The sequence below is a fragment of the Geodermatophilus sp. SYSU D00742 genome, from assembly GCF_054049935.1.
This window is the reverse complement of record NZ_JBJGYJ010000036.1, coordinates 1-49,559: the sequence shown is the minus strand read 5'-3', so window position 1 is coordinate 49,559 and position 49,559 is coordinate 1. Positions and strand designations below refer to the sequence as shown.

The window sequence follows — 49,559 nt, the reverse complement described above, 5'->3', positions numbered from 1 at the left end:
TCGCGGTGGCGTTGGGGGCGCCGGGGGACCCCGCCCCCGGCCCCCCGCCCGCCCCCCGCCCCCCGGGCCGCCGGGGGGGGGGCCCCCCACGCTCAGGGCGGCGTCCGACAGGCGCAGGAAGACGCCGGGCGGCAGGTGGAACTGGAGGGCCGACCGGCGCCGTAGGAGCAGGTCGGGGAACCGGTCCTGCTCGATGAAGCGGGGCAGGTGCTCGAACCAGCGCGCACTGTTGGCCGCCTTGCGCTGGGTCATCCGCAGCTGGGCCGACCGGCGGCGGCCGTAGGCCTCGAGCGCCGGCTCGAGCGCGTCGTGCTCGGTGAGCGCGTCGGCGAGCCCCATCGCGTCCTCCAGCGCCAGCCGCGTCCCCGAGCCGATGGTGAAGTGCGTGGTGTGCGCCGCGTCCCCCACCAGGGCGACCCGGCCGTCGTGCCAGCGTGCGTTCGTGACGGCCTGGAACTCCAGCCAGGGCGCGGTGCGGTGCCCGCCGGGCTGCGGTCGCAACGCGTGCCCGTCCAGCACCCCGGCGAAGACGTCCTCCAGCCGGCGCATGGTGGCGTCGACGTCGAGCCGGTCGAAGCCGAGCCCGCGCCAGGTCTCCGGTGTCGTCTCCACGACGAAGGTGCTGGTCTCGTCGTCGAACGCGTAGGCATGGGCCCACACCCAGCCGGCCCCGGTCTCGACGAAGGGGAAGGTGAAGGAGCCGAAGACCCGGCTGGTCCCCAGCCAGATGTACTTGTTCCGCCGCTGCGCGACCGACGTGCCGAACGCCTCCGGGGCGCGGTCGCGCAGCCGGCTGTTCACCCCGTCGGCGGCGATCACGAGGTCCGCGTCCGCGAGATCGGTCCCGGCGCGTACCGGGTGGTCGTAGCGGACGACCACGCCCAGCTCACGCGCGCGGTCGGCCAGGAGCCCGAGCAGGGTCTGGCGCCCCATCGCGTAGCCGTGCCCGGAGATGCGGACCGGCTCGCGGCCCTGGACGTCGACGAGCGTGTCGACCCATCGGTGGGCGTGCTTGCGGACCTGCTGCGCCGTGGGCACGTCCCGGGCGTCGAGCTGGGTGAGCAGGTCGTCCGGGAACACGACGCCCCAGCCGTACGTGACGCCCTCGGGGAAGCGCTCGTAGACCGTCACCTCGTGCCCGGCGTCGAGCAGGCGGGCCAGGATCCCGAAGTAGAGGCCGGCCGGTCCGCCGCCGACGCACGCGATGCGCATGGCGGCGATTCTGGGGTGCCGGACGCCCCCTGACGAGGAGTTCTGTCGCGCTACGGAGTGCAACGCCGCGGCGGGGTCCGCCCCGGGCGCTCCCGGGTAGGCCGTCGCGGGACGGTGTCGGCACCGGTTTGCGGCCGCGGCCGCCGCACGGGCAGGTTGCTCCCATGGCAGATCCACAGCGCCGGGAATCCGGGCTCCTCGTGGCCGATCGCGGGCACGTCCGCGTCCTCACCCTCGACCGGCCCGAGCGCCGCAACGCGCTCTCCTCGGCGATCCAGGCCGACCTGGTCGAGGAGTTCCTGCGCTGCGCGGAGGACGGAGACGTCCGCGCCGTCGTGCTCACCGGCAACGGTCCGGCGTTCTGCGCCGGGTTCGACCTCAAGGAGATCCGCGAGGGCGACCGCCGCGGCGAGCGGTTCCGCCCGCCGATGAACCGGCCCACGCGGTCGCTGTTCGAGGTGGTCACCGAGACGCCGATCCCCGTCATCGCGGCCATCAACGGCGCCGCGGTCGCCGGTGGGTTCGAGCTGGCGCTCGCCTGTGACCTCCGGGTGGCCGCACCCGGGGTCCCGATGGGGCTGCCCGAGGCGAAGATCGGCATGGGCGCCAACTTCGGCTCCGTCGTCCTGCCCCGGCGCATCCCCATGGGCATCGCGCTGGAGCTGCTCTACACCGGCGAGTACGTGACCAGCGAGGTCGCCGAGCGGTGGGGTCTGGTCAACCGCCTCGTCCCGGCCGACGACGTCCTGCCGACCGCGCTGCGGCTGGCCGAGGCGATCGCCGCCAACGCCCCGATCTCCGTCCGGCGGATGAAGGAGACGGCGGTGAAGTCGCTGGAGCTGCCGCTGTGGCAGGCGCTGCGGCTCGACGTCGGCCCCAACCCCTACCTCAGCGAGGACCGCCGGGAGGGCATCGCCGCCCACCTGGAGAAGCGCCCGCCGCGGTGGACCGGCCGCTGACCCGCCCGGGACGTCCCCGCACCGGCGGCGTCCGGGGGGTGGTCGTCAGCTCCCGGAGAACCGCTGCTCCAGGTGCTGGACCTCGGGCAGGCCGATGAGGTCGGTGAACTCGCCGAACGTCGGCAGCCCCGTCAACGGCGGGACGCCGTCGGCCCGGAGGGAGGCGAGCAGCGACCGGATGCCCGCGGTCGCGGCCAGCAGCGTGCCGATCGGGTAGATGACCAGCGAGAAGCCGAGCTCGGTCATCCGCTCCAGGGACAGCGGGGGTGTGCGGCCGCCCTCGGCCCAGTTGAACACCAGCGGTGCCACGCCCTGGAGCTCGGTGGCCACGCGTTCGATGTCGGTCTCCGACGTGGGCGCCTCGACGAACAGCACGTCGGCGCCGGCCTCGGCGAAGGCGTGGGCGCGGGTGATCGCCTCGTCGAGGCCGTGGGTGGCCACTGCGTCGGTGCGGGCGATGAGCACGAGGTCCGGGTCGCGGCGGGCCGCGACCGCGGCGCGCAGCTTGCCCACCATCTCGTCTGCGCCGATCAGCGCCTTGCCGCTCATGTGCCCGCACTTCTTGGGCATCACCTGGTCCTCGAGCTGGATGCCGGCGACCCCGGCCTGCTCGTAGAGCTGCACCGTGCGGACGACGTTGATGGCGTTGCCGTAGCCGGTGTCGGCGTCGGCGATCACCGGGACGTCGACGGCGGCGGCGATCCGGCGGGCGTTGTCGACCATCTCCGCGCCGGTCAGCAGGCCGACGTCGGGGCGGCCGATGAGCGAGGCGGTCGTGCCGAACCCGGTCATGTAGACGACGTCGAAGCCGGCCTGTTCGACCAGCCGGGCCGACAACGCGTCGTAGGCGCCCGGTGCCATGAGCGGCTCCGGGGCGGCCAGCAGCTCGCGCAGCCGGGCCCGCGGCGACGGACGGCGACTTCCCAGCAGGTCTCCCATGACGGCCCTCTCCTCGGATGCGGTCACCAGCGGTCCTCGGCGTTCGCCGGGCACCACGCCCGTGCCATCCTCGCCGGTCCGGGTGTCGACACCCTCGTCGCAGGGCTCCCGCCCACGCCCGCGGGGCGGACGCTCGCCCTCTGGCTCGGTGTCTGGTCGGGTGAGGGGTCCGATCCGGCCGAGCGCCCCTCTGCGAGAGTGGGCGCGTGCCGAGGACCAGCGCGGGCGTGCTCCTCTACCGGGTGCGTCCCGGTGGCGTCGAGGTGCTGGTCGGGCACATGGGTGGGCCGTTCTGGGTCCGGAAGGACGACGGCGCCTGGTCGATCCCCAAGGGCGAGTACGGCGACGGCGAGGAGCCGCTCGCCGTCGCCCGGCGGGAGTTCGAGGAGGAGCTGGGTTCGCCGGTCCCGACCGCCGAGCTCGTGCCGCTCGGGGAGGTGCGCCAGTCCGGCGGCAAGCGGCTGACGGTGTGGGCGGCCGAGGGCGACCTGGACGCGGCCACCTGTCACAGCAACACCTTCGAGCTGGAGTGGCCTCCGCGGTCCGGGCGCATCCAGGAGTTCCCCGAGATCGACCGGGCGGCCTGGCTGCCGGTCGACGAGGCGCGCGCCAAGCTCGTCCAGGGCCAGGTCGCGTTCCTCGACCGGCTGCTCGAGGTCCTGCCGGGCTAGGTGGCGACCGGCGGCAGGTGCAGGTCGACGCCGAACAGCACGAGCGGCCACAGGACGACCGCCACGACCAGCGACAGCACCTCCGAGAGGCCGGCGACGCTGTTGTAGCCGTGGGTCAGGGCCACGACCACCCCGATCGCGAGGTACACGAGGCTGAACAGGGACATGCGCACGGTCGTCCTCCTCCGTCGTCGGGGAGGAGCGTGCGCCGCGGGACCGTGCGTCGCCTGCGAGCCGACTGCGGGTTCCCGGGGAGTGCCGCCGCGCCGGTCGCCGCCCGGGGAACGCGGGACGGCCGCGGCACGTCCTCAGGAGCCGACCAGCGAGCGCCACTCCCGGACGGCGAACCGGTCGGTGCCGGCGCGGGCGGTCAGTGCCGTGGCCGCGGCCGCCGACCGGGCCCGGACATCCGCTTCGTCCGCGGTCGTCAGTGCACCACCGGACACCACCAGCCGGCCGTCGACGTAGACCCGGTCGACCTCGTCGCCCCGCTGGCTGTAGACCAGTGACGAGACCGCCGCGTGCACCGGCGACGCGCAGAGGTTGGTGAGGTCCAGGACCACGACGTCGGCCCGCTTGCCGACCTCCAGGGAGCCGATCGCGTCGGCCATCCCGAGTGCGCGGGCGCCGTCGACGGTGGCCATCTCCAGGGCCTTCTCGGCGGTCATGACCTCCGGGTTCCGGTGCACCCCCTTGTGCAGGAGCGCGGCGAACTTCATCGCCTGCAGCATCGAGTGGTTCGACGACGAGGCCGGGCCGTCCGACGCCAGGCCGACGGTGATGCCGCGCCGGTGCATCGCCGGGACGGGGGCGAAGCCGGAGCCGAGGTAGAGGTTGGAGCACGGGTTGTGCGACACCGTGGTGCCGGTCTCCTGGAGGAGGTCCAGGTCGTGCGCGTCCACCTGGACGCAGTGCGCCGCCAGGAGATCGGGACCCAGGAGCCCGGTGTGCGCGGCGAACGGCACATCCCGCATCCCGTACCGGCGGACGGACTCCTCGACGTCGAACGGCGACTCGGCCAGGTGCATGGTGACCAGCGCCCCGGTGGCGTCGGCCAGGGCCCGCGTCTCCCGGAGCGTCGGCTCGTCCACCGTCCAGCTCATGCACGGGGCCAGCCCGACGGTCACCCGCGACCCGGGCCGGTTGCGTGCGCCGATCAACCGCTCGGCGTCGGACAGCGCGACGTCCAGCGGTTGCACCAGCGGCTCCGGGGCCCCCACGTCGGTCCCGGCGGTCATGTACCCCCGGGCCATCACGCCTCGGATGCCGATGTCGTCCATCGCCGACGCCACCGCGTCCCCGAGCCCGGGACGCGGGTGCACGTACATGAAGTCGAGCAGGGTGGTCGTGCCGGTGGTCAGGGCCTCGGCGCAGCCGTGCAGCGCGCCGGCGTAGCAGTCCTCCGGCGTGAGCTCGACCGCGGACGGCCCGGTCATCGTCAGGAACCAGTCCGACAGCACCCGGTCGTCCCCGAGCCCCTTGAGCAGGGTCTGGAAGAGGTGGGTGTGGGTGTTGACGAAGCCAGGGAGCACCAGCCGGCCGGCACAGTCGACCACGTCCGCCCCGGGGTGGGCCGCGCGCACCTCGGCGGCCGGGCCGACCGCGAGCAGCTCGTCGGAGAAGGCGACGGCGCCGTCGTGCAGCACGCGGCGCTCGCCGTCCATGGTCACCACGGTCCCGCCGGACAGGACGGTGACCGACGTCGGCGGGGTCACGCCGGTGCCTCCGCCGACCGCAGCAGCTGCCACACGACGGCCGGCTTGAGTGGGGTGCGGGTGACCCGCACGCCGAGGTGCTCGATGGCGTCGGCCACGGCGTTGGCGACGGCGGAGTGGCCGCCGATGGCGCCGCCCTCGCCCATGCCCTTGACGCCCAGCGGGTTGAGCGGGGACTTGGACTCCAGGTGACCGATCTCGACGTCCGGTACGTCCAGCGACCCGGGGAGCAGGTAGTCCATGAACGACGTCGACTGCGGCTGGCCGTCGGGACCGTAGACCAGTTCCTCCATCAGCGCCCCGCCCAGCCCCTGGGCCACGCCGCCGACGATCTGCCCCTCGGCGTTGCGGGGGTTGATGATCGTGCCGGCGTCGTTGACCACCACGTACCGGGTGACGGTCGTGTAGCCGGTGGCGGGGTCGACCTCCACCTCGGCGATGTGGATGCCGTAGGAGTACGGGGCGGCGAGGTTCTCGAAGTACTGCACCGACTCCAGGTCCGGCGCCATGCCCACCGGCCGGCTGCCCCCGGGGCTGGCGGCCGCCGCCACCTGCGCCCAGGTCACCGACGCGGCCGGCACACCCCTGACCGCGAAGGCACCGTCCTCGAGGACGAGGTCGCCCGGGTCGGCCTCCAGGAGGTGCGCGGCCAGCTCCTCGGCCTTCTGCCGCACCGTCCGGGCGGCCATCACCACGGCCGTGCCGGCCATGACGGCGTTGCGGCTGGCGTAGGTCCCCATGCCGAACGGCAGCCGGCCGGTGTCGCCGAACACGACCTTGATGGAGTCGTGCGGCACCTGCAGCTCGTCGGCGGCGATCTGGGACAGCATGGTCGCGGTGCCCTGTCCCATCGGGGCGGCGCCGGAGACGATGGTGACCTCCCCGGTGGGGTCCACCCGCACACTGCCGCCCTCGAAGGGGCCGGGGCCGGTGATCTGGTGGTAGACGCAGATGCCCAGGCCGATCAGCCGGCCCTCCTCGCGCGCCGCCTGCTGGCGGGCCGCGAAGCCGGCGTAGTCGATCATCTCCAGCGCCTGGTCCAGCCCCGCCGGGAAGTCGCCGCTGTCGAGCACCACGGCCGCCTCCAGCGAGGCCAGCCCGGTGTCGAAGGGCAGCTCCTCGGGGGTCAGCAGGTTCTTCCGGCGCAGCTCGGCGCGGTCGATGCCCAGCTCGCGGGCGACGATGTCCAGCAGCCGCTCCCGGGCGAACGTCGCCTCGGGCGCGCCGGCCCCGCGGTAGGGGGACGCCGGCGCCTTGTTGGTCGAGGCGCACACCGCCTCGACCCGGTACGCGGGCACCCGGTAGACCCCGCCCAGGCTGGTCGCGGCGAGGGAGGCGTTGATGACGCCGAGTGGTCGCTGGTAGGCCCCGCAGTCGGTGACGTGCCGGGCCCGCAGGCCGAGGATCGTGCCGTCGGCGCGCAGCGCGATCTCCACCTCGTGGACCTGCTCGCGGGAGTGGGCGATGGACAGGAAGTGCTCGTTGCGGTCCTCGATCCACTTGACCGGCCGGCCGGTGCGGGCGGCGGCGAAGGGCACGAGGAAGTCCTCGCTGTTGAAGTCGGCCTTGACGCCGAACCCGCCGCCGATGTCGGGGATGAGCACCCGGATCGCGCGCACCGGCAGACCGAGCATCCCGGCGAGGATGGTGCGCACCGTGTGCGGCCACTGGGTGGAGTCCCAGACGGTGAGCTCGCCGCTGACGGCGTCCCGCGAGGCGACGACGCCGCGGGTCTCCAGCGGGATGCCCGTGTACCGCTGCATGTCGAGTCGCTCACGCACCACGTGGTCGGCGGCGGCGAAGGCGGCGTCGACGTCGCCGTACTCGTAGACCGAGCGGGCGGCCACGTTGTCCGGCGCGTTGGCGTGCAGCACCGGCGCGCCGGGCGAGACGGCCTCGACCGCGTCGACGACCGCGTCGAGCGGCTCGTACTCGACCTCGATCAGCTCGAGGGCGTCCTCGGCGACGTGCCGGCTCTCGGCGACCACGACGGCGACCGGCTCCCCGACGAACCGGACGGTGTCGGTGGCCAGCGGGTACTGCGGCGCGGGGTGGAAGGTCTCCAGCGCGAAGAGGGCGGGGATCGCCGGCGGCTCGGCACCCAGGTCGGCGGCGGAGAAGGCGTCCACGACACCGGGGAGGCCGCGGGCGGCGCGCACGTCGACCGACAGCAGCCTCGCGTGCGCGTGCGGGCTGCGCAGGATCGCCATGTGCTGCAGGCCGGGCAGGCTGATGTCGTCGACGTAGGCCGCCTCGCCGCGCAGCAGCCGGGGGTCCTCCAGGCGCTTGACGTTCGCGCCGATCGTCTGCACGCCCATGTCAGCGCTCCCAGGTCCGGTCGGCGGCCTGGACCGAGCGGACGATGCCCTGGTAGCCGGTGCACCGGCAGAGGTTGCCCGACAGCGCCTCGCGGATCTCGGCCTCGTCGGCCCCGCGGTGCTCCCGGAGGAAGTCGTGGGTGGTCAGCAGGATGCCGGGGGTGCAGAAGCCGCACTGCAGGCCGTGGTGGTCCCAGAACGCCTGCTGGATCGGGTGCAGTTCCTCGCCGTCGGCCAGGCCCTCCACGGTGGTGAACTCCGCACCGTCGGCCTGGACGGCGAACATCAGGCAGGCGCGGATCGGCTCGCCGTCCATCAGCACCGTGCACGCGCCGCACACCCCGTGCTCACACCCCACGTGGGTGCCGGTCAGACCCAGGTCCTCGCGCAGGAAGTCGGCCAGCGAGCGCCGCACCGGCACGTTCCGCTCGTGGACGGTGCCGTTCACCGTCACGCGGATCGACGTCTCCGCGACCGGCGTTCCGGTTGCCGCCGCGGGGCGGTCCTCGACGTGCATCGGATGCTCTCCTCCTCGGCCGGTCTGGGCCGGCGTGCTGGTCGGTTCGGTGGTGGCAGGGCGCAGCGGCACGGTCACGCCGCCGCGGCGGAGGGGAGGCCGGTCGCCTCGGTGAGAGCGCGCTCCAGCAGGTGGGCCGCCAGTGCGCGCCGGTACTCGGCGGGGCCGTGCACGTCCGGCGGCGGATCCAGGGTGGCCGCGTAGTCGGCGGCCAGCCTCGCGAAGGTGGCCGGCGCCGGTGCCTGGCCGACCAGCCGGTCGACGAGCTCGTGGGCCTTCACCGTCCCCCCGGACACACCTGCCAGGGCGACCCCGGCCCGGCTGACCCGGCCGTCCTCCACGGTGACCACGGCAGCGACCGCCACCTGGGCGAAGTCGCCCCGGCGACGGCTCACCTCCAGGAAGGAGGTGCCCGTGCCGACCGGCCAGGCGGGCAGTCGGATGGCGACGAGGAGCTCCTCCGGCGCCAGGCAGGTCGTGAAGAAGCCCTCGAAGAACTCGTCCGGCCCGACCTCACGCCGGCCTGCGGCGCTGCGCAGGGACAGGGTGGCGCCGAGGGCCGTGACGGCGGCGGGCAGCTCCGCCGCGGGGTCGGCGTGCGCGAGGCTGCCGCCGAGCGTGCCGCGGGTACGGATCTGCTTGTGCCCGACGTGCGCCGCGGCCCCGGACAGCAGCGACCACGCCGACCGCGGCGGCAGCAGGCCGGGGAGCCGGGTCTCCAGAGCCCGCTGGCGGACGGTGGCCCCGAGGGTGAGCGAGTCGTCGGTCGCCGTGACGTCGTCGAGCCCGGCGACGTGGTTGACGTCGACGAGGACCGCCGGCCGGGCGAGCCGGAAGTTGAGCATCGGCACCAGGCTCTGGCCACCGGCCAGGATCTTGGCCTCGTCGCCGTGCTCGCGCAGCACGTCGAGGGTCTCCTCGATCGTGGTGGGCGCGAGGTAGTCGAACGGAGCAGGCTTCACGGAACTCTCTCTCCCTCCGGCCACGGGGGCGGTCGGCTCCCCGCGGTCCGGGACCATCGTGGCGGGAGGGACCCCGCTGCTCCATGGACATCCTGGTGCGACTTGTGCCGGTGGGACTGGACGTTCTGTCCGGCCGTTGATGGACTCCGCGCATGGTCACCACGCTCGGCGAGGTCCTGCGGCTCGACGCGCTCCGGCGCGCCGCGCCCGAGGTCGTCGTCGGGGCGGACCTCCTCGACCGGCCGGTGCGCTGGGTGCACACCAGCGAGCTGGCCGAGGCGGCCTACCTGCTCAAGGGCGGGGAGCTGTTGCTGACCACCGGGCTGGGCATCGGCGGCCGCGGCGCGGTGGGGGAGGCCGCCTACGTCGCCGCGCTCGCCGAGCGCGGCGCCGCGGCGCTGGCCCTGGAGTTGGGGTGGACGTTCCCCGAGGCACCGGCCGCGCTGGTCGCCGCGTGCAGGGAGCACGCGCTGCCGTTGGTGGTGCTCCGGGAGGTGGTGCCCTTCGTCGAGATGACCGAGCAGATCCAGACGGTGCTCCTGGAGCGCGCCGCGGCCGGCGCACGCCGCGAGCGCGACGTGCGCCAGGTGCTGACCGACGCGCTCCTCGACGGGGCCGGCCCCCAGGAACTCGCGACGGTCATGTCCGAGCTCGCCGGGGCCCCGGTCGTCGTCACCACGGCCGACGGCGCTCTCGTGGCCGCCGCCGGGCAGACCCCCGGCGCCACCCGACGTCGCGGCCGGCCGGTGGTCCGCCGCGACGTCGTCCTGCTGGAACGGCACTGGGGGCAGGTGGCGGTCCTGCCGCCCGGCCGTCCCGAGGACCCGGCGCTCCCCGTCGTGGTGTCGTACGGCGCGGAGGCGCTCGGGCTGTCCCTGCTGCGCTCGGCCGTCGGCGGTGACCTCGACGACCGCCGCCGCCAGCTGCTCACCGACCTCATCGAGCGGCGCTGGCGGACGCCGGGCGAGCTGGTCACCCGGGCGCGCGTGCTCGGCCTGCCGTTCCCTCCGGAGGGCCGGTACGCGGCGCTGGTCGTGACCGATCTGGGCCGCGCAGACCTCGACGCCGTCGTCCGCGCGGTGGGTTCGGCGCTGGCCGCGGGCACCGCCCTCGTGGCCGACGTGGGCACCGACGTCGTCGCCGTCGTCCGCACGTCGGCGGTGCTGGCCGCCGCGCGGGCCGTGCTGTCCGCGGTCGACGCCCTCGGGGTGACCGGCGCCCGGGTGGTGGCCGGCACCGTGGTCGCCGCGTTGGAGGACGTCGACCGCTCCATCGGACGGGCACGCAGCGCCCTGCACCTCGCCGACCCCGGCCAGCGTGTCGTCGCGGCCGGCGCGATGACGGCCCGGCTGCTGCTGGACGGCGTCCGCCAGGACCCGCTGGCCGAGCAGCTCGTCGGCGAGGAGATCGGCCGGCTCGTCGCCCACGACGCCGCCTCCGGGAGCGAGCTGGTGCACACACTGCGCACCTACCTGGCGCACTCGTCGTCGAAGGTACGGACGGCGGAGGCGCTGCGGCTGCGACGGCAGACGCTGTACCTGCGGTTGCAGCGGATCGAGGAGCTCATCGGGGACGTGCACGCCCCGCAGCGGCACGCGGCGCTGGTGCTGGCCCTGGCCCTGGCGGACCTCCCGGAGCCGATCGCACGCCGCGGGCGGGACTGACGACCCGGCAGGGCGCTGCCGCCCGGCCGTGAACGCCGCGTCGGTTTCATAACGGTCCGTTGACGTGTCGTCCCACCCATCCCGCGACCGGCTGGGCGGGCCGTCGTCCCTGGCAGGGTGCGCAGTCGAGCGAAGTCGACCGGACTTCCGACACCGAGGAGGCACCCCATGGCGTGCGCACAGTGCGGGGCGGCCGAGCAGCACGGCCGGTTCTGCGTCGGCTGCGGCAGGGCCGTTCCGCCGTCCACCCGTCCGGCTCCCCGTCCGCGGTCCCCGCTGGCCGACGAGCTGACCCAGCCCGTGCTGCGGCTCGAGCGTCCCTCGAGGCCCGCCGTCCCCGCCCGCTGACGACGCTCCGCGCAGGGGTGGACGACGGCGTCCGGCCCTGCGCGGCGGCAAGCGTGACGTGGTTCACTGCTAGCAATCCGCTTGCAGGAGTTAGCGTTCCGCCCGACCGGGGCACTCCCGAGACGTCAGGTCATCCCCGATGTCAGGAGTCCTCCTGTGACCGACACCGTCCGCACGGCCGACACGGCCAAGATCGTCAACCAGCTCCGCGCCCTCCTCCTGCTCACGCAGACCGAGGAGCAGGTCGCGCGCACCCGCGTGACCCAGGCGCGTACCGACGCGGTCCGCCGCGAGCTGACCCAGAACGCCGACAACGCCGCCGACCGCACCAAGGCGATCACCGAGCAGCTGCGCGCGCTCGGTGGCGTGCCCGACGTGGTGACCCCGGCCGTCGGCCGGCTGGCCGCCGTCCTCAAGGCCACCTTCGAGCAGGCCGAGCCGATCGAGGAGGCCCTGCTGCAGGACCTCCAGCTCGAGCACCAGCTGCTCGACCGCGCCACCCACCTCAAGGTGCTCGCCGAGAAGGCCGAGCTGCCCCAGGTCAAGGCGCTCGCCGAGCGCCTGGTGACCGCCCACTCGGCCACCCTCGAGTGGCTGACCGTCGTGCTGGCCGAGGAGGCCCTCGGCGGCCCCGCCGCGCTGCGCCCGACGCCGTTCCAGCGGGTCGCCGGCACCGCCGTCCGTGCGGCCAACGCCCCGGTGCGCCTGGTGGCCAACGTCGTCAACGACGCCGTCGACACCGCGCAGCAGCGCCGGGAGCAGGCCGGCGAGAAGCTCGGCCAGGTCGCCGGCAAGGCCGGCTCGTTCACCGACGCGGTGCGCGAGACGCTCACCGTGGGCCGCAGCGCCGCCCTGCGCCGCGCCGAGCGGATCGCCCGCCGCGAGGGTGACCGCGAGACCGCCGAGGCCGCCAAGGCCGCCCGCGAGGAGCTCGGCGACGTCACCGCCGACGAGCTGCCCATCAAGGGCTACGACTCGCTGTCCACGCAGGACGCGATCAAGGCGGTCAAGCAGCTGCGCACCGCGCACGACGTCAACGTGGTCATCCGCTACGAGGAGACCCACAAGAACCGGTCCAGCGTGGTCAGCGCGACCCAGACCCGCCTGGCCGACCTGGCCAAGGAGGCCGTGGGCGTCGACAGCTGACGCGTCCCGGCACCAGGAGGGCCCGCACCCGGACACCGGGTGCGGGCCCTCCCGCGTCCCGGTGCCGAGGCGGTGGTGCAGCCGGACCCGGCCGCCGTCGAGTCGCCGACCCTGCCCGAGCACCGGCCCGCCGGGCGGCCGTCCGGCGCCGTACCGGTGCCGGGAGCCGGCGACGTGGACGACGACGTGGAGGCGCCCGGTCACGTCCGGGTGACGAGGATCGCAGCGGGTTTGACCCGCCGACGCACCCGGGGATGGGATGCCCCATGAGCATCACACCGGACGCCCTGGAGCAGGAGTTCTCCCTGACGACGGCCGTCACCCGCCTGGACTTCCTGAGCCGGCGGGACAGCGGGGCGACCACCTCCGACTCCGTCGCCGAGGTCGACGAGGACGACTGGAGCTCCTTCAAGGAGGCGGCCACGTCGCTGGACGTGCCGGAGTCCCTGGAGCTGCTCGCGCTCGGGGAGGTCGTGGCCCGCAAGGCCCGGGACAGCCAGCTGGTGGGCTTCCGCGCGGCGCTGCGCGGCGGGGCCAGCTGGGCCCAGATCGCGGCCGCCGTCGACTGCACGCCGGAGGAGGCGTGGACCGCCTACCACCGGTTGATCGAGCGCCAGGAGCGCGCGCGGGTACTCGACCCCGACGCCGCGGCCGCCGCCCGCGAGCTCGCCGGCGCGCGCCCCGGGCGCTGACGGGGGCACCGCCCCGGTCGGGGACCGGTCAGCCGACCTCGACGCCGCGCCAGAACGCGACCCGGCCGGTGATCTCGCGGGCGGCGTCCTCCGGCTCCGCGTAGAACCACACCGCGTCGCGGTTGGTCCGCCCGTCGACCTCCAGCGAGTAGTACGACGCCGTTCCCTTCCACGGGCAGGAGGTGGTCGTCTCCGACGGACGCAGGACGTCGTCGCGCACCGCCTCCCGGGGGAAGTACGTGTTGCCCTCGACGACGACGATGTCGTCGGACTCGGCGATGACGGTCCCGTTCCAGCTCGCGGTGGCCATGTGACCGGCAACACCCCGGCCCCGGAGCGCATTCCGGGGCCGGGGTGTCCACGGTCGGCCGGTCAGCCGCCCTGGATGTGCCGGACCACCGCCTCGAGCTCCTCCGACGGCGAGAAGTCCACGTACTCGCAGTCCTCGAGCGCCACCGGGGCGTGGCCCGCGGCCCAGTAGAACGCCTGCCCGGCTCCGTACTTCGTGACGCCGCCGTCGGCGTGCATCGCGAGGCTGCCGCGGATCATGTAGCCCCAGTGCGGGCAGGGGCACGCGTCCCCGGGGAGACCGGCCAGCGCGGGGCGCAGGTCGGTCCCGGCGGGCAGGCGGACCCAGGCGATGCTCATGTCCCCGACCCGGGTCGTGCGGAAGTCCACGCCGTTGCCCTCGATCGCCACGGGCAGTGCGGTCCGGTCGATCGCCTGCATGGTGCTCACCCCTCTCCGGGCCGGGCCCGGCTCACGGCCGGATGTTCTGGTTGAGGTGGAACAGGTTGCCGGGGTCGTAGGTGCGCTTGACCGCCCGCAGCCGCTCGTAGTTGGCGCCGTAGTTCTCCGGCGCCTTGTGGTGGTCGTCGCCCGAGGCGAAGTTGACGTAGCCACCGGTGTCGGAGTGCGGGGCGACCGCGGCGTGGTAGTCGCGCACCCACCGGATGCCCGCCTCGCTGTCGGCCGGGTCGGGCCAGAACCCCGCGATGTTGGCCGCGAAGGTGGCCTCCCGGTGGCCGAAGGCGGTCGCGTCCGGCGCGACGTCGTGCACGGCACCGTTGATCGGGTACAGGTGCATGCCCGAGCTGGCCGAGGGCACCCGTGAGCCGTGCTCGACGTGGGCGGCGATCGCCTCGTCGGTGAGGTCGGTGACGAACACGGCCTTCCAGTAGTTCTGCAGCCCCGGCGGGAGCAGCGGGTCGAACAGCGAGTTGAGCGCGGGGTACGGCATCGGGCCGACGTGCTCGGCCATCGGCCGGGCCACCTGCCGGAACCGGTCGAGCACCCGTTCCCCCTCGGCCGGTGACCCCGTCCAGCAGGAGACGACGGCGGCGAACGACTCGCCGACCCGGTCCTCGGGGATGAACGGCAGCGGCGGGGCCTGGTGGAACCCGGGGTAGCCGCCGTACTCGCGCGGCGCGTCGCGGATGAAGTCGCGGAAGAACGCGAGGACCGCCGCCGCGTCGGAGAGCTCGAAGAACATCGGGCCGCCGAGGATGGTCCCCACGGGGTGGACGCGGTAGGTGAACCGGGTGACGACGCCGAAGTTGCCGCCCCCGCCGCGCAGCGCCCAGAACAGGTCGGCGTTCTCGTTCTCGTCCGCGGTGACCACCGTGCCGTCGGCCAGCACGACCTCGGCCGCCAGGAGGTTGTCGCAGGACAGCCCGTAGCCCCGGCACAGGTAGCCGATCCCGCCGCCGAGGGTCAGGCCTCCGATCCCGGTCGTCGAGACGATGCCCCCGGTGGTGGCCAGCCCCGAGGCCGCCGTCGCGTCGTTGAACCGGCCCCACGTGGTGCCGCCGCCGGCCGACGCCGTCCGCAGCTCGGGGTCGACGTCCACCGCCTGCATCATCGACAGGTCGGCGACGACGGCGCCGTCCCCCGTGCCGAAGCCGGGCACGCTGTGCCCGCCGCCCCGGACGGCGAGGTCGCGGCCGTTCTCCGCCGCGTACCGCACCACCGCGGCCACGTCGTCGGCGCCGGCGCAGCGCACGACCAGGTCGGGGTGGGCGTCGATCATGCCGTTGTAGACCCTGCGGGCCTGCTCGTAGTCGTCGTCCCCCGGACGGATCACCTGGCCCCGTACGCGGTCGGCGAGCGTCCCGGGCAGCTGTGTCGTCATGACCACTCCTCGGTGCCGGTTCTGGATGGGCGCGACGCTAGGGAGACCGGTGGGTGCGCACATGACCAGATGTGCGGGAATCGCCGAGGTGGTCCGCGTGGTCAGTTCTGGCCATCGACAGCCCGGAGCGGGAGGGCTAGCGTCCGGGAGGGTGTCCGGCTGGACGCCGCCACCCCTCCCGACGCGCTGGACGCGGGCCGCCGCCCCGCGGTTCGTCGGCCGCCGGAGGGAGCTCGACTGCCTCGAGGGCCTGTGGGCGGCGGTCCGCGGCGGTGCCCGCCAGGTGGCCTTCCTCGGCGGTGAGCCGGGCGCTGGCAAGTCGCGGTTGCTCGCCGAGTTCTGCGCCGTCCTGCACGAGCGCGGTGCCACGGTGCTGCTGGGCACGTGCGCCGCGGAGCTCGGACCGCCGTACCAGCCGTTCGTCGAGCCGCTGGAGGCGTTGCTGCCCGCGGCCGGCCCCGGCCCCGCGCGCGAGGCGCTGGCCCGGCTCGTGGGGCGGGCCGCGGTCGACGACAGCCCCGAACCGGACACCCGCCGGGAGCTCTACGACGCCGCCGTCGACGCCGTCCGCGGGCTGACCCGCAACGGCCCGGTGGTCCTGGCCCTGGAGGACGTGCACTGGTCCGGCCGCGCCGGGTTGCAGCTGCTCGGCCACCTCGTGGAGCGGACGGCGGAGCTGCCGCTGCTGGTGCTGGCCACGCACCGGACGACGGCGCCGGAGCGCACCGCGGCGCTGACCGGCACCATCGCCCAGCTGTACCGGCTGGACGGCGTCCGGCGGCTGGACCTCGCCGGCCTGGACACCGAGGAGGTCGCCGAGTACCTGGCGCACGAGGCGCGGATGCCGGTGCACCGCGCCCGGGTCGCCGCGGCCCTGCTGCGCGACCGCACCGGGGGCAACCCCTTCCTGCTCCGCGAGCTGCTGCGCGACGCGGCCGCACCCGGTGCGCTGCCCGACCCCGCCGCGTCCGCGCCGCTGTCGGTCCGCGACATGCTGGCCGCGCGGCTGGAGCGGCTCACCGTGCCGGAGCGGCAGACCCTCGAGCTGGCCGCCGTCGTGGGGGAGGAGCCGGATCTCGCCACGCTGCTCGCCGTCGCCGCGTGGAGCGCGGAGAGCACGCTCGCGGCACTGGACACCGCGGTCGCCTTCGGCCTCCTGGAGCCGGCCGGCCCGGCCTTCCGGTTCCCGCACAGCCTCGCCCGGCAGGCGGTGCTCGACCTCATGCCGGCCACCCGCCGGGCCCGCGAGCACCTGCGGGTCGCCGCCGTCCTGGAGGCCTCCGGGACGCCGTCGGACCGCCGCACCCAGCGGCTGGCCCACCACTACGCCCAGGGCGCGGCCCTCGGCGCCGCCGACCGCGCCGTCCGCTACCTGACCGAGGCGGCGGAGGCGGCCTCGCGGAGCCTGGCGCACGAGGACGCCGCGCGGTGGTTCGAGCAGGCGGCGGCGCTGTCGCCGGAGCCGGCGCACCGCCACCGGCTGCTGCTGGCGGCCGCGCGCGGCCACCTGCTCGGCGGGGACTTCGCCCGGGCCCGCGCCCGGTGCGAGGAGGTGGCCGGGACGGCGGGGCCGCGCGACCGGCTGGAGGCGGCCATCGGGTTCGAGGCGGCGTCCTGGCGGCCGGGGCTGCCCGGCCAGCGGGCGGTGGAGTTGCTCACCGAGGCGCTGCGCGGGGTGCCGCACGACCCCGCCGACCCGCTCTACGTCCGGGGGCTGGCCGGGCTGGGCCGGGCACTGGCGTTCACCGGGGCGGCCGGGCAGTCCGGCGAGCTCGGCCGCCGGTCGGTGGCGCTGGCCCGCACGCTGGGGGACGACGCGCTGCTCGCGGCCGTGCTGGAGGCGAGCCTGTGGAACGGGCTGCGGCCGGCCGACGCCCCGGACAAGCTGGCCCGGGCCACCGAGCTCTCCCGGCTGGCCCAGCGCATCGGGGACCTCAGCTCCCTCGGCCCGGCGGGGTTCTGGCGCGCGGCCATCAGCTACCAGCAGGGGGACCCGCAGGGCATGGCGGAGGCGTACTGGGACGTCCTGCGCATGGTGCGGGCGACCGGCGAGCCGTACTTCGAGTACGTGGCCGGGTGCATCGGCTACGCGCGGCAGTTCATCGCCGGCGACTTCACCGGCGCCGAGCGGACCTGCGCGCGGCTGCTGGAGCTCGGGGAGTCCTTCGGCACCGACGACACCGAGGGCTCCTCGGCGGTGCAGACGTTCATGCTGCGGCGGGAGACCGGCGCCCTGGAGCAGGTGCGCCCGCTCATCACCGGCGACGAGCCGCCGGAGGACCACTGGGCGCCGGGCCTGCTCGCCCTCTACACCGAGCTCCGCCTGGACGGGGCGGCGCAGCGGCTGGTGCGCTGGCTGCTCGACGGGCGGCTGGAGCGCTACGAGGACTCCGCGCAGGGCCCGTGCGTCCTCGCCTTCATGGTGGAGGCGGCGCTGCAGCTGGACGACACCGAGGCGCTGCGCGCGCTGCGGCCGCGGGTGGCCGAGTACTCCGGCACCAACCTGGTGGCCGGCCAGTTCGTCGCCGTCTTCGGCAGCGCCGACCGCTACCTCGGGGCGGTGGACTCGGCCCTGGGTGCGGCCTCGGCGGGGTCGCTGCTGGAGTCGGCCCTGGAGATGGACACCCGCACGGGCGCGACGGTGCACCGGGCGCAGAGCCTCGTCGCGCTGGCCACCCACCTGCGGCGGTCCGGGCACCCGGGGCGGCGGGCCGACGAGTTGCTCGGCGAGGCCCGCCGGCTGGCCACCGACCTCCGCCTGGGCCGGCTGCTGCGGGGCCTCCCGCCGGCCGCGGCGTCCCGCCCGGCCCGCCCCGCCCGGCCCGCCGGGCTGACCTCGCGGGAGGCCGAGGTGCTCAGGCTGCTCGGGGAGGGGCTGCTCAACCGGGAGATCTCCGCGCGGCTGGTGATCAGCGAGAACACCGTCGCCAACCACGTCCGGAGCATCCTGGCCAAGACCGGCGCCGGTAACCGCACCCAGGCGGCGATGTACGCCGCCGCGCACGGCCTGCTGGACGGCTCAGACCGGCGCGAGTGACCCGTCCGGCTGCACGGTCGCCGAGACCTCGACGACCACGTCGGCGGGCAGCCCGGCGCGCTCGGCGGCCCGGCGGATCGCGTCGGCCGACGGCGCCTCGTACAGGCAGTAGGTCTTGCGCTTGTCCACCGACAGGAAGGAGTACAGCCAGCGCACGCCCTCGTCGGCGTTGATGCGGTTGACCCCTGCGGCCATGTCGGCGGTGAGCTCGAGGACGTCGGCGTACCGGCGCTCGATCATGAACACGGGCATCGCGGGTCCTCCCCGGAGGGTTGGCGGCCGCGCCGACCGTACCGCCCGGTCCCCCGTGCCCGACAGGTCCGGGTGTCACCCGACCGGCAGCCACTCCGACTCCGCGCGCAGCGGGGGCTTGAGCACCTTGCCGCCCGGGTTGCGGGGCAGCGGGTCGGAGCGCACGGCCAGGTACTGCGGCACCTTGAAGTCGGCCAGCCGCACCCGGGCGAAGGCGAGGAGGTCCGCGGCGGCGAGCTCCCCGCCCGGCCGCGGGACGACGACCGCGCCGACCTTCTCGCCCATCATCGGGTCGGGCACACCCACCACCGCGACCTCGCCGACGGCGGGGTGGGCGGCGAGGACGTTCTCCACCTCGACGCAGTACACGTTCTCCCCGCCGCGGTTGATCATGTCCTTCTTCCGGTCCACGACGTAGGTCAGGCCCAGGTCGTCGATGCGGGCCAGGTCGCCGGTGTGCAGCCACCCGTCGACGAACGTGGCCGCCGTCTGCTCGGGCTTGCGCCAGTAGCCCGCGACCACGTTGGGGCCGCGGACCAGCAGCTCGCCGACGCCGGTGCGCGGGTCGACGTCGGCGAGGTCCAGCTCGACGACCGGGGCGGGGAACCCCACGGAGTCGGCGTGCTCGGCGGCGTACTCGTGCGGCAGGAAGGTGGTGACCGACGAGGTCTCGGTGAGCCCGAAGCCGTTGCCGACGCGGGCGGCGGGGAAGGCCCGCTGGATCCGGTGCACCAGGTCGGGGGCGATCGGCGCCCCGCCGTAGTTGACCGCGCGCACCGAGGAGGTGTCGACGTCGGGGAAGCCGGGCTGCTGCAGCGCGAGCCAGTAGACCGCCGGCACGGAGACCAGGTGGGTCACCCGCTCCTCCTGGACCGCCCGCAGGAACGCGGTCACCTCGAACGCCGGCATGACCACCGTCGTACCGGCGACCGCGGTGGCCACCAGCAGCTGGGAGTTGCAGCCGGTGACGTGGAACAGCGGCACCGAGACCAGCGTCGTCAGCGGCTCCTCGCGGTCGATGGACATGCAGCGCAGGCACGTCTCGACGTTGGACAGGAAGTTGCCGTGGGTGGTCATCGCGCCCTTGGGGAAGCCCGTCGTCCCGCTGGTGTAGAAGATCGCGGCCAGGGTGTCGTGGTCCGCGACCGGGGCCACCACCGGGTCGCCGTCCGGCAGCGGGGCCCCCGGCTCCACCACGAGCGCCGCGCCGGAGTCCTCGACGACGTAGCGCACCTCCGGTCCGGCGAACCGGGTGTTCACCGGGACGGCGACGGCGCCGGCCAGCAGGGTCCCCCAGAACGTCAGGACCCAGTCGACGCCGTTGGGCAGCCGGTTGGCCACCCGGTCGCCGGGGGTGACCCCGGCCGCACGCAGCCCGCCGGCCACGCGGGCCGCCGCCTCCCAGAGCTGCCGGTAGGTGAGGCGGGCACCGCCCGGCTCGCCCACCGCGACGGCGTCGGGGCGTCGCTCGACCGCGCGGCGCAGCAGGGCCGGGACGTCGGCCGGCAGGTCGGTGTAGCGACGCACGCCGTCGGGACCGGTCGCGATGCCGCTGGTGTCGAAGGGGTGGGTCACCGCGACCTCCGCTGCCGTCGTCCGGACGCCGCAGTGTCCCGGCCGCGCCGTCGCGGTGTCCATGCACCGCGCGACGCCGTCAGCGCTGCAGCAGCGCGAACGTCGCCACGGCGTGGGCGAGCGCCTCGCCCTCCTGCTCGACGTCGGCCTCGCAGACGGTGAGGTGCCGGCCGCGCGTGCGCACCCGCGCGGTGACGGTCAGCGGCCCGGGCCGGCCGGGGCGCAGGTACGTGACGGTCAGCTGGCTGGTCGCGGGGACCTCGCCCTCCCCGGTGGTGGTGCGCACCGCCTGGCCCATGGCGGTGTCGACCAGCGTCGCGAGCACGCCGCCGTGCAGGGTGCCGGCCGGGTTGAGGTGCTCGTCGCGGGCCTCGAACCCGATGCGGGCGCTGCCGTCGTCGGCGGTGGTCACCTCCACCCCGAGTCGCTCGGCGAATCCACCCGGCCCCGTGCGCTCTGCCACGTCGTGCGGGCTACCCGCGGCGCTCCGGGCGTGAACCCCGGCGGTCAGGACGGCGTGCGCAGCCGCTCCTGCACGAGCTCGGCACCGCGGACGACGGCCGGGGCGAGCGCGCGGATCGCGTCGACGTCGCGCATCCGGCTGCTCGGCGCGGCCACCCCCAGCCCGGCCAACGGCTGGCCGACCGTGTCCTTGAGCGCCACCGCCACCGCGCAGACCCCGTCGGCGCTCTCCTCCCAGTTGAGCGCGTAGCCCTGCGCCCGGATGGTGGCCAGCTCCGCGCGCAGGCCGGCGAGGTCGGTGAGCGCCGCCGTCGTCGTGGCCGGCGGGAGGGTGCCGTCGGGGTAGCGGCGGTCCAGCTCGGCGTCGGACAGCCCGGCGAGGACCGCCTTGCCCACCGCCGAGGCGTGGGCGGGGCGGACGACGCCGGTGCGGTTGCCGACGCGGACCGACCGCGGGCTCTCGGCGCAGTCCAGGAAGCGCACCGTCGTGCCCTCGAGCAGCGCCAGGCTGACCGTCTCCTGCGTCTCCTCGCGCAGTTGCTCGAGCACCGGGCGGGCCACGCGCCGGATGTCGATCCGGTTCACCGCCGCCAGGCCGATCTCGTACAGGGCCGGGCCCGGCCGGTAGGCGCCGTTGGGGCGGTCCTGCATGACGAACCCGCGCCGGCGCAGGGCGGTGAGCAGCCGGTGCGCCGTCGACCGGGCGACGCCGAGGAGCTCGGCCGCCTCGGCCACGCGCAGGGCCTGGCTCTCGCCCACCAGCTGCAGCAGCCACAGGGCGTTGTCGACCGACGTGGTGGTCGGAGCCTCGGGGAGCGAGGGGCCGGGCGCTTCACGATTCGACATACCGGAACTGTAGAGCGCGTGCTAGGTGGAGCATGGAACCGCTGTCTAGCCTGACCGCCATGACCTGGGAGGTCCTCCGATGACTGCCACCCCCGAGACGCGCACCGACCTCGAGCTGGAGGCGCTGTACCGCGACCTGGCCGCGGTGGACCTCCGCCCGCTGTGGACCATCACCGAGCAGCTGCTCACCCCGACGCCGCAGCCGCGCGCCGTCCCGTGGCTGTGGTCGGCGGCGACGATGAAGCCGCTGGCCCGCCGGGCCATCCGGCTGGTGCCCGTCGAGCGCGGCGGGGAGCGGCGGGTGCTCAGCCTGGCCAACCCGGGCCTGGGCGGCCGGCCGTACGCGGCCGGCACGCTGTGGGGCGCCATCCAGTGCCTCGGCCCGCGGGAGACCGCGCCCGCGCACCGGCACACGCCCGGAGCGGTCCGCTGGGTCCTCGAGGGCGAGGGCGTCTGGACGACGGTCGACGGCGACGCGTGCGACATGCACCCCGGCGACCTGGTGCTCACCCCGTCGTGGAACTGGCACGACCACGTCAACGGCGGCGACTCGGAGATGTTCTGGTTCGACGGCCTGGACCTGCCGATGGTCGAGGCGCTGGACGCCGTCTTCTTCGAGCCCTACCCCGGGCCGGGGGAGAGCCAGCCGCAGCCGGCCGAGCACAACCTCTCCGAGCGGGCGCACCCGCCCGGCACCCGGTACGTCCAGGGCTCGGTCGACGGGGCGCTGACGCCGGCGCCCTCGCCGCTGCTGGTCTACCGCTGGGCCGACACCGCCGCCGAGCTGGACCGGCTGGCCGCCGACTCCGACGAGCCGGTCCTCGCGCTGGAGTACGTCAACCCCACCACCGGGGCCAGCGTGCTGCCGACCCTGGCCTGCTCGGTGCTCCGCGTCCGGGCCGGCGGGCACGGCCGCGCGGTGCGCCGCTCCGGGAACGCCGTCTTCGTGGCCTTCCGGGGCCGCGGCTCGACGGTGATCGACGGGCAGCGCTTCGACTGGGGGCCCGGCGACATGTTCGTCGCGCCGTCCTGGTCGGCGGTCGAGCACCTCGCCGGCGAGGAGAGCGTGCTGTTCGCGCTCACCGACGCCCCGGTGCTGCGCGCGCTGGGCATCTACCGCGAGCAGGTCCTGCCCGGCCCGCAGACGGTCACCGGCACCTTCACCCCCCGCTGAGCACGACACACCCCCCTGACCCTGGAGACCCGTGAAGCTCGCACTGTTCGACGACAACCGGCTCGGCGTGGTGTCCGCCGACGACGCGACCCTGGTCGACGTGACCGGCGCGCTGCCCTGGCCGCACGACCCCGACCCGGTCACGGCCGGCTGGTGGCGGGCGCTGTGCCGCGACTTCGCGACCGTGGCGCCCCGGCTGCGGGAGGCCGCGTCGGCAGGGCGGCCGCGGCCGGTCGGCGAGGTCGTGCTGCGGGCACCGGTGCTCGGGCCCTCCAAGGTGATCGCCGCGGCGAGCAACTACGGCGACCACGTGGCCGAGATGCACGGCGTCCAGGAGCGGACGCTGGGCCGGGTCGAGCACTGGATGATGGAGTTCGACGTCTTCCTCAAGGCGCCGTCGTCGATCGTGGGGCCCGGGGCGGAGATCGTGCTGCCGCCGGACGTGGTCGCCGCCGGGCACGAGGTGCACCACGAGTCGGAGCTGGCCGTCGTCATCGGCCGCGGCGGCAAGGACATCCCGGTCGAGTCCGCGATGGACGCCGTCCTCGGGTTCACCGCCGGCCTCGACATCACCGTGCGCAGCGCCGCGGACCGCTCGCGCCGCAAGAGCTACGACACCTTCAGCCCGCTGGGGCCGGTGCTGGTCACCGCCGACGAGGTCGGGGACGGCTCGGACCTCGACATCCTGCTCACCAGCGGCGGGGAGGTGCGCCAGGCCGTCAACACCCGCGACCTGCTCACGCCGGTGCCGCAGATCGTCGCCTACGCCTCGGCGGTCATGACCCTGCTGCCGGGCGACGTGCTGTTCACCGGCGCGCCGCCGGGAGTGGGCCCCATCACGCCGGGTGAGAAGCTGGAGATGACCATCAGCCGGATCGGCTCGATGGCCGTGACCGTCCGCTGAGCCGCTCCGGCACGGTGGAGGCGCCAGCGTGGAGGAGGAGCGCATGACCAAGCCGGAGACGCTCGACTGGTGGGCCGACGGGGAGCGGCTGTTCGGCACCGCACTCGGCCGGCTCACCGACGAGGAGTTCCAGGCCCCGTCGCTGCTCCCCGGCTGGAACCGCCAGCACCTGCTGGCGCACGTGGCCCGCAACGCCGACGCGCTGTGCAACCTCCTGGCCTGGGCGCGCACGGGCGTCGAGACGCCGATGTACGCCTCCCCGGAGGCCCGCGAGGCGGGCATCGCCGAGGCGGCGGCCCTGTCGCCCGCCGAGCTGCGGGCGGAGGTGCTGGCCGCCACCACGCGGCTGGCCGACGCGGTGCACGCGCTGCCGGACGAGTCCTGGGCGGCGACGGTGCGCACCGCCCAGGGCCGGGAGGTGCCGGCGTCGGAGGTGCCGTGGATGCGCTGCCGGGAGGTGTACGTGCACGCCGTCGACCTCGACGCGGGGGTCGGCTTCGCCGACATCGACGACGAGGTGCAGGCGGCGATGATCGACGACGTCTTCCGCATGTGGGACCGCCGCGACCAGGTGCCCGACGTCGTCGTCTTCGCCGGGGACCGCGAGTGGGGGACCGGCGCGGTGGCCGTCTCCGGCTCGCTGCCCGAGGTGACGGCGTGGCTCACCGGGCGCTCGCGCGGCGACGGGCTCAGCGCGGACGGCGGCATCCCCGCGGTGCCGGCGTGGCTGTGAGCTCGCCCGCCCCGGCCCGGTAGCCCGTGGAGCTGCGGCACCTGCGGTACTTCGTCTCCGTCGCCGAGGAGCTGCACTTCCGGCGGGCCGCGCAGAAGCTGCACATCGTGCAGCCGGCGCTGAGCAAGCAGATCAGCGCCCTCGAGCACGAGCTGGGCGTGCAGCTGCTGGACCGCGACCGCCGCGGGGTGTCCCTCACCGAGGCCGGGCGGGTCTTCCTCGCCGAGGCGGTCGAGGTCCTCGCCCGCGCCGACGGCGCGGTCGACCGGGCCCGCGCCGTCGTCCGCGGTGAGGTCGGCCGGCTGGCCATCGGGTTCATCCAGCCGGCCCTGGCCGACCTGCTGCCGCGGTCGCTGCGGGTGTTCCGGCGGCACCACCCCGGCGTCGTCCTGAGCCTCAGCGAGGCGACCAGCCGGACCGCGCTCGAGGGGGTCACCGACCGGAGCCTGCAGCTGGCGTTCGTCCGGCTGCCCGTGGCGCCCCGTCCCGAGCTGCGCACCGAGGTCGTCAGCGAGGAACCGGTGCTGCTGGTCGTCCCCCGCGGGCACCGGCTGGCCGGGCGCTCCTCGGTGCGGCTGGAGGAGATCGCCGGCGAGGAGGTCATCCTGGTCGGCCGGTCCGTGGAGCCCGGCCTGCACGACTACTACGTCACCGCCTGCAACCGGGCCGGCTTCAGCCCGCGGGTCGCGCACGAGGTGAGCAGCACCTCGATCGCGCTCGGTCTGGTCGCCGGCGGTCTGGGGGTCGCGTTCGCGCCGGCGTCGGCGCGGCTCGCCGCGCAGGTCACCGTGGCCTACGTGCCCCTGGAGGACGGCGACCTCACCCTCACGATGGGCGCCCTGTGGCGGGCCGGTCCGCGCCCGGCCGTCCTCGAGAACTTCCTCGCCCTGCGGCCCTGGGAGGACGGCGACCACCCGCCGGTGGGCTGACACCTCGTCGTCATCGCCGGTGACCGGCGGCGCGACCCCGACCCGCGCGCCGAGTACGCCATCGCTGGTCGGCCCGCTCATTCCCAACAGGAATCAGTGCGACGCGACTGCCTATCACCGCAGCGTCGTGCTCCGCGTCACACGTCCCTAGATTCGCCTGCGGAACGGAGTCGGCGACGGAGGAGCAGGCGATGACGACGGTGCGGGAGCAACCGGTGTCCACCGGGAGGACGCCGTCCGACGTCCTCCGTGCGGCCGAGGGGCTGTACGAGCTGGTCGACGGCCACGGCGACGAGAACGACCGCACGGGACGCATCGCCGAGCCGGTGGTCGAGGCGCTGTACGACATCGGTGCGATCGGCGTCTTCACCCCGCGCGCGCTCGGGGGTGCCGAGATGACCCCCCGGCAGGCGATGGACCTCTTCCGCACCCTCTCCTACGCCGACCCCTCGACCGGCTGGGTCACGATGGCCATGGGCCTGGCAACCGGCCTGGCCGGGGCGTTCTTCGGGGAGGACGCCGCCCGGGAGCTGTTCGCCACGCCGCGGCTGGGCATCGCCGGCCAGGGGACCAGGCCCGGCCGCGCCGTCCCGGTGGACGGCGGGCACCGGATCAGCGGCGAGTGGTCCTTCGCCTCCGGCATCAAGCACTGCACCCACCTGCACACCGCCGCGCAGGACACCGGGACCGGCGAGACGCGGTTCTTCATCGTGCCCCTCGAGCAGGTGACCCTCATCGACAACTGGGACGTCCTCGGCCTGCGCGGCACCGGGAGCATCGACTACACGCTCGAGGACTGCTTCGTCCCCCTCGAGTACAGCTACCCCTCCCTGAGCACCGAGCCGGTCACCGGTGGCGACCTGTACCGCATCGGCATCGGCAACTTCGCGAGCATCAACCACGGGGGCTGGGTGCTCGGCGTCGGACGCCGGGTGCTCGACGAGCTGGCCGCCGTCGTCCGCGCCAAGGCCGGTCGCCCCGGGGCGCTGACCGACACCGTCGCCTTCGCCGAGCACTTCGCGAAGGCCGAGGTGCGGCTGCGCGCCGCCAAGGCCCTCCTCTACGAGGTGTGGGAGGAGATCGAGGCGGCGCTGGCCCGGGGCGGGGAGATCCCGCTGCGGTTGCACACGCTCAACCGGGTGGCGCTGCACAACGCGACGTTCTCGGTCGCGGAGATCGCCCAGTTCGCCTACACCTCCGCCGGCACCGACGCGCTGCGCAGGGGCACGGTGCAGCGGCTCTTCCGCGACGTGCACGGCGGCACCCAGCACGTGTCGTCCTCGCCGCTGATCATGCAGTCCGCCGGCCGCGAGCTGGCCGGGCTGGAGGAGGGCAAGCGCTGGGTGCACTTCTCGCTGAAGTGAGCTGAGTTCGACCTTGCGGAACTTCCTCCACGTCGATTGTCGTGGACGGAACCGTGACGTACGTTACAGCGCGCCGTCCGCCAGGCCGGCGTCCCGAACGACCTCCAAGGAGACCGGATGAAGTCCTCGAGAGCCGCCTGGGCGCTGGTGACCGCCACCGTCCTCATGGCCAGTGCCGCCTGCGGTGGGTCCGACGACGAGGGCTCGAGCGACGCGGCCGGCGCCACGGGCGGCGGGGACGGCGGCGGTCTGACGACGCTCACCATGGCCGAGACCCCCGGCAGCCCGTTCGCCTTCGTGAGCTACGGCGTCCAGCGCGGGCACTTCGAGGACGAGGGCATCGACCTGCAGCCGCGGGTCAACCCCGGCGGTGGCACCTCGACCGTCCCGGCCCTGCTGCAGGGCGACATGGACGTCCTGGGTCTGGACCTGGTCTCCACGCTGACCAGCATCGGGGCCGACCTGCCGATCAAGATGGTCGCCGCCGGCAGTGCCACCTCCGAGGAGGCCGAGGGCGACTTCGCCGCCGTCCTGGTGCGCGCCGACAGCCCGATCCAGGGCCCGGAGGACTTCGACGGCATCCGGATGGGGGTCAACGCGCTCCGCAACGTCAACGACCTGGCGATCGGCAGCATGCTGGAGGAGCAGGGGCTCGCGCCCGACGCGATCAGCCCGGTCGAGCTGCCCTTCCCGGACATCCTGGCCGCCGTCTCCCGCGGCGACGTCGACGCCGGCATCGTCATCGAGCCGTTCGCGACCATCGGCCAGAACCAGGGGATGCGCGTCGTCGCCCGGCCGTGGCACGCGATCGACCCGGGCCTGCAGATCGGCACCATGGTGATGACCGACGAGACCATCGCCCGGGTGGGCGACGACGTCGTGGCGGCCTTCGGCCGTGCGGTGCAGGCGACGGCCGAGGACATCCAGCAGGACCCGGACTCCTTCCGTGCGGCCCTGCCCGAGCTGGTCGACCTCGACCCGGCGCTGGCGCAGTCGATCAACCTCATCCAGTGGCGCGGGCAGAACGACCCCGAGTCGATCGAGCTGACCGGCGAGCTGATGACCCGCTACGGGCTGCTGGACGCGGAGATCGACTACGACGAGGTCATCCTCGACGACTGACCGGCGGCGTCCCCGGTGCGCCGACGGTGCCGCACCGGGGACGCCGTCCCCCGACGGGAGGAACCCATGACCACGGTGTCCGGCCTGCCCACCGGCGGCCCGCAGCTGGTCGACGTCCGGGCCGAGGACGGCGAGTCGCTCCAGGGTCTGCTGTACCCGCCGCCGGCCCGCCCGGAGGCCGCGCTGCTGCACGTGCACGGCAAGGGCGGCAACTTCTACTCCGGTCCGCCCCGCACCCTCCCGCCGCTGGTCGCGCCGGACCGCTTCGTGCACCTCGCGCTCAACCTGCGCTGCCACGACCTCGGCTACAGCCGGCTCGGGGACGCCGCCGGCATCGCCACCGGCGCCGAGGCCGCGTACGGCGGCATGTGGGAGCGGCTCGACGACGGACCGCTGGACCTCCGGGCCGGGGTGGGCTGGCTGCAGGAGCGGACCGGCCTGCCGGTGTTCGTCGTCGGCCACTCCGCCGGGGGGTACTTCCTCGGCGACTGGGCCCCCGGGCCGGAGGTGGCGGGGCGGGTCTTCCTCTCCCCGCTGACCTCCGTGCGCTTCCCGCTGTCGGCGTGGTTCGCCGACGACGCGGCCCTGGAGTCGGCCCGGGCCCGCGCGCAGGACCTCGTCGACCGCGGCCGGGGCCACCTGCTCATCCCCGTCCCCGCCTGGTACTTCGCCATCTCGGCGGCCTCCTTCCTCGAGCGCCTCGCCGAGCGCCCGGACCGCTGGCTGGACGGCTGCAACGCCTCGGCGTCCCCCCTGCTGCTCGCCTGGGGCGGCGCGGAGACGCGGGCCGAGGCGTGGCGCGCGCTGTACGGGCGGATGACGGTCGCCGACCGGCGGTGCGTCGAGCTGCCCGGGGCCGGCCACGAGTACGGCGGCGCCGAGGCCGCGCTCGCGGGGGAGATCGCCCGCTTCGTCGCCGACCACCGCTGAGCCCCCGTCTCCTGGGCCGCGTGATAACTGAACGTCGCGGTTTCATAGACTGTCGGGGCACCGCGGGGGGACCCGGTGTCACGGGGGGCCCGGGCCTCCCCGCGGGGCTCCAGCGGCGCCCGCCTCAGGGCAACCGGGCCAGCAGTGCCCGCGCGAACGCCTCGGCGGCCGGGTCCACCTGGCCGGTGGCCGCCGCCCGCAGCCAGGTGGCCAGCGGAGCGGCCAGCGCCGGTGACACCGCGGCGATCCAGGGCCCCGTCCCGGCCCGCGCCTCCGCCACGTGCTCGGTCCGCCCGCCCGGCAGGTGGGCGACCACCTCCGGCCGGCTGGCCAGCAGACCACCGGCCCGCCAGTCGCCGGGCGTGCTGCGGGCGGCGAGCTGCTCGAGCCGTGCGGCCGCCGTCCGGAGCAGCTCGTCGGGGTCCACGGGGGCATGCTGCCCGACCGCGGCCCACGGTGCCCGACCGCGCCGGGGTTGGGCCGGCCGTGCGGACGGGTAGCGCGTACCGGTCACCCCGTCCTGTCCCTGCGTCGCGGAGCCGCCCGTGGACCCGTCCGACTCGCCCGTGCCCGAGCTGCAGACCATGCCGCTGGGTCTCTACGACGTGGTGCAGCTGGCCATCCTGGGCGCCGGCTTCGCGCTGTTCGCCTACTTCCTGTACTCCTGGATCAGCCGGGACGAGGTCTCCGCGCGCTACCGGCCGTCGTCGTACGCCGCCGTCTGCCTCGCCGCCGTGGCGACGGTGGCCTACTTGGTCCTCTACCTCGACTGGGACGGCGGGTTCCGGCTCGAGGATGGCGTGTACGTGCCCAACGAGGAGGCGCGGACGACCGAGGGCACCCGCTACATCGACTGGTCGGTCACCGTGCCGCTGCTGACCGTCGAGCTGCTCGCCGTCTGCTCCATCGCCGGCGCGGCCGCCCGCCGGCTGCGCTTCAGCACCATGGCTGCGGCCTTCCTCATGATCGTCACCGGGTACATCGGGGCGCAGGTCGTCGACCAGGGCCGCGACACCCTCGCCCTCGTCGTGTGGGGCCTGGTGAGCACCGTCTTCTTCGCCTACCTGTACGTCGCGCTCATCGGCGCGGTGCGCCGCTCGCTGCCGACGATGGGCGCGGAGGCGGCGGCGAGCCTGCGCAACGCGACGATCGTGCTGCTGAGCAGCTTCGGCATCTACCCGCTGGTCTACGCGGTCCCCGTCTTCGTCGACGTCACCCCGGCCTGGTTCACCACCATGCAGGTCGGCTACTCGGCGGCCGACGTCGTGGCCAAGATCGGCTTCGGCGTGCTGGTGCACAAGGTGGCCAAGCTGCGCACCGCCGAGGACGTGGCCGCGGGCGTCGACACCCACCCCGAGCCGGTGTGGTCCAGCAACGTGCACAAGAGCGACGGCGTGCTGGCCGAGCTGGGCCGGGTGTCGCCGGCCGTGCTCGACCGGCTGCGCGGGGACCGTGGCCACGTCCCGGACCGGGACGGCGCCGCCCGGCCGCGGGGGGCCTGACCGGCCGTGGCCGGCCGGACGGCGGTCGGCCCGTCGTCACCACTGGGGACGGCGACCGTCGTGTCGCTCGGCGCCGCACTCCTCGGGCTGGCCGTCGAGCTCGTCGTGCCCGGCGGGTGGGGCTCCGGAGCAGAGGCGGTCCTGGTCGCCGGCCTGCTCCTGGGCCTGCCCCACGGCGCGGTCGACCACGTGCTCCTCGGCGCCCGTGCGGGCCGGTCGCCGGGCCGGCAGGCGGCCGTCGCCGGCGGGTACGCCGCGCTCGCCGCCGCGAGCTGGCTGCTCTTCCGCGCGTTCCCCGGCCCGGGCCTGGCCGTCTTCGTGGCCGTCTCGGTCTGGCACTTCGGCAGTGGGGAGACCGCGGTCGCCGACCTGCGCGCCGGGGGCCCGGTACGGCGGCGGGTGCCGGCGGCGGTGGTCCTCGGCTCGGTCGTCCTGCTCGTCCCGCTGGCCCGCCCGTCCCCGGAGGCGGCGGAGGTCGTCGCGGCGGTGCTCCCCGGCCACCCCGAGGGAGTGCCACTGCTGCCGCCGGCCGTCGTGCCCGTGGTCGTCGCCGCCGCGGTGGTGCTCGGTGCCGCGCTCCTGCTCCGGCGACGACGGCTGGAGGCGCTGGAGGTCGCCGTGCTGCTGGCGGTGGGCCTGCTGCTGCCGCCTCCGGCCGCGCTGGGGCTCTGGTTCGGCACCTGGCACGCCGTGCGGCACGTGGCCCGGGTGGTCGCCGAGGACCCCGGTGCCGAGCCGGCTGCCGCGCTGCGCCGCTTCCTGCGGGCGTCCGCCCTGCCGACGGCGGTCGCCCTGGGGGCGCTCGTGGTGCTCTGGCAGACGACGGACGGCGGTCGGGGTCTCGTCGTCGCCCTGCTGCCGGTGCTCGCCGCCCTGACCGTGCCGCACGCCCTGGTCGTCTCCTGGCTCGACCGGGAGCAGGGCAGCGCGGGCCGTCAGGCGGCGGGACGGCGCATCGGCACGTGCGGGATGCCGTCCTCGACGTAGCCCGGACCGCTGCGGCGGAAGCCGAACCGCTCGTACCAGCCCTCGAGGTGGGCCTGCGCGCCGAGGGTGATCGGGTAGCCCGCGCACAGGTCGATGCCGGCGCGGACGAGGTCGGCGGCCAGCCCGCGCCCGCGGTGCGTCGCCGCGGTGGCGACCCGCCCGATCGCGCGGGTGTCGCCGTCGTCCAGCACCCGGATGGTCGCCGCGACCGTGCCGTCGTCGTCGAACCACAGGTGCACGGTGGCCGGCTCGACGTCCCGGCCGTCGAGTTCGGGATAGGGGCACTGCTGCTCCACCACGAAGACGTCGACCCGCAGCCGGCACAGCGCGTAGACGTCGAAGGGGCTCAGCTCGGCGAAGCGGGCGGTGCGCATCGCCAGGGTGGGTCCGGAGGGCACGGGACCAGTTGTAGCCGACGCCGCGACGGCGGTCCGTGGTACACCTTCCGGTCAGGTATGGCTTGCCTATCTTCTGGAGGTCCGCACGTGATCAGGCCGGGGCGGGCAACCGCGACCGCACTCACCGCTCTCACCGCCGCCGGGGCGCTCGCCGGGTGTGGTTCCGACGCCGCCGGGGACACCCCGACCCTGACGGTCTACAGCGCGCAGCACGAGAGCCTGGTCCGCACCATGCTCGAGGACTTCACCGCCGAGACCGGCATCGAGCTGGAGTTCCGCGACGCGAACGACGCCGAGCTGGCCAACCAGATCGTGCAGGAGGGGGAGGCGTCGCCGGCCGACGTCTTCCTCACCGAGAACAGCCCCTCGATCGACATCCTCGACGACGAGGGGCTGCTCGCGCCGCTGGACCAGGCCACCCTCGACCAGGTGGGGGAGCAGTACCGGCCCTCGTCGGGCCACTGGACCGGCTTCGCCGCCCGCTCCACCGTGCTCGTCCACAACCCCGCCGTCCTCCCCGAGGCGGAGCTGCCGGCGTCGATCATGGAGCTGGCCGACCCGGAGTGGGAGGGCCGCATCGGCATCGCCGCCGGTGGCCCGGACTTCCAGGCGATCGTCAGCGCCGTCCTCGCCCTGCGCGGGGAGGACGCCGCCCGCGCCTGGCTGGAGGGCCTGGAGCGCAACGCCGACGTCTACCAGAGCAACACCGCGGTCATGCGCGCCGCCGACGAGGGCGAGATCGACGCCGGCGTCATGTACCACTACTACTGGTACCGCGACCAGGCCGAGAACGCCCTGCAGGGCGACGACGCGCGGCTGCACTACTTCCGCAACCAGGACCCGGGCGCCTTCGTCAGTGTCTCCGGTGCCGGCGTGCTGGCCTCGACCGACCAGCCGGAGGAGGCCCAGCAGCTGGTCGCGTTCCTGACCAGCCCCGCGGCGCAGGAGCGGCTGGCCGAGAGCACCGCGCTCGAGTACGCCGTCGGCACCGGCGTCGCCTCCGCCGAGGTGCTGCCCCCGCTGGAGGAGCTGCAGGCGCCCGACCTCGACCCCGGGTCGCTCGACCAGCGCCGGGTCACCGAGCTGATGCAGGAGGTGGGGCTGCTCTGAGCGCGCCCGCGTCGCCGGCCACCCGGCCCGGGACGCCGTCCGCCCGGCCGGGGACGCCGGAGCGCCCGGCGCCCCGCGGCCCGGTCCGCGCGCGCCCCCGGCTGCACCGCACGCCGGTCACGCTGCTGCTCGCCGCGGCCGTGGCCGCGCTCGCGCTGCTGCCGCTGGGCTACATCGTCGCCTCGACCGTCGACGTCGGCTGGAGCGGCATCCGGGAGCTGGTGTTCCGGCCGCGGGTCGGCGAGCTGCTGTGGAACACCGCCCGCCTGGTCGGCGGCACCGTGCTGCTGTGCGCCGTTCTCGGGGTCGGCGCGGCCTGGCTGGTGGAGCGGACCGCCCTGCCGGGACGGCGGGCCTGGCACGTGCTGCTGGTCGCGCCGCTGGCCGTGCCGGCGTTCGTCAACAGCTACGCGTGGATCTCGCTGCTGCCGGGGCTGGACACCTACGCCGGTGCGCTGCTGGTCGTGACGCTGTCCTACTTCCCGTTCGTCTACCTGCCGGTGGTCGCCGCCTTCCGCGGGCTAGACCCGGCCCTGGAGGAGACCGCCCGCGGCCTGGGCCTGTCCGGCTGGGCGGTGTTCCGGCGGGTGCAGCTGCCGCAGCTGCGGGTGGCCCTGCTCGGTGGCAGCCTGCTGGTCGCGCTGCACGTGCTCGCGGAGTTCGGCGCGCTGCAGATGCTCCGCTACGCCACCTTCACCACCGCCATCTACGACCAGTACCGGGCCACCTTCAACGGGCCGGGCGCGACGATGCTGGCCGGCGTCCTCGTGCTGCTGTGCCTGGCGCTGCTGCTGGCCGAGGTGCGGCTGCGCGGCCGGCACGGCTACGCCCGCACCGGCGCGGGGGTGGCCCGCCCCGGCCGGCCGGTCCGGCTGGGGGCGCTCGCCGTCCCCTCGCTGCTGGGGCTCGCGGCGCTCGTCGGCCTGTCCCTGGCCGTGCCGCTGGTCAGCCTGGGCACCTGGCTGGTCCGCGGCTCGTCGACCGACCTCGACCTCGCCTCCCTCGCCACGACCACCGGCTCGACGCTCGGGCTGGCCGCCGCGGCCGCCGCCGTCACCACCGCGATGGCGCTGCCGACCGGCTGGCTGGCGGTCCGCGCGCGCGGCCGGGTGACCACCCTGCTGGAGCGCAGCACCTACCTGGGCAGCTCCGTGCCGGCGATCGTCATCGCGCTGGCCCTGGTCACCCTCGCCATCGACGTGACGCCGTGGATCTACCAGACCGTGCCGGTGCTGCTGGCCGCCTACGCGATCCTCTTCCTGCCGCGGGCGATCGTCACCGTGCGGGCCGCGGTGGAGCAGTCGCCCCGGCTCTACGACGACGTCGCCGCCTCCCTCGGCTGCTCCGCCCCGGACCGGCTGCGCCGGGTGACCCTCCCGCTGCTCGCCCCCGGCATCGGCGCCGGCGCCGCGCTGGTCTTCCTCGCCGTCGTCACCGAGCTGACCGCCACCCTGCTGCTCGCGCCCACCGGGACGACGACGCTGGCGACGGCGTTCTGGTCGGCCGGCAGCGCCCTGGAGTACGGGGCGGCCGCGCCCTACGCCGTGGTCATGGTGCTGCTGTCGGCGCCGGCCACCGTCCTGCTGTCCCGCGATGCCCGGAGAGGTCTGACGACCTGATGCCCGACGAGGAACCGACCGCATGAGCTCGCTGACCGTCACCGGCGTGACCAGGTCCTACGGCCCGACCCCGGTGCTCACCGGGGTGGACCTGCACGTCCCCGAGGGCGGACTCACCGCCCTGCTGGGCCCCTCGGGTTGCGGGAAGACGACGCTGCTGCGGCTGATCGCCGGCTTCGACGACCCCGACAGCGGCACGATCGAGCTCGGCGGCCGGCTGGTCGCGGGGCCGGGCCGCAGCGTGGCCGCCCGCCGTCGGCACATCGGGTTCGTCCCGCAGGAGGGCGGGTTGTTCCCGCACCTGAGCGTCGCGGGCAACGTCGCCTTCGGGCTGCCCCGGCGGCAGCGGCGGGACACCGGCCGGGTGGCGGAGCTGCTGGCGCTCGTCGGTCTGGACCCCGCGCTCGCGCAGCGCTCGCCGCACCAGCTCTCCGGCGGCCAGCAGCAGCGGGTGGCGCTGGCCCGCGCGCTGGCGCCCGAGCCGTCCCTGGTGCTGCTCGACGAGCCGTTCTCCTCCCTCGACGCGTCGCTGCGGGAGGAGACCCGGCAGGCGGTGGCCGAGGCGCTCGCCGCCTCCGGGGCGACCGCGGTGCTGGTCACCCACGACCAGGCCGAGGCGCTGTCGATGGCCGACGAGGTGGCGGTCCTGCGCGGTGGCCGGCTGGTGCAGCTGGCCGATCCGCGCACGCTGTACCGCAGCCCGCGCGACCTGGACGTCGCGACGTTCGTGGGGGAGTCCGTCGTCCTCGACGCCGAGGTCCGCGGTGGGCACGCGCACTCGGCTCTCGGCGTCCTGCCGCTGGAGAGTGCCTGCCCGGACGGGCCCGTGCGGGTCCTGCTGCGGCCGGAGCAGCTGCGGCTGGGGGCGCCCGCAGCGGGCGGCCCGACGGCGCGGGTGCGCGGCGTGGACTTCTTCGGTCACGACGCCCGGGTGCGGCTCGAGCTGCACTCGGGGCCCGCGTTCAGCGCCCGGCTGGAGGGGTGGGACCTGCCCTCGGCGGGGGAGGACGTCTCGGTGCACGTCGTCGGCACCGCGCTGCCGTTCGCGGTGGACGGGGCCGCGCCGGTGCCGCCGGTCGAGCGGCGCGCCGGCGGGCTTAGGCAAACCGTTTAGGTTTGCCTAAGCTCAGCGCCGTGGACCTTCTCCTCTTCTCGGTCGATCCGACGTGGGGCGCCGACGTGGTCGCCGCCGGTGCGGCCGGGATCGTCGTCGACTGGGAGCGCCGGGGCAAGCACCGGCGGCAGGCCGGTGAGGGCACCCAGATCAACGCCGACACCCCTCGGGACCTCACGCGCATGCGCGCGGCCACCGACGGCCGGGTGCTGTGCCGGCTCAACGGCTTCGGCCCCTGGACGGCGGCCGAGGTGGACGACGCGGTGGCCCGCGGCGCCGACGAGCTCCTGCTGCCGATGGTGCGCACGACCGAGGAGGTCGACCGCACCCTGGACCTGGTGGCGGGCCGCTGCGGCCTGGGCATCCTGGTCGAGACGCAGGACGCCGTCGCGCGCGCAGCCGACCTGGCCCGGCGGCCGCTGTCCCGGGTCTACGTGGGCCTCAACGACCTGCGCATCGACCGCGGCGCCACCCAGCTGTTCACCCCGCTGGTCGACGGCACGGTGGATGCCGTCCGCGCCGAGGTGGTCGACCAGCCCTTCGGTGTGGGCGGCCTGACCCTGCCCGGGGGCGGCTTCCCCGTGCCGGGGGTGCTGCTGGCCGCGGAGCTGGTGCGGCTCGGCACCGGGTTCACCTTCCTGCGCCGCTCGTTCACCGCGGACATGGCCGGCCGGGACCCCTTCGTCGAGGTCCCCCGGCTGCTCGCGGTGCTGGACGCCTTGCGCCGCGCGCCCGCGGAGGAGGTCGCCGAGCGGCGCTCGGCGTTCGTGACCGCGGTGACCGGCGTCCCGGAGGCGCAACCGGCGTGAGGGCGCTGGTCACCGGGGCCGGCGGGTTCGTCGGCCGTCACCTGGTCACCCGGCTCCGCTCCGACGGCTGGGACGTCGTCCCGCTGACCCGGGCCGGGGTCGACCTCGCCGATGCCTCCGCGGGCGCTGCGGCGGTCCGGGCCGCCGACCCCGACGTCGTGTTCTCCCTGGCCGCGGGGCGGGGGAAGGCCACGGCTGCGGAGCGCGCCGCCACCGTCGCGGTCAACACCAGCCCGTGGCTGGCCGACGCGCTGCCCGACCGTTGCCGGGCCGTGGTCCGGCTGGGGTCCTCCACCGAGTACGGCGCCGGGCCCGCGCCGCTGGCCGAGGACGCTCCGCTGCGACCGCGCGGCTTCTTCGGCGTGACCAAGGCCGCCGGGTCGCTGCTGCTCCAGGCCGCCGCAGCCGAGCGCGGGGTGCGGTCGGCGGTGCTGCGCGCGTTCCAGGTGTACGGGCCCGGGGACCACCCCACGCGGCTGGTCCCCGTGGTGATGGCGGCGGCGCGTACGGGCGCCGTCGTCCCGCTGCCGGCGCGGGTCAGCCGGCGGGACTGGGTGTGGGTGGGGGACGTCGTCGACGCGTGCGTCCGCGCCGCGCTCGCCGACGACCTCCCACCGGGGCAGGTGCTCAACATCGGCACCGGCGTGCAGACCTCCACCGAGGAGCTCGTGGAGACGGCCGAGCGGGTCACCGGGCGGCCGATCGCCACCCGTGCCGGTGCCCACCCCGGCCGCGAGTGGGACACCGACTGCTGGGTCAGCGACCCGTCGCTGGCCGCGGCCCTGCTGGACTGGCGGCCCACGGTGGACCTGGTCGAGGGGCTGGCCCGCACCTGGGCGGCAGAGGCGTGAGCACCGGGACGGCGCCGCCAGGGCCGCCTGGGCCTCGCGTGGCGGTCGTCGTCCCCGTGTACCGCAACGAGGCGACGCTCGCACCCCTCGCGCAGCGGCTGGCCGCGGCGCTGGAGGGGCGGGACTGGCGGCTGCGGCTGGTCATCGACGCCTCGCCCGACGACAGTGCGCGGGTGGCGTCCGCGCTGAGCGCCGCGGACCCGCGGATCGCCGTCACCGGGCTCACCGTCAACAGCGGGCAGCACGCCGCGCTGGGGACGGGCCTGGCGGCCGAGCCGGACGCCGACGTGTGGGTGTGCCTGGACGCGGATCTGCAGGACCCCCCGGAGGCCGTGCCGCTGCTGCTGGACCGGCTCGCCGTCGGGGACGTCGAGGCCGTCTTCGCCGGGCGCCGGGGCGCCTACGAGTCGCCGGTCCGCCGGGCCAGCGGGACGGCGCACCGCTGGCTGGCCGCGCGGCTGACCGGGCTGCCCCCCGACGCCGGTGCCTTCCTGGCCATGGGGCCGGCCGTGCGGGAGGCGGTCCTCGCCGCGGAGGCACCGAGCGTCGTACTGGCCGTCGGCGCGGCCCGCCGGCCGGTGACCAGCGTGCCGGTGACGCGGGACCGGCGGCCGGAGGGCAGCTCGGCGTGGACCACCCGCGCCCGGCTCGCACAGTCGGCGCGCTCCCTGGCCTGGGCCCTGCGCCGGCGCGGCTGAGGTCCCCCGGCTCGCCCTCCGCAGGTTCTCGGCCCACCTCCGTGCACCGCCGCATGAGCGCGGTCCTCACGGGCGCGGGTGTGCGCGGTGCCGGCTCAGCGTTCCCAGCGCTGGACGACGAGGTCGGTCTTGCTGGCGGGGAACGACCGTTCGGCGGTCATCGTCAGGCCGGCGCCCTGCAGGATCTCGTCGTCGTCGGTGGGCACCGGCTCGCCGTCGATGAGCCGGCGGACCAGCCACACCCGATCGGCCGAGCCCGGGGGGTCGTCCGGAGGCAGCACGACGTCGGCCCGCAGCCGGGGTGCCGTCGTCCGGACGTAGTGGTCCAGGCCCGTCGCGGAGCGCTGGTCGGCCGCCACCACCGGCTCTCCGGCCCGGTGCTCGGCGGCGAGGAAGGCCACCACCTCGTCCGCGCGCTCCCGCGGCTCCCGGACCGTCAACGGCGAGCTGGCCAGCAGCGCGCAGGCGACCAGGAGCCCGGCCACCGGTGCGCGTGCGGCCCGGGGAGCCGCCAGCGCGCCGGCGGCGGCGAGCACGCCGAGTCCCAGCAGCCCCGCCAGCAGGTAGCGCGGCAGGTACACCGGCCGCACGAGTTCGGCAGCGAGCAGCAGCAGGAGCGGGACGAGCACCCAGCAGGTCCCGAGCACGCGCACCCCGGCCCCCCGGACCGCCCCGAGCACGGCCAGCCCCACAGCGAGGTACAGCAGGGGGGTGCGGCCGCCCGCCCAGGCCTCGACGGCGAGGTCGGCCAGTGTGCCGCCGGTGTCGCGGAGGTGTTCGGCGTTGCGTGCCCCGGTGCCGTTGAGCAGGTTGACCAGCACCAGCCCTGCGGTCACGACGACGGCGACCGCACCGGTGAGCGCAACCGGGACCGCCCGCCACCCGCGCAGCAGCAGTGCGGTCACCACGAACGCGGCCAGGGCCGTCACCGCGTACCAGTGCATGAGCCCCATGCCGGTCCCGGCCAGACCGAACAGCAGCAGTCCGCGCGGCGCCTCCTGCAGCCACCGCGCCAGCCCGAGGGTCGCGCCCCCGGTGGCCAGCACCACGAGGCCGTAGCTGCGGGCCTCCACCGCCTGCTCCAGCAGCAGCGGACTCGACGCGAGCACGACGCCGGCCAGCACCCCCACCGGCCGGGACGCCAGCCGGGTGACCGCTCGCGTGATCAGCGCCAAGCCGCCCGCAGTGGCCAGCAGCGAGAGCACCCGCAGCGAGGTGTCCCCGCCCAGCCCGGGCAGCGACGTCCACGCGTGCACGACGAGGTAGTAGGGAGCGTTGTACGACGGCGGGACGTCGACGAGGTAGCTCGTCGTCCCCCGGCCCTCGGCGACCGCGGCCAGGATCTCGCGGAACGGCAGCCGGGCGACCTCCGCCGTGAACAGCTCGTCGAACCACAGGCCGTGCCCCGGCAGGAGCAGGACGGTGCCCAGCACGACGACGAGCAGCGACGGCAGCAGCTCGACCGGCGTCCACCGTGCGTCGGACCGGGACGCGTCCGGTGGTGGCGCGAGGTCCACGGCCGACGGCGAGCTCACGACCCGCAGGTTAGGCGACCCGTTGCCCGGGGCCGTTCCGGCTCGCCACCGTGGCCGGACCTCACCGGGCACGGCTGAGGAGGGCAGGTGCCCGGGACGCACGGACCGCCGGGAGGGCGAGAACGCGATGGTCCCGGACCAGCGCCGCCGCCGTCGTCCGACGTGGTCGCCGCGCGGATGCGCAGGCAGCCGCGGCGGGACACCGCACACGAGCTCGCCGTCCGGCGGCGGTTGCACGCGCGAGGTGTGCGCTTCCGGGTCGACGTCCGGCCCGGTCCGGAGACGCGGGCGCGCGGGGACCTGGTGTGGAAGGGGCGGCGTCTCGTCGTCTTCCTCGACGGCTGCTTCTGGCACGGTTGCCCGGCGTGCGGCCACGTGCCCCGGGCGAACCGGGAGTGGTGGGTCGCCAAGATCGCCGGCAACGTCGCCCGGGACTCGCGCACGGATGCGCGGCTCCGGTCGGCCGGGTGGCGGGTGCTCCGGTTCTGGGAGCACGAGGACCCGGACGCCGTCGTCGAGGCCATCTGCCGGGCCCTACGAGACCGGAGCACGCAGCCCACTGCGTGAGGCGCCCGGGCACGCTCGTGGTCAGCCCACGTCAGGCCTCCGGCGGGGTGTCCTGGGTCTTGTGGGCCCGCTGCCAGAACGGGACCGCGATCCACCACCAGGCCAGCAGGGCGGCGACGATGCCGGCGGTCACCCACGCCTGGGTCAGGTCGAAGAGGACGTCGGTCACGAGCAGCACGGCCGAGCAGATGGCGACAGCCAGCACGATGAGCCCCACGAACGCCGACCGGTGACTGCGGCGTAGGAGGTTCTCCTTGTCGTGCTGCCGGAACAGCACGCGGTGCTGGGCAGCGGGCGCGATGAGCAGCCCCGTCGCGATCGCGGCGGCCAGCAGGGTCACGAAGTAGACGTCCCGCTGGAAGTCGGTGAGGTCCCCGCCGCGGTCCTGGAACGGGACGACCAGCAGGAAGGCGAAGAGGAACTGCACCCCGGGCAACGCCACCCGCAGCTCGTTGAGCAGCTCCAGCAGCTCCCGGTCGATCCGCTCCTTGCGGCTCTCACCCGGCGAGTTCCCCTCGTGGTGCGTTGCCCGCGTCTCCGCCATGGCCTCTCCCGCCCGACGTCGTCCACCCGGCGTTCACCCGGGGCGGCGATGGTGACACCGAGCAGGCCCCGGGTACGCCGACGGCGCCGCCCGACCACCCGGGCGGGGGAGGAGAGCACATGTCGATGTGGGCACCGATGGAACCGAACCTCGGCCGGGGAGACGACGGCATCCCCGCCGCCGACCCGGGCGCGGGGGCACCCGAGCCGGCCGAGGGGTTCGGCATCGGCGGCGAGGAACCCGACCGCCCCGAGGAGACCGCGGCGCCGGCAGGAGGAGCGGCGCCGGCGGGGAGTGCGGCGCCGGCGGACGACGACGGGCCGCGTGCGGACCCCCCGTTCCGGACGCCGGACCCGGACGACGTCGCCCGCGGGTGACCCGGCGGGTGGCGGGGCCGGCACCCGTGCCGGCCCCGCCACCCGCGGATCAGCTGCCCCGTGCGGTGCTGCCCGGCGTGCGCCCACGCGGCGCGCGGCTCGGGGCGGCACGCGGCGGGGGAGCGGTGCGTCCCCTGGACGGGGACGGTGCGGGGCGAGGTGTCTCCCGCGGTGCCTGCCCTGCGGCCGGTCAGCTCTGGGCGAGGCCCCGGGCGACCTCGCTCGGCCGCTGCTGCTCCCCTGCGTAGGAGCTGACCGCGACGAGCGCACCGGTCAGGGCGGGGATCACCCACTGCAGCCGGTCGAGCTGCTCCTGGGCGGCGGCGACCTCGGCCTTGGTGCGCTTGGTCGGCTTGGTCCCCGACTTCGCCGGGACGCTGCCGGCGCCGGACACCACGATGCCCAGGGACCGGCTGTACGCGGTCACGCCGAGCGCCGCGACGGTGAGCGTGGTCTTGAGCAGGCTCATGCCCGCCACGCCCTGCTGCTGCGCGACGCGGCCACGGTTCCCGAGCAGCTGCCCGACGCTGCCGACCAGGTGGGCCCCGATCGCGACGGCGTTGACCGGCGTCCAGCGGTCCCAGCCGGCGTTGGCCACCCGCCCGGTGCCGCGGTCTCCGCCGGCCTCACCGGCGGCCGCGTTCAGGGCGACCGCGTTGGCCAGCGTGCCGCCGAACCAGGCAGACAGGCCGAGGTCGTGCAGGGCGCGGGACAGGGTGTTACGAGCCATGGCTTCGCTCCGGGGGAGAGGGGAGAGGGACCGGGGAGGTACCCCGGTGCCCGGCTCCCACACCGGTGGCACGCAACGGGTGCGTCAGGTGCCGTAGCGCAGCGCCGCCCGCTGCCGGGCCTTGGCGGCCTCGATCTCACGGTCCTTGGCCGGCGCCGTCGTGACCAGGGCGCCCAGCAGCCGGGCCGACGCCTCGGCCACCTCGGCGACGGCGCGGTCGAACGCCTCGGCGTTGGCCCGCGACGGCCGGGTCGCGCCGCTGATCTTCCGTACGTACTGCAGGGCGGCGGCCTGGATCTCCTCGTCGGTCACGGGGGGCTCGAAGTTGGCCAGCGGTCGGATGTTCCGGCACATGGCCGCAGCGTAGGAGCGGCCGGGGACACCGGGCAGCCCCCGGCATCCGCCGTCAGGCGTCGAAGCCGGCCCGGTCGATCTTCCGGTGGTAGCGGGTGCCCAGCCCGCCGCCGAGGATCGCCCCGATCAGCGTGACCACGGCCATGGCGACGAGCGTCACGATCCCTGCCGTGGTGGCGGTGCCCTCGTCGATGGGGATCCGCGGCAGGTTCAGGGCCTCGAGCACGTTGTACTCGCGGCCCAGCAGGTACCCGGCGATCGACAGCACCACCACGACGAGCAGGCCGATCAGCCAGACGGCGATGCCCTGCCGCAGCCCGTCGAAGCGCGCCATGCGGCCGGCCACGTACCCGCCGGCGAGGTAGGCCAGGAAGAGCACCACGAGCAGCGCGATGCCACCGGCCAACCCGATCGTGTCGGCCTGGCCCGTCGCGTCGTCCGCGGAGTCCAGGCCCTGGGTCAGCCCGAGAGCGACGCCCGCCGCCGACAGCAGCGCGATGAGCAGCACCGCCAGCCCGTTGGCCGACAGCCAGCCGAAGAACGCCGCGCCCCACTTGATGCCGCCGAACCGGGAGCGCTGGGCGGCCACCGCGTCGCGGGCCGCCCCACGGGTGGCCGAGGCGCCCTCGCGGGTGGCGTCGTGGTCGTGGGCGGTCCGGTCGCTGCTGGCCATGGGCCCCTCCTCCGGTCGGTCCGCGCCGGCGGGCGCGGGGACGTACCGGTCGGTTCCCGCGCCGGACCGGCACAAACGGCGGGCACGGCCGGTCACCGGCGCGGGTGAGGGCGCAGCCCGGCACCCCGGGGTGCGGACCGGCACCCGCGGGCGCGCGACCCACCCCGCGGGGAGGATCGGCCCCGTCCGGGGAGGGTGCGATGACGGTCGTGCTGGTCGACGTGGCCAACGTGCTGGGGGCGCGTCCCGACGGCTGGTGGCGCGACCGCGTCGGCGCCACCACCCGGTTGCTGCGGCGCCTGGCGCCCCTCGCCGGGCGCCTGCTCCCCGCACCCGGGGGCGGCACGCTGGTGTGCTCCGAGTTGGTGGTGGTCGTGGAGGGGGCGGCCCGCGACGTCCGTGTGCCGGACGGCGTCACCGTCGTCCGCGCACCCGGCAGCGGGGACGACGCCCTCGCCGACCGGGCCGCCCGGCTCGATGCCGACGGCGTCCCGGTGCTGGTGGTCACCGCCGACCGCGGGCTGCGGGCCCGGCTGCCGGAGCGTGCCGCGGTCACCGGGCCGGGCTGGCTGTACGGCGCCCTGCCCGGCGCCTCCGCATGAGCCGGGAGCAGCTCGGGTAGGTGCCCGGCACGTCGAGCCGGGGCGGTCCAGCACGGTGCGGAACCCCCCGGCGCCAGCCCGAGGAGCCCCATGCCGCCGCCTGCCGCGCCGTCCGGCCCGACCGTCCTCGTCACCGGTGCCTCCAGCGGCATCGGGCGGGCCACGGTGCACGACCTCGCCGGCCGCGGTGCCCGCCTGGTGCTGGTGGCCCGCGGCCGCGGGCCGCTGGAGGAGACCGCGGCCGAGGCCCGGGAGAGAGGCGCCACCGAGGTGCTGGCCTGCACCGCCGACGTCACCGACGCCGAGGCGGTGCAGCAGGTGGTCGACACCGCACTGGCCCGGTTCGGCCGGCTGGACGTCGTCGTCCACTCGGCGCAGACCATGGCCTACGGGCGTATCGAGGACGTACCGCGCGCGGTCTTCGAGGCCGTCGTGGACACCGGGGTGCACGGCACCGCGAACGTCGCCCGCTCGGTGCTCCCGGTCTTCCGCCGCCAGGAGGCGGGTCACCTGGTGGTGGTCAACTCGCTGCTCGGGTCGGTCACCGCGCCCCTGATGGGCACCTACGCGGCGGCGAAGTGGGGTCAGCTGGCCCTGGTGCGGACGCTGCAGCAGGAGGTGCGCGACGCCCCCGGGGTGCACGTCTCCGCGGTCGCGCCCGGCGGGGTCAACACCCCGATCTACTACCAGGGCGCGACGTGGGCCGGCAGCACCGGACGGCCGCCCCCGCCGGTCTACACCGCCGAGCGCGTGGCCCGCGCGGTCGTGGCGCGGCTGGACCGGCCCCGGCGGCTGGTGCAGGCCGGCATCGCCAACACCGTCGTCATCGCGGGCTTCCGCCTGCTCCCGGCCCTCTACGACACGCTCGTCGGCCCGCTGTTCAAGACCTTCGCCCTGGCCGGCGACGACGCCGCCCCCACCGAGGGCAACGTCTTCGCCTCCCGGCCCGAGGGCAATGCGGCGAAGGGACCCTGGCGGGCGATCTGAGCGGCCCTCACCAGCGGTCGGGGCGCTCCGGCAGGTCGGCCTCGAAGGAGGCCACCAGCGCCGCCGCGACGTCGCGCAGCTTCACGTTGCGCCGCTGCGAGGACACCCGCAGCAGCGCGAACGCCTGCTCCGCGGTGCACCGCTCCCGGGCCATGACCAGCCCGATGGCCTGGCCGATCACGGCCCGGGTGTCCATGCCACCGATCAGCTGGTCGGCCCGGTCGTGGCCGTCGGCGATGCGCAGCGCCACCGCGAGCGCCCCGGAGGCGTGGGCCGCCCACCGTCCGGCCGTCTCCTCGTCCCCGGCACCGAAGGCGGCGGGCCGGGTCGAGTAGAGGTTGAGTGCCCCGCGGCTGCGGCCCTCGACCTCGAGGGGCAGCGACAGCGACGAGCGGACCCCGGCCTGCGCCGCCAGCTCCGGGTAGGGGCCCCAGCGGCGCTCGCCCGCCATGTCGTCGACCCGGACGACGACCCCCTCGCGCATCGCCTGCAGGCACGGGCCGTCGTCCACCCGGTACTGCCGCTCGTCGGCCTCCTGGGCGAGCGGGCCGGTCGCGTTCACCGTCACCGCGCCGCTGGACCGGGCCAGGGTCAGCCCGCAGGCCTCGGCGGCGGGCGTCTGCGTGGCAGCGAGGTGGACCAGATCGCCCAGGAAGGAGTTGAGGTCGCCCCCCGAGGCGAGCAGGGCCAGCAGGCCGTCGTCCCCCGTGGGATCGGTGTCGGCGGTGCCCACCGGTCGGTGGTCTCCTCTCAGCTGCGGCAGTGGCGGAAGCATTGTGCCCAATGCAGTCACCTCGCGCCGCGGAGCCGGGGACGGGCGTGGCGACACTCACGGGGCCGCGAGGGGCCTTCCGGCGGCGGGAGGGCGCGCTCCCTGGCACCGTGGGAGACGGGTGCCCGAGGTCGTGTGCTCTTCCCCGCCCCTCGCGGCCACCCGTCTGCCGGTGGCCGGCTCCTCCCCGGAAGGTCCCCATGGCCACTCCTGCTCTCGTTCTGCGCGCCCGGACGCCGGTCGCCGGGCTCGTGCGATCGGCGCGGTCCTCCGCGCCCGAACCGTCCCCCGACCGGCTGCGGCTGGCCGTCGCCGCCCTCTTCGCCCTGGACGGCGTCGTGTTCGGCAGCTGGGCCGCCCGCGTGCCCGACGTGGCCCACCAGGTCGGTGCCGGGCACAGCACGCTCGGCGTCGCGCTCCTGTGTCTCTCCCTCGGTGCGCTGGCGTGCATGCAGGTGACCGGCGCGCTGTGCGCCCGGCTCGGCGCGGGCTTGGTCAGCGCCGCGGCCGCTGTCCTGGTGTGCCTGGCCGTCGTGCTGCCGGGCCTGGCGACCTCCGTCCCGGCGCTGTGCGTCGCGCTGCTGGTCTTCGGTGCGGCGACCGGCATGGTCAACGTCGCGGCCAACTCCCTCGGTGTCTCCGTCGAGGCCCGGATCGGGCGCCCGCTGCTGTCCGGGCTGCACGCCGGGTTCAGCTTCGGCGGCCTGGCCGGCGCGCTGCTGGGGGGACTGGCCTCCGCCGTGTCCGGGGTGGCGGTGCACCTGGTCGTCGTCGCCTGTGCCGGGCTGCTCCTCACGGCCTGGGCGGCTCCGGCGCTGGTCGGCGCCGACGGCGCGGGAGCGGTCCGGCTGGCTGACGGGCGGGCGGGCGAGCAGGGCCGGCCGACCGCCGCCCTGGTCGTGCTCGGCGCCGTCGCCGGGTGCACCGCGTACGGCGAGGGAGCGCTGACCGACTGGGGCGCGCTGCTGCTGCGCACCGACCTGGACGCGGCCCCGGTCGTGGCCGCCGGCGGCTACGCGGGCTTCTCGCTCGCGATGGCCTGCGGCCGGCTCGCCGGGAGCCGGCTGGTCGTCGCGATGGGGGAGCGCCGCCTGCTGACCGGCGGCGCCCTGCTGGCGGCCGCCGGCGCGACCGCCGCGGTGACGACGGCGTCCCTGCCGGTGGCGCTCGCCGGGTTCGTGCTGGTCGGCCTGGGGCTGGCCAACGTCTTCCCGCTGGCGATCGCCCGCGCCGGCGTGCTCGGTGGCGCCCGCGGCATCGCCCTGGCCACCACCGTCGGCTACACCGGGCTGCTCGGGGGGCCGCCGGCCATCGGCCTGGTCGCGGAGCACCTCGGGCTGTCCGCCGCCATCGGGACGGTCGCGGTCCTGGCGCTGGTCGCGGCCGGCCTGGTGCTGACCCTCGCCGGCGAGGACGTCCGGCTGCCGGCCACCCCGCCGGCGCTCACCCGCGCCGCGGCCGGCCTCGGCACCCGGCTGCAGCCGGTCGTGTCCGGGTTCGGGCACGGGACGGGGGTCTACGTCCGCGACCTCGAGTTGCTCGTCGGATCCTCCGCGGCGGGCCGGTGAACAGCGTGTTCCGTCCTCGCGCCGCGGGTTGACCGGGCCCGGTGCGGCGAGAACGCTGACCCCACCCGCCCACCGGGGGCCGACGCGGAAGGTTCGCCATGACCGCTGAACCGGGCACCCGACCCACTCCCGCCCGCCCCGGTCACCACGCCGGGGTGGAGGCCGAGCGGGTCGACGAGGGCTACCTCCACAGGCGGCAACTGCGCACCGGGACGGCCGGCTGGCTGCTGCTGGCCGGGCTCGGCGTCTCCGCGGTCATCTCCGGGGACTACGCCGGCTGGAACTTCGGGCTGGCCGAGGGCGGGTTCGGCGGCCTGCTGATCGCCGTCGTCCTCATGGCGGTCATGTACACCGCGATGGTGTTCGGCCTGGCCGAGCTCGGCTCGGCGCTGCCGACCGCCGGCGGTGGCTACACGTTCGCCCGCCGGGCGCTGGGGCCGTGGGGCGGGTATGCCACCGGCATCGCGGTGCTCATCGAGTACGCCATCGCCCCGGCCGCGATCGCCACCTTCATCGGGGCCTACGTGGAGTCCCTCGGACTGTTCGGCATCACCGACGGCTGGTGGGTGTACCTGGCGGTCTACGCGCTGTTCATCGGGATCCACCTCATGGGCGTCGGCGAGGCGCTCAAGGCGATGTTCGTCGTCACGGTGGTCGCCCTGGTCGGCCTGGTCGTCTTCCTCGTCGGCGCCATCCCGCAGTTCGACGCGGGCAACCTGCTCGACATCGCGCCCACCGACGCCGCCGGCGCCTCGTCGTTCCTGCCCTACGGGCTGATCGGCATCTGGGCGGCGTTCCCGTTCGCGATCTGGTTCTTCCTCGCCGTGGAGAGCGTGCCGCTGGCCGCCGAGGAGGCCCGCGACCCGGCCCGGTCCATGCCGCGTGGCATCGTCGCGGCGATGGGCGTGCTGGTCGTCCTCGCCGTCCTCATGCTCGTCTTCACCCCGGGCGCGGCCGGCTCCGCGGCGATCGCCGGGTCGGGCAACCCGCCGGTCGACGCGCTCGCCGGCTCCGCCGCCCCCGACGGCATCACCCGGGTGGTCAACTACGCCGGCCTGTTCGGGCTGGTCGCGAGCTTCTTCTCGATCATCTACGCGTACTCCCGGCAGACCTTCGCCCTCTCCCGCGCCGGGTACCTGCCCCGCGTCCTGTCGGTCACCAACTCCCGCAAGGCGCCGATGCTGGCGCTGCTGGTGCCCGGTGCGATCGGCTTCGTGCTCTCGCTGACCGGCCAGGGCGCGATGCTGCTCAACATGGCGGTCTTCGGCGCGACGGTCTCCTACGTGCTCATGATGGTCAGCCACATCGTGCTGCGCCGCCGCGAGCCGGACCTGGAGCGGCCGTACCGGACGCCGGGCGGCGTGGCCACCACCGGTGTCGCGCTCGTGCTGGCGGCCGCGGCCGTGGTCGCCACCTTCCTCGTCGACGTCACCGCGGCGTTGTGGACGCTGGCCGCCTACGCGGCCTTCCTCGCGTACTTCGCCCTCTACAGCCGCCACCACCTGGTCGCCTCCGCCCCCGAGGAGGAGTTCGACCTGCTCGCCGACGCGGAGGAGGACGTGCGATGACCGGGCCCGCGAGGTCGTCCAGGGACACGGCACCGCTGGGCGCGAGAGCGACCGGCGCCGGCGGGGCGGGATCGTGACCCGACGGCGGGGCACGCTCGGCGGCCACACGTACGAGTTCCCGACGCTGGTCGAGCTGATGGCCAAGGCGACACCGGCCCGCTCCGGCGACGTGCTGGCCGGGTGCGCGGCGGAGTCCGCCGCCGAGCGCGTCGCCGCGCAGACCGTGCTGGCGGACCTGCCACTGGCCACCTTCCTCGAGGAGCAGGTGGTGGGCTACGACGAGGACGACGTCACCCGGCTGGTCGTGGACACCCACGACCGGGCCGCCTTCGCGCCGGTCGCGTCACTGACGGTGGGGGGGTTCCGCGACCGGCTGCTGGCCTGGGCAGCCGCCGGCGACGAGGCGTCGATCAGCGGCCTGGCCCCCGGGCTGACCCCGGAGATGGTGGCCGCGGTGTCCAAGCTGATGCGCAACGCCGACCTGGTCGCCGTCGGCCGCCGGACGCGGGTGGTCACCGGCCTGCGCAGCACCCTCGGGCTGCCGGGCCGGCTCGCGTCGCGGTTGCAGCCCAACCACCCGACCGACGACCCGCTCGGCGTGACGGCGTCCATCGTCGACGGGCTCCTGCAGGGGTGCGGCGACGCCGTCATCGGGATCAACCCCGCCACCGACTCCCCGGCGCGCACGGTCGCGCTGCTGGAGCTGGTCGACGCGGTGATCAGCCGCTACGAGATCCCGACCCAGTCCTGCGTGCTGGCCCACGTCACGACCACCCTGCGGGCGCTGGAGCAGGGGGCGCCGGTGGACCTGGTGTTCCAGTCCGTCGCCGGGACGCAGCCGGCCAACCGCGGCTTCGGCGTCACCCTCGACCTGCTCGCCGAGGCCCGCGCCGGGGCGCTGGCGCTGCGCCGCGGCACCGTGGGCGCCAACGTCACCTACTTCGAGACCGGACAGGGCTCGGCGCTGTCGGCCGACGCGCACCACGGCATCGGCGGCCGGCCGGTCGACCAGCAGACGCTGGAGGCGCGCGCCTACGCCGTCGCCCGGCACTTCGAGCCGCTGCTGGTCAACACCGTCGTGGGGTTCATCGGGCCGGAGTACCTCTACGACGGCAAGCAGGTGCTCCGCGCCGGCCTGGAGGACCACTTCTGCGGCAAGCTGCTCGGCCTGCCCATGGGTGTGGACGTCTGCTACACCAACCACGCCGAGGTCGACGGCGACGACATGGACGCGCTGATGCTGCTGCTCGGGGCGGCGGGCTGCACCTTCCTCATCGCCGTGCCCGGCGCGGACGACGTGATGCTGCACTACCAGTCGCTGGCCTTCTCCGACGTCCTCACCACCCGGTCGGTGCTCGGCCTGCGCCCGGCGCCGGAGTTCGAGGCCTGGCTGGCCCGGATGGACCTGCTCGACGACGCCGGCCGGGTGCGCGAACTGACCGCCGACGCGCCCGCGGCCCGGGCCCTGCTCGCGGCGGCGTCGTCATGAGCTCGGCGCTGGACCAGCCGCTGCCGGCCGGCGACGACCCCTGGGCGGTGCTGCGCCGCGCCCGCCCCGCCCGCGTGGCGGGCGCCCGCCCCCCCCTCCGAGC

The 49,559-nt window shown here is 75.4% G+C and carries 51 protein-coding genes; 29 read left to right on the top strand and 22 right to left on the bottom strand.

All coding sequences use genetic code 11. The features are described from left to right. On the bottom strand, positions 1-1,212 hold a 1,212-nt coding region (locus ACI78V_RS19685), incomplete at its 3' end, for an FAD-dependent monooxygenase (protein WP_456853822.1). A gap of 164 nt (positions 1,213-1,376) precedes the next feature. Here ACI78V_RS19685 and ACI78V_RS19680 point away from each other — a divergent pair. After that, positions 1,377-2,171 (top strand): enoyl-CoA hydratase/isomerase family protein, encoded by a 795-nt coding sequence (locus ACI78V_RS19680; RefSeq protein ID WP_456853820.1) that lies wholly within the window; start codon positions 1,377-1,379, stop codon positions 2,169-2,171. Between the two features lie 45 nt (positions 2,172-2,216). On the opposite strand, the gene ACI78V_RS19675 is transcribed toward ACI78V_RS19680, so the two are convergent. Next, positions 2,217-3,110 carry an isocitrate lyase/PEP mutase family protein gene (locus ACI78V_RS19675; protein ID WP_456853818.1) on the bottom strand — a complete coding sequence of 298 codons (894 nt, stop codon included), beginning with the start codon at positions 3,108-3,110 and terminating at the stop codon, positions 2,217-2,219. Between the two features lie 206 nt (positions 3,111-3,316). On the opposite strand from ACI78V_RS19675, the gene ACI78V_RS19670 reads away from it, so the two are divergent. Then, positions 3,317-3,781 (top strand): NUDIX domain-containing protein, encoded by a 465-nt coding sequence (locus ACI78V_RS19670; protein ID WP_456853817.1) that lies wholly within the window; start codon positions 3,317-3,319, stop codon positions 3,779-3,781. Here the strand turns inward: ACI78V_RS19670 and ACI78V_RS19665 are convergent. The 5 genes from ACI78V_RS19665 to ACI78V_RS19645 form a co-directional block, all read right to left on the bottom strand. Beyond that, a complete protein-coding gene (locus ACI78V_RS19665) occupies positions 3,778-3,954 on the bottom strand; it encodes a hypothetical protein (RefSeq protein WP_456853815.1) in 177 nt (58 codons plus the stop codon). The genes ACI78V_RS19670 and ACI78V_RS19665 overlap by 4 nt on opposite strands. A gap of 135 nt (positions 3,955-4,089) precedes the next feature. After that, on the bottom strand, positions 4,090-5,496 hold the full coding sequence (locus tag ACI78V_RS19660; RefSeq protein WP_456853813.1) for an amidohydrolase family protein: 1,407 nt from the start codon (positions 5,494-5,496) through the stop codon (positions 4,090-4,092). Next, a complete protein-coding gene (locus ACI78V_RS19655; protein ID WP_456853811.1) occupies positions 5,493-7,814 on the bottom strand; it encodes a xanthine dehydrogenase family protein molybdopterin-binding subunit in 2,322 nt (773 codons plus the stop codon). The genes ACI78V_RS19660 and ACI78V_RS19655 overlap by 4 nt, the downstream gene beginning before the upstream one ends. 1 nt (position 7,815) lies before the next feature. Beyond that, on the bottom strand, positions 7,816-8,331 hold the full coding sequence (locus tag ACI78V_RS19650; protein WP_456853809.1) for a (2Fe-2S)-binding protein: 516 nt from the start codon (positions 8,329-8,331) through the stop codon (positions 7,816-7,818). A 74-nt stretch (positions 8,332-8,405) separates the two neighbouring features. Further along, positions 8,406-9,293, bottom strand: coding sequence for an FAD binding domain-containing protein (locus tag ACI78V_RS19645; protein WP_456853807.1), 888 nt, complete (start codon positions 9,291-9,293; stop codon positions 8,406-8,408). A 152-nt stretch (positions 9,294-9,445) separates the two neighbouring features. On the opposite strand from ACI78V_RS19645, the gene ACI78V_RS19640 reads away from it, so the two are divergent. The 4 genes from ACI78V_RS19640 (at position 9,446) to ACI78V_RS19625 (ending at position 13,143) form a co-directional block, all read left to right on the top strand. Beyond that, positions 9,446-10,957, top strand: coding sequence for a PucR family transcriptional regulator (locus ACI78V_RS19640; protein ID WP_456853806.1), 1,512 nt, complete (start codon positions 9,446-9,448; stop codon positions 10,955-10,957). Between the two features lie 168 nt (positions 10,958-11,125). Continuing rightward, a complete protein-coding gene (locus tag ACI78V_RS19635; RefSeq protein ID WP_456853804.1) occupies positions 11,126-11,305 on the top strand; it encodes a hypothetical protein in 180 nt (59 codons plus the stop codon). Positions 11,306-11,461: 156 nt separating this feature from the next. Further along, positions 11,462-12,451 carry a ferritin-like domain-containing protein gene (locus ACI78V_RS19630; RefSeq protein WP_456853802.1) on the top strand — a complete coding sequence of 330 codons (990 nt, stop codon included), beginning with the start codon at positions 11,462-11,464 and terminating at the stop codon, positions 12,449-12,451. A 266-nt stretch (positions 12,452-12,717) separates the two neighbouring features. Next, a complete protein-coding gene (locus ACI78V_RS19625) occupies positions 12,718-13,143 on the top strand; it encodes a hypothetical protein (protein ID WP_456853801.1) in 426 nt (141 codons plus the stop codon). Positions 13,144-13,171: 28 nt separating this feature from the next. On the opposite strand, the gene ACI78V_RS19620 is transcribed toward ACI78V_RS19625, so the two are convergent. The 3 genes from ACI78V_RS19620 to ACI78V_RS19610 all read right to left on the bottom strand — a co-directional run bounded on the left by ACI78V_RS19620 (position 13,172) and on the right by ACI78V_RS19610 (position 15,274). After that, on the bottom strand, positions 13,172-13,453 hold the full coding sequence (locus ACI78V_RS19620) for a DUF427 domain-containing protein (protein WP_456853799.1): 282 nt from the start codon (positions 13,451-13,453) through the stop codon (positions 13,172-13,174). Positions 13,454-13,515: 62 nt separating this feature from the next. After that, positions 13,516-13,872 carry a hypothetical protein gene (locus ACI78V_RS19615; protein WP_456853823.1) on the bottom strand — a complete coding sequence of 119 codons (357 nt, stop codon included), beginning with the start codon at positions 13,870-13,872 and terminating at the stop codon, positions 13,516-13,518. Between the two features lie 31 nt (positions 13,873-13,903). Then, the gene (locus ACI78V_RS19610) at positions 13,904-15,274 is read right to left on the bottom strand and encodes an FAD-binding oxidoreductase (protein ID WP_456853797.1); all 1,371 of its coding nucleotides are present in this window, start codon (positions 15,272-15,274) and stop codon (positions 13,904-13,906) included. 151 nt (positions 15,275-15,425) lie between these two features. Here ACI78V_RS19610 and ACI78V_RS19605 point away from each other — a divergent pair, with 151 nt between their 5' ends. Beyond that, a complete protein-coding gene (locus ACI78V_RS19605; RefSeq protein ID WP_456853795.1) occupies positions 15,426-18,311 on the top strand; it encodes a helix-turn-helix transcriptional regulator in 2,886 nt (961 codons plus the stop codon). Here ACI78V_RS19605 and ACI78V_RS19600 read toward each other — a convergent pair. From ACI78V_RS19600 to ACI78V_RS19585, 4 genes are all read right to left on the bottom strand, one after another. Further along, positions 18,294-18,563: a DUF4242 domain-containing protein gene (locus tag ACI78V_RS19600; protein ID WP_456853793.1), complete on the bottom strand. Its 270-nt coding sequence runs from the start codon at positions 18,561-18,563 to the stop codon at positions 18,294-18,296. The two genes, ACI78V_RS19605 and ACI78V_RS19600, sit on opposite strands and share 18 nt — an antisense overlap. A gap of 75 nt (positions 18,564-18,638) precedes the next feature. Next, entirely contained in the window at positions 18,639-20,138 is a 1,500-nt protein-coding gene (locus ACI78V_RS19595) for a class I adenylate-forming enzyme family protein (protein ID WP_456853791.1), read from the bottom strand. A gap of 79 nt (positions 20,139-20,217) precedes the next feature. Further along, positions 20,218-20,601 carry a PaaI family thioesterase gene (locus ACI78V_RS19590; RefSeq protein WP_456853789.1) on the bottom strand — a complete coding sequence of 128 codons (384 nt, stop codon included), beginning with the start codon at positions 20,599-20,601 and terminating at the stop codon, positions 20,218-20,220. Positions 20,602-20,645: 44 nt separating this feature from the next. Continuing rightward, on the bottom strand, positions 20,646-21,446 hold the full coding sequence (locus tag ACI78V_RS19585) for an IclR family transcriptional regulator (RefSeq protein WP_456853786.1): 801 nt from the start codon (positions 21,444-21,446) through the stop codon (positions 20,646-20,648). Positions 21,447-21,525: 79 nt separating this feature from the next. On the opposite strand from ACI78V_RS19585, the gene ACI78V_RS19580 reads away from it, so the two are divergent. From ACI78V_RS19580 to ACI78V_RS19550, 7 genes are all read left to right on the top strand, one after another. Further along, positions 21,526-22,620, top strand: coding sequence for a cupin domain-containing protein (locus ACI78V_RS19580; protein WP_456853784.1), 1,095 nt, complete (start codon positions 21,526-21,528; stop codon positions 22,618-22,620). A gap of 31 nt (positions 22,621-22,651) precedes the next feature. After that, on the top strand, positions 22,652-23,524 hold the full coding sequence (locus ACI78V_RS19575) for a fumarylacetoacetate hydrolase family protein (RefSeq protein WP_456853782.1): 873 nt from the start codon (positions 22,652-22,654) through the stop codon (positions 23,522-23,524). A 43-nt stretch (positions 23,525-23,567) separates the two neighbouring features. Then, positions 23,568-24,257 carry a maleylpyruvate isomerase family mycothiol-dependent enzyme gene (locus ACI78V_RS19570; protein ID WP_456853780.1) on the top strand — a complete coding sequence of 230 codons (690 nt, stop codon included), beginning with the start codon at positions 23,568-23,570 and terminating at the stop codon, positions 24,255-24,257. Positions 24,258-24,283: 26 nt separating this feature from the next. Then, positions 24,284-25,186, top strand: coding sequence for a LysR substrate-binding domain-containing protein (locus tag ACI78V_RS19565; RefSeq protein ID WP_456853778.1), 903 nt, complete (start codon positions 24,284-24,286; stop codon positions 25,184-25,186). A 191-nt stretch (positions 25,187-25,377) separates the two neighbouring features. Beyond that, complete coding sequence (locus ACI78V_RS19560) at positions 25,378-26,550, top strand: acyl-CoA dehydrogenase family protein (protein ID WP_456853776.1); 1,173 nt, start codon at positions 25,378-25,380, stop codon at positions 26,548-26,550. Positions 26,551-26,667: 117 nt separating this feature from the next. Then, positions 26,668-27,672: an ABC transporter substrate-binding protein gene (locus tag ACI78V_RS19555; RefSeq protein WP_456853774.1), complete on the top strand. Its 1,005-nt coding sequence runs from the start codon at positions 26,668-26,670 to the stop codon at positions 27,670-27,672. A 66-nt stretch (positions 27,673-27,738) separates the two neighbouring features. After that, on the top strand, positions 27,739-28,602 hold the full coding sequence (locus ACI78V_RS19550; protein WP_456853772.1) for an alpha/beta hydrolase: 864 nt from the start codon (positions 27,739-27,741) through the stop codon (positions 28,600-28,602). Between the two features lie 124 nt (positions 28,603-28,726). On the opposite strand, the gene ACI78V_RS19545 is transcribed toward ACI78V_RS19550, so the two are convergent. Further along, on the bottom strand, positions 28,727-29,029 hold the full coding sequence (locus tag ACI78V_RS19545; RefSeq protein ID WP_456853771.1) for a hypothetical protein: 303 nt from the start codon (positions 29,027-29,029) through the stop codon (positions 28,727-28,729). A 118-nt stretch (positions 29,030-29,147) separates the two neighbouring features. Here ACI78V_RS19545 and ACI78V_RS19540 point away from each other — a divergent pair, with 118 nt between their 5' ends. Both ACI78V_RS19540 and ACI78V_RS19535 read left to right on the top strand, forming a co-directional pair. Beyond that, a complete protein-coding gene (locus ACI78V_RS19540) occupies positions 29,148-30,104 on the top strand; it encodes a bacteriorhodopsin (RefSeq protein ID WP_456853769.1) in 957 nt (318 codons plus the stop codon). Between the two features lie 6 nt (positions 30,105-30,110). Next, complete coding sequence (locus ACI78V_RS19535; protein ID WP_456853767.1) at positions 30,111-31,091, top strand: beta-carotene 15,15'-dioxygenase, Brp/Blh family; 981 nt, start codon at positions 30,111-30,113, stop codon at positions 31,089-31,091. Here ACI78V_RS19535 and ACI78V_RS19530 read toward each other — a convergent pair. Continuing rightward, complete coding sequence (locus tag ACI78V_RS19530) at positions 31,040-31,489, bottom strand: GNAT family N-acetyltransferase (protein ID WP_456853765.1); 450 nt, start codon at positions 31,487-31,489, stop codon at positions 31,040-31,042. The genes ACI78V_RS19535 and ACI78V_RS19530 overlap by 52 nt on opposite strands. Before the next feature lie 87 nt (positions 31,490-31,576). On the opposite strand from ACI78V_RS19530, the gene ACI78V_RS19525 reads away from it, so the two are divergent. The 6 genes from ACI78V_RS19525 to ACI78V_RS19500 all read left to right on the top strand — a co-directional run bounded on the left by ACI78V_RS19525 (position 31,577) and on the right by ACI78V_RS19500 (position 37,690). Continuing rightward, the gene (locus ACI78V_RS19525) at positions 31,577-32,599 is read left to right on the top strand and encodes an iron ABC transporter substrate-binding protein (RefSeq protein ID WP_456853763.1); all 1,023 of its coding nucleotides are present in this window, start codon (positions 31,577-31,579) and stop codon (positions 32,597-32,599) included. A 140-nt stretch (positions 32,600-32,739) separates the two neighbouring features. Then, the gene (locus ACI78V_RS19520) at positions 32,740-34,218 is read left to right on the top strand and encodes an ABC transporter permease (protein ID WP_456853761.1); all 1,479 of its coding nucleotides are present in this window, start codon (positions 32,740-32,742) and stop codon (positions 34,216-34,218) included. 22 nt (positions 34,219-34,240) lie between these two features. Continuing rightward, positions 34,241-35,332 (top strand): ABC transporter ATP-binding protein, encoded by a 1,092-nt coding sequence (locus tag ACI78V_RS19515; RefSeq protein ID WP_456853759.1) that lies wholly within the window; start codon positions 34,241-34,243, stop codon positions 35,330-35,332. A 20-nt stretch (positions 35,333-35,352) separates the two neighbouring features. Beyond that, complete coding sequence (locus ACI78V_RS19510) at positions 35,353-36,141, top strand: aldolase/citrate lyase family protein (protein WP_456853757.1); 789 nt, start codon at positions 35,353-35,355, stop codon at positions 36,139-36,141. Then, complete coding sequence (locus ACI78V_RS19505) at positions 36,138-36,992, top strand: NAD-dependent epimerase/dehydratase family protein (RefSeq protein WP_456853755.1); 855 nt, start codon at positions 36,138-36,140, stop codon at positions 36,990-36,992. The genes ACI78V_RS19510 and ACI78V_RS19505 overlap by 4 nt, the downstream gene beginning before the upstream one ends. 38 nt (positions 36,993-37,030) lie before the next feature. Beyond that, positions 37,031-37,690, top strand: a complete 660-nt coding sequence (locus ACI78V_RS19500) for a glycosyltransferase (RefSeq protein WP_456853754.1) — start codon at positions 37,031-37,033, stop codon at positions 37,688-37,690. A gap of 95 nt (positions 37,691-37,785) precedes the next feature. Here the strand turns inward: ACI78V_RS19500 and ACI78V_RS19495 are convergent, their stop codons facing one another. After that, positions 37,786-39,225 carry a hypothetical protein gene (locus tag ACI78V_RS19495; RefSeq protein WP_456853753.1) on the bottom strand — a complete coding sequence of 480 codons (1,440 nt, stop codon included), beginning with the start codon at positions 39,223-39,225 and terminating at the stop codon, positions 37,786-37,788. Between the two features lie 177 nt (positions 39,226-39,402). On the opposite strand from ACI78V_RS19495, the gene ACI78V_RS19490 reads away from it, so the two are divergent. After that, positions 39,403-39,792: a very short patch repair endonuclease gene (locus ACI78V_RS19490; RefSeq protein ID WP_456853751.1), complete on the top strand. Its 390-nt coding sequence runs from the start codon at positions 39,403-39,405 to the stop codon at positions 39,790-39,792. A 31-nt stretch (positions 39,793-39,823) separates the two neighbouring features. Here the strand turns inward: ACI78V_RS19490 and ACI78V_RS19485 are convergent, their stop codons facing one another. Then, positions 39,824-40,336, bottom strand: a complete 513-nt coding sequence (locus ACI78V_RS19485; protein WP_456853749.1) for a DUF6328 family protein — start codon at positions 40,334-40,336, stop codon at positions 39,824-39,826. 119 nt (positions 40,337-40,455) lie between these two features. Here ACI78V_RS19485 and ACI78V_RS19480 point away from each other — a divergent pair, with 119 nt between their 5' ends. Further along, entirely contained in the window at positions 40,456-40,713 is a 258-nt protein-coding gene (locus ACI78V_RS19480; protein WP_456853747.1) for a hypothetical protein, read from the top strand. 190 nt (positions 40,714-40,903) lie between these two features. Here the strand turns inward: ACI78V_RS19480 and ACI78V_RS19475 are convergent, their stop codons facing one another. From ACI78V_RS19475 to ACI78V_RS19465, 3 genes are all read right to left on the bottom strand, one after another. After that, on the bottom strand, positions 40,904-41,443 hold the full coding sequence (locus ACI78V_RS19475) for a hypothetical protein (RefSeq protein WP_456853745.1): 540 nt from the start codon (positions 41,441-41,443) through the stop codon (positions 40,904-40,906). Between the two features lie 84 nt (positions 41,444-41,527). Further along, the gene (locus tag ACI78V_RS19470; protein WP_456853743.1) at positions 41,528-41,797 is read right to left on the bottom strand and encodes a DUF2277 domain-containing protein; all 270 of its coding nucleotides are present in this window, start codon (positions 41,795-41,797) and stop codon (positions 41,528-41,530) included. Positions 41,798-41,849: 52 nt separating this feature from the next. Continuing rightward, the gene (locus ACI78V_RS19465) at positions 41,850-42,470 is read right to left on the bottom strand and encodes a hypothetical protein (protein WP_456853741.1); all 621 of its coding nucleotides are present in this window, start codon (positions 42,468-42,470) and stop codon (positions 41,850-41,852) included. Between the two features lie 200 nt (positions 42,471-42,670). On the opposite strand from ACI78V_RS19465, the gene ACI78V_RS19460 reads away from it, so the two are divergent. Together ACI78V_RS19460 and ACI78V_RS19455 are read left to right on the top strand one after the other, a co-directional pair. Beyond that, the gene (locus tag ACI78V_RS19460; RefSeq protein ID WP_456853739.1) at positions 42,671-43,072 is read left to right on the top strand and encodes a hypothetical protein; all 402 of its coding nucleotides are present in this window, start codon (positions 42,671-42,673) and stop codon (positions 43,070-43,072) included. Between the two features lie 90 nt (positions 43,073-43,162). Next, complete coding sequence (locus tag ACI78V_RS19455; RefSeq protein WP_456853737.1) at positions 43,163-44,059, top strand: SDR family NAD(P)-dependent oxidoreductase; 897 nt, start codon at positions 43,163-43,165, stop codon at positions 44,057-44,059. Positions 44,060-44,066: 7 nt separating this feature from the next. On the opposite strand, the gene ACI78V_RS19450 is transcribed toward ACI78V_RS19455, so the two are convergent. After that, a complete protein-coding gene (locus tag ACI78V_RS19450; protein ID WP_456853734.1) occupies positions 44,067-44,792 on the bottom strand; it encodes a GAF and ANTAR domain-containing protein in 726 nt (241 codons plus the stop codon). Between the two features lie 239 nt (positions 44,793-45,031). Between ACI78V_RS19450 and ACI78V_RS19445 the strand changes: the two genes are divergently transcribed. The 3 genes from ACI78V_RS19445 (at position 45,032) to ACI78V_RS19435 (ending at position 49,456) form a co-directional block, all read left to right on the top strand. Beyond that, a complete protein-coding gene (locus tag ACI78V_RS19445; RefSeq protein ID WP_456853732.1) occupies positions 45,032-46,399 on the top strand; it encodes an MFS transporter in 1,368 nt (455 codons plus the stop codon). 98 nt (positions 46,400-46,497) lie between these two features. Next, the gene (gene eat, locus ACI78V_RS19440; protein ID WP_456853730.1) at positions 46,498-47,967 is read left to right on the top strand and encodes an ethanolamine permease; all 1,470 of its coding nucleotides are present in this window, start codon (positions 46,498-46,500) and stop codon (positions 47,965-47,967) included. Positions 47,968-48,040: 73 nt separating this feature from the next. Continuing rightward, a complete protein-coding gene (locus tag ACI78V_RS19435) occupies positions 48,041-49,456 on the top strand; it encodes an ethanolamine ammonia-lyase subunit EutB (RefSeq protein ID WP_456853727.1) in 1,416 nt (471 codons plus the stop codon). Positions 49,457-49,559 lie beyond the last annotated feature (103 nt).

What these genes read in the sequence shown, in the direction of transcription:
- ACI78V_RS19475 (WP_456853745.1), bottom strand. Translation starts at nt 41,443, where the DNA reads ATGGCTCGTAACACCCTGTCCCGCGCCCTGCACGACCTCGGCCTGTCT.
- ACI78V_RS19610 (WP_456853797.1), bottom strand. Translation starts at nt 15,274, where the DNA reads ATGACGACACAGCTGCCCGGGACGCTCGCCGACCGCGTACGGGGCCAG.
- ACI78V_RS19570 (WP_456853780.1), top strand. Translation starts at nt 23,568, where the DNA reads ATGACCAAGCCGGAGACGCTCGACTGGTGGGCCGACGGGGAGCGGCTG.
- ACI78V_RS19560 (WP_456853776.1), top strand. Translation starts at nt 25,378, where the DNA reads ATGACGACGGTGCGGGAGCAACCGGTGTCCACCGGGAGGACGCCGTCC.
- ACI78V_RS19635 (WP_456853804.1), top strand. Translation starts at nt 11,126, where the DNA reads ATGGCGTGCGCACAGTGCGGGGCGGCCGAGCAGCACGGCCGGTTCTGC.
- ACI78V_RS19550 (WP_456853772.1), top strand. Translation starts at nt 27,739, where the DNA reads ATGACCACGGTGTCCGGCCTGCCCACCGGCGGCCCGCAGCTGGTCGAC.
- ACI78V_RS19470 (WP_456853743.1), bottom strand. Translation starts at nt 41,797, where the DNA reads ATGTGCCGGAACATCCGACCGCTGGCCAACTTCGAGCCCCCCGTGACC.
- ACI78V_RS19640 (WP_456853806.1), top strand. Translation starts at nt 9,446, where the DNA reads ATGGTCACCACGCTCGGCGAGGTCCTGCGGCTCGACGCGCTCCGGCGC.
- ACI78V_RS19625 (WP_456853801.1), top strand. Translation starts at nt 12,718, where the DNA reads ATGAGCATCACACCGGACGCCCTGGAGCAGGAGTTCTCCCTGACGACG.
- ACI78V_RS19485 (WP_456853749.1), bottom strand. Translation starts at nt 40,336, where the DNA reads ATGGCGGAGACGCGGGCAACGCACCACGAGGGGAACTCGCCGGGTGAG.
- ACI78V_RS19465 (WP_456853741.1), bottom strand. Translation starts at nt 42,470, where the DNA reads ATGGCCAGCAGCGACCGGACCGCCCACGACCACGACGCCACCCGCGAG.
- ACI78V_RS19480 (WP_456853747.1), top strand. Translation starts at nt 40,456, where the DNA reads ATGTCGATGTGGGCACCGATGGAACCGAACCTCGGCCGGGGAGACGAC.
- ACI78V_RS19600 (WP_456853793.1), bottom strand. Translation starts at nt 18,563, where the DNA reads ATGCCCGTGTTCATGATCGAGCGCCGGTACGCCGACGTCCTCGAGCTC.
- ACI78V_RS19515 (WP_456853759.1), top strand. Translation starts at nt 34,241, where the DNA reads ATGAGCTCGCTGACCGTCACCGGCGTGACCAGGTCCTACGGCCCGACC.
- ACI78V_RS19455 (WP_456853737.1), top strand. Translation starts at nt 43,163, where the DNA reads ATGCCGCCGCCTGCCGCGCCGTCCGGCCCGACCGTCCTCGTCACCGGT.
- eat (WP_456853730.1), top strand. Translation starts at nt 46,498, where the DNA reads ATGACCGCTGAACCGGGCACCCGACCCACTCCCGCCCGCCCCGGTCAC.
- ACI78V_RS19675 (WP_456853818.1), bottom strand. Translation starts at nt 3,110, where the DNA reads ATGGGAGACCTGCTGGGAAGTCGCCGTCCGTCGCCGCGGGCCCGGCTG.
- ACI78V_RS19460 (WP_456853739.1), top strand. Translation starts at nt 42,671, where the DNA reads ATGACGGTCGTGCTGGTCGACGTGGCCAACGTGCTGGGGGCGCGTCCC.
- ACI78V_RS19445 (WP_456853732.1), top strand. Translation starts at nt 45,032, where the DNA reads ATGGCCACTCCTGCTCTCGTTCTGCGCGCCCGGACGCCGGTCGCCGGG.
- ACI78V_RS19680 (WP_456853820.1), top strand. Translation starts at nt 1,377, where the DNA reads ATGGCAGATCCACAGCGCCGGGAATCCGGGCTCCTCGTGGCCGATCGC.
- ACI78V_RS19585 (WP_456853786.1), bottom strand. Translation starts at nt 21,446, where the DNA reads ATGTCGAATCGTGAAGCGCCCGGCCCCTCGCTCCCCGAGGCTCCGACC.
- ACI78V_RS19490 (WP_456853751.1), top strand. Translation starts at nt 39,403, where the DNA reads ATGCGCAGGCAGCCGCGGCGGGACACCGCACACGAGCTCGCCGTCCGG.
- ACI78V_RS19580 (WP_456853784.1), top strand. Translation starts at nt 21,526, where the DNA reads ATGACTGCCACCCCCGAGACGCGCACCGACCTCGAGCTGGAGGCGCTG.
- ACI78V_RS19620 (WP_456853799.1), bottom strand. Translation starts at nt 13,453, where the DNA reads ATGGCCACCGCGAGCTGGAACGGGACCGTCATCGCCGAGTCCGACGAC.
- ACI78V_RS19650 (WP_456853809.1), bottom strand. Translation starts at nt 8,331, where the DNA reads ATGCACGTCGAGGACCGCCCCGCGGCGGCAACCGGAACGCCGGTCGCG.
- ACI78V_RS19555 (WP_456853774.1), top strand. Translation starts at nt 26,668, where the DNA reads ATGAAGTCCTCGAGAGCCGCCTGGGCGCTGGTGACCGCCACCGTCCTC.
- ACI78V_RS19615 (WP_456853823.1), bottom strand. Translation starts at nt 13,872, where the DNA reads ATGCAGGCGATCGACCGGACCGCACTGCCCGTGGCGATCGAGGGCAAC.
- ACI78V_RS19655 (WP_456853811.1), bottom strand. Translation starts at nt 7,814, where the DNA reads ATGGGCGTGCAGACGATCGGCGCGAACGTCAAGCGCCTGGAGGACCCC.